General features: G+C 61.1%; 60 protein-coding genes and 2 pseudogenes (1 of these 62 running past the window's edge). 24 read left to right on the top strand and 38 right to left on the bottom strand.

Annotated elements, in window-relative coordinates:
- Positions 1–204: 204 nt before the first annotated feature.
- Entirely contained in the window at positions 205–804 is a 600-nt protein-coding gene (locus GFM02_RS26845) for a transglutaminase-like cysteine peptidase (protein ID WP_168323305.1), read from the bottom strand.
- Between the two features lie 165 nt (positions 805–969).
- Positions 970–1,809 (bottom strand): alpha/beta hydrolase, encoded by an 840-nt coding sequence (locus GFM02_RS26850; RefSeq protein WP_168323306.1) that lies wholly within the window; start codon positions 1,807–1,809, stop codon positions 970–972.
- A 177-nt stretch (positions 1,810–1,986) separates the two neighbouring features.
- Here GFM02_RS26850 and infC point away from each other — a divergent pair, with 177 nt between their 5' ends.
- From infC to pheT, 5 genes are all read left to right on the top strand, one after another.
- On the top strand, positions 1,987–2,523 hold the full coding sequence (gene infC, locus GFM02_RS26855) for a translation initiation factor IF-3 (RefSeq protein WP_072640862.1): 537 nt from the start codon (positions 1,987–1,989) through the stop codon (positions 2,521–2,523).
- 311 nt (positions 2,524–2,834) lie between these two features.
- Complete coding sequence (rpmI, locus tag GFM02_RS26860; RefSeq protein ID WP_003544621.1) at positions 2,835–3,038, top strand: 50S ribosomal protein L35; 204 nt, start codon at positions 2,835–2,837, stop codon at positions 3,036–3,038.
- A 38-nt stretch (positions 3,039–3,076) separates the two neighbouring features.
- The gene (gene rplT, locus GFM02_RS26865; protein WP_003544622.1) at positions 3,077–3,481 is read left to right on the top strand and encodes a 50S ribosomal protein L20; all 405 of its coding nucleotides are present in this window, start codon (positions 3,077–3,079) and stop codon (positions 3,479–3,481) included.
- A 149-nt stretch (positions 3,482–3,630) separates the two neighbouring features.
- Positions 3,631–4,713, top strand: coding sequence for a phenylalanine--tRNA ligase subunit alpha (pheS, locus tag GFM02_RS26870; protein WP_024322278.1), 1,083 nt, complete (start codon positions 3,631–3,633; stop codon positions 4,711–4,713).
- 16 nt (positions 4,714–4,729) lie between these two features.
- A complete protein-coding gene (gene pheT, locus GFM02_RS26875) occupies positions 4,730–7,153 on the top strand; it encodes a phenylalanine--tRNA ligase subunit beta (protein ID WP_168323307.1) in 2,424 nt (807 codons plus the stop codon).
- Positions 7,154–7,195: 42 nt separating this feature from the next.
- Here pheT and GFM02_RS26880 read toward each other — a convergent pair whose 3' ends face one another.
- Entirely contained in the window at positions 7,196–7,555 is a 360-nt protein-coding gene (locus GFM02_RS26880; protein ID WP_017962862.1) for a nuclear transport factor 2 family protein, read from the bottom strand.
- A gap of 91 nt (positions 7,556–7,646) precedes the next feature.
- Positions 7,647–8,642, bottom strand: coding sequence for an aldo/keto reductase (locus GFM02_RS26885; RefSeq protein WP_168323308.1), 996 nt, complete (start codon positions 8,640–8,642; stop codon positions 7,647–7,649).
- Between the two features lie 231 nt (positions 8,643–8,873).
- On the opposite strand from GFM02_RS26885, the gene GFM02_RS26890 reads away from it, so the two are divergent.
- Complete coding sequence (locus tag GFM02_RS26890; protein ID WP_168323309.1) at positions 8,874–9,782, top strand: LysR family transcriptional regulator; 909 nt, start codon at positions 8,874–8,876, stop codon at positions 9,780–9,782.
- A 45-nt stretch (positions 9,783–9,827) separates the two neighbouring features.
- Here GFM02_RS26890 and GFM02_RS26895 read toward each other — a convergent pair whose 3' ends face one another.
- The gene (locus GFM02_RS26895) at positions 9,828–10,325 is read right to left on the bottom strand and encodes a ferritin-like domain-containing protein (protein ID WP_168323310.1); all 498 of its coding nucleotides are present in this window, start codon (positions 10,323–10,325) and stop codon (positions 9,828–9,830) included.
- Positions 10,326–10,438: 113 nt separating this feature from the next.
- On the opposite strand from GFM02_RS26895, the gene GFM02_RS26900 reads away from it, so the two are divergent.
- Complete coding sequence (locus GFM02_RS26900) at positions 10,439–11,089, top strand: hypothetical protein (RefSeq protein ID WP_168323311.1); 651 nt, start codon at positions 10,439–10,441, stop codon at positions 11,087–11,089.
- On the opposite strand, the gene GFM02_RS26905 is transcribed toward GFM02_RS26900, so the two are convergent.
- Together GFM02_RS26905 and GFM02_RS26910 are read right to left on the bottom strand one after the other, a co-directional pair.
- The gene (locus tag GFM02_RS26905) at positions 11,079–11,522 is read right to left on the bottom strand and encodes a GNAT family N-acetyltransferase (protein WP_168323312.1); all 444 of its coding nucleotides are present in this window, start codon (positions 11,520–11,522) and stop codon (positions 11,079–11,081) included. The genes GFM02_RS26900 and GFM02_RS26905 overlap by 11 nt on opposite strands.
- 14 nt (positions 11,523–11,536) lie before the next feature.
- Positions 11,537–12,484: an aldo/keto reductase gene (locus GFM02_RS26910; RefSeq protein ID WP_168323313.1), complete on the bottom strand. Its 948-nt coding sequence runs from the start codon at positions 12,482–12,484 to the stop codon at positions 11,537–11,539.
- 178 nt (positions 12,485–12,662) lie between these two features.
- On the opposite strand from GFM02_RS26910, the gene GFM02_RS26915 reads away from it, so the two are divergent.
- Complete coding sequence (locus GFM02_RS26915; RefSeq protein ID WP_168323314.1) at positions 12,663–13,649, top strand: Gfo/Idh/MocA family protein; 987 nt, start codon at positions 12,663–12,665, stop codon at positions 13,647–13,649.
- Here GFM02_RS26915 and GFM02_RS26920 read toward each other — a convergent pair whose 3' ends face one another.
- Together GFM02_RS26920 and GFM02_RS26925 are read right to left on the bottom strand one after the other, a co-directional pair.
- Positions 13,650–14,027 (bottom strand): GtrA family protein, encoded by a 378-nt coding sequence (locus tag GFM02_RS26920; protein ID WP_168323315.1) that lies wholly within the window; start codon positions 14,025–14,027, stop codon positions 13,650–13,652.
- Positions 14,024–15,031 carry a glycosyltransferase gene (locus GFM02_RS26925; protein WP_168323316.1) on the bottom strand — a complete coding sequence of 336 codons (1,008 nt, stop codon included), beginning with the start codon at positions 15,029–15,031 and terminating at the stop codon, positions 14,024–14,026. Before GFM02_RS26925 ends, GFM02_RS26920 begins: the two co-directional genes overlap by 4 nt.
- A 159-nt stretch (positions 15,032–15,190) precedes the next feature.
- Between GFM02_RS26925 and GFM02_RS26930 the strand changes: the two genes are divergently transcribed.
- Positions 15,191–17,059: a hypothetical protein gene (locus GFM02_RS26930; protein WP_168323317.1), complete on the top strand. Its 1,869-nt coding sequence runs from the start codon at positions 15,191–15,193 to the stop codon at positions 17,057–17,059.
- Positions 17,060–17,127: 68 nt separating this feature from the next.
- Here GFM02_RS26930 and GFM02_RS26935 read toward each other — a convergent pair whose 3' ends face one another.
- Positions 17,128–17,373 carry a hypothetical protein gene (locus tag GFM02_RS26935; protein WP_168323318.1) on the bottom strand — a complete coding sequence of 82 codons (246 nt, stop codon included), beginning with the start codon at positions 17,371–17,373 and terminating at the stop codon, positions 17,128–17,130.
- 341 nt (positions 17,374–17,714) lie between these two features.
- Here GFM02_RS26935 and xseA point away from each other — a divergent pair, with 341 nt between their 5' ends.
- Together xseA and GFM02_RS26945 are read left to right on the top strand one after the other, a co-directional pair.
- Entirely contained in the window at positions 17,715–19,295 is a 1,581-nt protein-coding gene (gene xseA / locus GFM02_RS26940) for an exodeoxyribonuclease VII large subunit (RefSeq protein ID WP_168323319.1), read from the top strand.
- Between the two features lie 2 nt (positions 19,296–19,297).
- On the top strand, positions 19,298–19,891 hold the full coding sequence (locus GFM02_RS26945; RefSeq protein WP_168323320.1) for an NAD(P)H-dependent oxidoreductase: 594 nt from the start codon (positions 19,298–19,300) through the stop codon (positions 19,889–19,891).
- A 325-nt stretch (positions 19,892–20,216) separates the two neighbouring features.
- Here the strand turns inward: GFM02_RS26945 and GFM02_RS26950 are convergent.
- From GFM02_RS26950 to GFM02_RS26960, 3 genes and pseudogenes are all read right to left on the bottom strand, one after another.
- Positions 20,217–20,513: pseudogene (locus GFM02_RS26950) on the bottom strand (GIY-YIG nuclease family protein).
- 290 nt (positions 20,514–20,803) lie between these two features.
- Entirely contained in the window at positions 20,804–22,057 is a 1,254-nt protein-coding gene (locus tag GFM02_RS26955) for an aminopeptidase (RefSeq protein WP_168306256.1), read from the bottom strand.
- 126 nt (positions 22,058–22,183) lie between these two features.
- Positions 22,184–22,867 (bottom strand): glutathione S-transferase family protein, encoded by a 684-nt coding sequence (locus GFM02_RS26960; protein WP_168306255.1) that lies wholly within the window; start codon positions 22,865–22,867, stop codon positions 22,184–22,186.
- A gap of 83 nt (positions 22,868–22,950) precedes the next feature.
- Here GFM02_RS26960 and GFM02_RS26965 point away from each other — a divergent pair, with 83 nt between their 5' ends.
- Positions 22,951–23,394 (top strand): MarR family winged helix-turn-helix transcriptional regulator, encoded by a 444-nt coding sequence (locus GFM02_RS26965; protein WP_168306254.1) that lies wholly within the window; start codon positions 22,951–22,953, stop codon positions 23,392–23,394.
- On the opposite strand, the gene ybaK is transcribed toward GFM02_RS26965, so the two are convergent.
- From ybaK to GFM02_RS26985, 4 genes are all read right to left on the bottom strand, one after another.
- Positions 23,395–23,868: a Cys-tRNA(Pro) deacylase gene (gene ybaK / locus GFM02_RS26970; protein WP_168323321.1), complete on the bottom strand. Its 474-nt coding sequence runs from the start codon at positions 23,866–23,868 to the stop codon at positions 23,395–23,397.
- Positions 23,869–23,900: 32 nt separating this feature from the next.
- A complete protein-coding gene (locus GFM02_RS26975) occupies positions 23,901–24,251 on the bottom strand; it encodes an ArsC family reductase (RefSeq protein WP_168323322.1) in 351 nt (116 codons plus the stop codon).
- 156 nt (positions 24,252–24,407) lie between these two features.
- Positions 24,408–25,469, bottom strand: a complete 1,062-nt coding sequence (locus tag GFM02_RS26980) for a succinylglutamate desuccinylase/aspartoacylase domain-containing protein (RefSeq protein ID WP_168323323.1) — start codon at positions 25,467–25,469, stop codon at positions 24,408–24,410.
- 100 nt (positions 25,470–25,569) lie between these two features.
- A complete protein-coding gene (locus GFM02_RS26985; RefSeq protein WP_168323324.1) occupies positions 25,570–26,178 on the bottom strand; it encodes a 2'-5' RNA ligase family protein in 609 nt (202 codons plus the stop codon).
- Positions 26,179–26,440: 262 nt separating this feature from the next.
- Here GFM02_RS26985 and GFM02_RS26990 point away from each other — a divergent pair, with 262 nt between their 5' ends.
- Positions 26,441–27,004: a methylated-DNA--[protein]-cysteine S-methyltransferase gene (locus tag GFM02_RS26990; protein WP_168323325.1), complete on the top strand. Its 564-nt coding sequence runs from the start codon at positions 26,441–26,443 to the stop codon at positions 27,002–27,004.
- A 109-nt stretch (positions 27,005–27,113) separates the two neighbouring features.
- Here GFM02_RS26990 and GFM02_RS26995 read toward each other — a convergent pair whose 3' ends face one another.
- From GFM02_RS26995 to GFM02_RS27005, 3 genes are read right to left on the bottom strand one after another with little or no spacing between them, the layout of a single operon-like run.
- Positions 27,114–27,848: an SDR family NAD(P)-dependent oxidoreductase gene (locus GFM02_RS26995; RefSeq protein WP_168323326.1), complete on the bottom strand. Its 735-nt coding sequence runs from the start codon at positions 27,846–27,848 to the stop codon at positions 27,114–27,116.
- 55 nt (positions 27,849–27,903) lie between these two features.
- A complete protein-coding gene (locus tag GFM02_RS27000) occupies positions 27,904–28,755 on the bottom strand; it encodes an oxidoreductase (RefSeq protein ID WP_205930481.1) in 852 nt (283 codons plus the stop codon).
- 58 nt (positions 28,756–28,813) lie between these two features.
- Positions 28,814–29,188, bottom strand: a complete 375-nt coding sequence (locus GFM02_RS27005; protein WP_168323328.1) for an Atu4866 domain-containing protein — start codon at positions 29,186–29,188, stop codon at positions 28,814–28,816.
- Between the two features lie 105 nt (positions 29,189–29,293).
- Here GFM02_RS27005 and GFM02_RS27010 point away from each other — a divergent pair, with 105 nt between their 5' ends.
- Complete coding sequence (locus tag GFM02_RS27010; RefSeq protein ID WP_168323329.1) at positions 29,294–30,190, top strand: LysR family transcriptional regulator; 897 nt, start codon at positions 29,294–29,296, stop codon at positions 30,188–30,190.
- On the opposite strand, the gene GFM02_RS27015 is transcribed toward GFM02_RS27010, so the two are convergent.
- Together GFM02_RS27015 and GFM02_RS27020 are read right to left on the bottom strand one after the other, a co-directional pair.
- Positions 30,187–30,474, bottom strand: coding sequence for an AbrB/MazE/SpoVT family DNA-binding domain-containing protein (locus tag GFM02_RS27015; RefSeq protein ID WP_168323330.1), 288 nt, complete (start codon positions 30,472–30,474; stop codon positions 30,187–30,189). The genes GFM02_RS27010 and GFM02_RS27015 overlap by 4 nt on opposite strands.
- Positions 30,475–30,572: 98 nt before the next feature.
- On the bottom strand, positions 30,573–31,097 hold the full coding sequence (locus GFM02_RS27020) for a hypothetical protein (protein ID WP_168323331.1): 525 nt from the start codon (positions 31,095–31,097) through the stop codon (positions 30,573–30,575).
- A 78-nt stretch (positions 31,098–31,175) separates the two neighbouring features.
- On the opposite strand from GFM02_RS27020, the gene GFM02_RS27025 reads away from it, so the two are divergent.
- Positions 31,176–32,123, top strand: coding sequence for a LysR family transcriptional regulator (locus GFM02_RS27025; RefSeq protein ID WP_168323332.1), 948 nt, complete (start codon positions 31,176–31,178; stop codon positions 32,121–32,123).
- A gap of 222 nt (positions 32,124–32,345) precedes the next feature.
- Here the strand turns inward: GFM02_RS27025 and GFM02_RS27030 are convergent, their stop codons facing one another.
- Positions 32,346–34,832 (bottom strand): DEAD/DEAH box helicase, encoded by a 2,487-nt coding sequence (locus GFM02_RS27030; protein ID WP_168323333.1) that lies wholly within the window; start codon positions 34,830–34,832, stop codon positions 32,346–32,348.
- Positions 34,833–35,129: 297 nt separating this feature from the next.
- Here GFM02_RS27030 and GFM02_RS27035 point away from each other — a divergent pair, with 297 nt between their 5' ends.
- Positions 35,130–35,984 (top strand): helix-turn-helix domain-containing protein, encoded by an 855-nt coding sequence (locus GFM02_RS27035; RefSeq protein ID WP_168323375.1) that lies wholly within the window; start codon positions 35,130–35,132, stop codon positions 35,982–35,984.
- Between the two features lie 38 nt (positions 35,985–36,022).
- Positions 36,023–36,568: a YbhB/YbcL family Raf kinase inhibitor-like protein gene (locus tag GFM02_RS27040; protein ID WP_168323334.1), complete on the top strand. Its 546-nt coding sequence runs from the start codon at positions 36,023–36,025 to the stop codon at positions 36,566–36,568.
- A 103-nt stretch (positions 36,569–36,671) separates the two neighbouring features.
- Here GFM02_RS27040 and GFM02_RS27045 read toward each other — a convergent pair whose 3' ends face one another.
- A complete protein-coding gene (locus GFM02_RS27045; RefSeq protein WP_168323335.1) occupies positions 36,672–37,163 on the bottom strand; it encodes a GNAT family N-acetyltransferase in 492 nt (163 codons plus the stop codon).
- Between the two features lie 288 nt (positions 37,164–37,451).
- Between GFM02_RS27045 and GFM02_RS27050 the strand changes: the two genes are divergently transcribed.
- Positions 37,452–38,333, top strand: a complete 882-nt coding sequence (locus GFM02_RS27050) for an AraC family transcriptional regulator (protein ID WP_168323336.1) — start codon at positions 37,452–37,454, stop codon at positions 38,331–38,333.
- A 189-nt stretch (positions 38,334–38,522) separates the two neighbouring features.
- On the top strand, positions 38,523–39,053 hold the full coding sequence (locus tag GFM02_RS27055; RefSeq protein ID WP_072639939.1) for a dihydrofolate reductase family protein: 531 nt from the start codon (positions 38,523–38,525) through the stop codon (positions 39,051–39,053).
- 313 nt (positions 39,054–39,366) lie between these two features.
- Here the strand turns inward: GFM02_RS27055 and GFM02_RS27060 are convergent, their stop codons facing one another.
- Positions 39,367–40,014, bottom strand: a complete 648-nt coding sequence (locus GFM02_RS27060; RefSeq protein WP_168323337.1) for a hydrolase — start codon at positions 40,012–40,014, stop codon at positions 39,367–39,369.
- 152 nt (positions 40,015–40,166) lie between these two features.
- On the opposite strand from GFM02_RS27060, the gene GFM02_RS27065 reads away from it, so the two are divergent.
- On the top strand, positions 40,167–41,060 hold the full coding sequence (locus GFM02_RS27065) for a LysR family transcriptional regulator (protein ID WP_168323338.1): 894 nt from the start codon (positions 40,167–40,169) through the stop codon (positions 41,058–41,060).
- A gap of 217 nt (positions 41,061–41,277) precedes the next feature.
- On the opposite strand, the pseudogene GFM02_RS27070 reads toward GFM02_RS27065, so the two are convergent.
- Both GFM02_RS27070 and GFM02_RS27075 read right to left on the bottom strand, forming a co-directional pair.
- A pseudogene (locus tag GFM02_RS27070) lies at positions 41,278–41,766 on the bottom strand (LysR substrate-binding domain-containing protein); the annotation flags it as partial.
- 487 nt (positions 41,767–42,253) lie between these two features.
- Positions 42,254–42,865 carry a TetR/AcrR family transcriptional regulator gene (locus GFM02_RS27075; RefSeq protein WP_168267914.1) on the bottom strand — a complete coding sequence of 204 codons (612 nt, stop codon included), beginning with the start codon at positions 42,863–42,865 and terminating at the stop codon, positions 42,254–42,256.
- Between the two features lie 97 nt (positions 42,866–42,962).
- On the opposite strand from GFM02_RS27075, the gene GFM02_RS27080 reads away from it, so the two are divergent.
- Entirely contained in the window at positions 42,963–44,390 is a 1,428-nt protein-coding gene (locus GFM02_RS27080; RefSeq protein WP_168267912.1) for a coniferyl aldehyde dehydrogenase, read from the top strand.
- A gap of 41 nt (positions 44,391–44,431) precedes the next feature.
- Positions 44,432–44,893: a GFA family protein gene (locus GFM02_RS27085; RefSeq protein ID WP_168323339.1), complete on the top strand. Its 462-nt coding sequence runs from the start codon at positions 44,432–44,434 to the stop codon at positions 44,891–44,893.
- 174 nt (positions 44,894–45,067) lie between these two features.
- Here GFM02_RS27085 and GFM02_RS27090 read toward each other — a convergent pair whose 3' ends face one another.
- From GFM02_RS27090 to GFM02_RS27140, 11 genes are all read right to left on the bottom strand, one after another.
- Entirely contained in the window at positions 45,068–45,703 is a 636-nt protein-coding gene (locus tag GFM02_RS27090) for an NrsF family protein (RefSeq protein WP_168323340.1), read from the bottom strand.
- Between the two features lie 76 nt (positions 45,704–45,779).
- The gene (locus GFM02_RS27095) at positions 45,780–46,337 is read right to left on the bottom strand and encodes a chlorite dismutase family protein (RefSeq protein ID WP_246792404.1); all 558 of its coding nucleotides are present in this window, start codon (positions 46,335–46,337) and stop codon (positions 45,780–45,782) included.
- 6 nt (positions 46,338–46,343) lie between these two features.
- Positions 46,344–46,979, bottom strand: coding sequence for an NrsF family protein (locus tag GFM02_RS27100; RefSeq protein ID WP_020052521.1), 636 nt, complete (start codon positions 46,977–46,979; stop codon positions 46,344–46,346).
- Positions 46,976–47,530: a sigma-70 family RNA polymerase sigma factor gene (locus GFM02_RS27105; protein ID WP_025398402.1), complete on the bottom strand. Its 555-nt coding sequence runs from the start codon at positions 47,528–47,530 to the stop codon at positions 46,976–46,978. Before GFM02_RS27105 ends, GFM02_RS27100 begins: the two co-directional genes overlap by 4 nt.
- Before the next feature lie 115 nt (positions 47,531–47,645).
- Entirely contained in the window at positions 47,646–48,254 is a 609-nt protein-coding gene (locus tag GFM02_RS27110; RefSeq protein WP_026265548.1) for a TetR/AcrR family transcriptional regulator, read from the bottom strand.
- A gap of 116 nt (positions 48,255–48,370) precedes the next feature.
- Complete coding sequence (locus tag GFM02_RS27115; protein WP_131639964.1) at positions 48,371–48,580, bottom strand: hypothetical protein; 210 nt, start codon at positions 48,578–48,580, stop codon at positions 48,371–48,373.
- Positions 48,577–49,347, bottom strand: coding sequence for a hypothetical protein (locus tag GFM02_RS27120; RefSeq protein WP_168323341.1), 771 nt, complete (start codon positions 49,345–49,347; stop codon positions 48,577–48,579). The genes GFM02_RS27115 and GFM02_RS27120 overlap by 4 nt, the downstream gene beginning before the upstream one ends.
- Positions 49,347–50,444: a Rieske 2Fe-2S domain-containing protein gene (locus GFM02_RS27125; RefSeq protein ID WP_168323342.1), complete on the bottom strand. Its 1,098-nt coding sequence runs from the start codon at positions 50,442–50,444 to the stop codon at positions 49,347–49,349. The genes GFM02_RS27120 and GFM02_RS27125 overlap by 1 nt, the downstream gene beginning before the upstream one ends.
- Positions 50,441–50,605 (bottom strand): hypothetical protein, encoded by a 165-nt coding sequence (locus GFM02_RS27130; RefSeq protein WP_168306317.1) that lies wholly within the window; start codon positions 50,603–50,605, stop codon positions 50,441–50,443. The genes GFM02_RS27125 and GFM02_RS27130 overlap by 4 nt, the downstream gene beginning before the upstream one ends.
- Position 50,606: 1 nt before the next feature.
- Positions 50,607–50,822: a hypothetical protein gene (locus GFM02_RS27135; RefSeq protein WP_168267902.1), complete on the bottom strand. Its 216-nt coding sequence runs from the start codon at positions 50,820–50,822 to the stop codon at positions 50,607–50,609.
- Between the two features lie 7 nt (positions 50,823–50,829).
- Positions 50,830–51,549, bottom strand: coding sequence for an SDR family NAD(P)-dependent oxidoreductase (locus GFM02_RS27140; protein WP_032999299.1), 720 nt, complete (start codon positions 51,547–51,549; stop codon positions 50,830–50,832).
- A gap of 253 nt (positions 51,550–51,802) precedes the next feature.
- Between GFM02_RS27140 and GFM02_RS27145 the strand changes: the two genes are divergently transcribed.
- Positions 51,803–53,131 (top strand): tetratricopeptide repeat protein, encoded by a 1,329-nt coding sequence (locus GFM02_RS27145; protein ID WP_168323343.1) that lies wholly within the window; start codon positions 51,803–51,805, stop codon positions 53,129–53,131.
- 27 nt (positions 53,132–53,158) lie between these two features.
- Positions 53,159–53,477, top strand: partial view of a hypothetical protein gene (locus GFM02_RS27150; RefSeq protein WP_168267899.1) — the 5' portion only. The gene runs 164 nt beyond the window's last position; 319 of the gene's 483 nt are visible here — the first part of the coding sequence; the start codon lies at positions 53,159–53,161; its stop codon lies beyond the right edge, outside the window.

Raw genomic sequence — 53,477 nt, forward strand, 5'->3', positions numbered from 1 at the left:
CAGGCTCATCCACGGTTGTAACCGGAGGGGGTGCGGGCGACTTCGTCACGCCTCTGGCCGGGTGGCCACCCGGCCAGAGGCTCAATCGCTTCCATCGCACGAAATTCCTAACGTGCAGATACAAGGGAGGAGAGGTGAAGCCAACTCCCAAAAAAGCAAAAGGCCGGCAAACCGCCGGCCTTTCCACATTCTCTATTATAACCCTTACCGCAGCGCGCCGACCAGGACGTCGCGGCCGTTTTCGATGGTGACCCAGCGGCCGGCATTGTAGCTCGACTGGCGCTTGACGAAGGAATAGGGGGTGCCGAACCACGGCTTGACGTCGGCGGCGAGGTTGTCGAGCACGAAATCGCCCTCGGCGGTGCGCAGCGTCAGCACCGCATGGCCTTCTCCATCCGGCTTGCGCACGACGGTCATCAGCAGATCGGCAGCCGGAAAGCCGCGCTGGATCAGCATGCGGCGCTTCAGCAGCGCGAAATCCTCGCAGTCGCCGGCGGTGGTCGGATAGGCCCAGATCTCATCCTTGCCGTAGATTTCCTTGTCGGTCATCGGCGTGATCGTGCGGTTGGCCGTCGCGTTGACCGAACGCACGAGCGACCACTTTCCCGGGGTCATGGCAACCGGGCCGGCGTTGCGGTTTGCGCCGCATTCAATGCGCTGAATCTGACAGAAATCATAATGCCCGATCGGCTGTGAGGTGGCATTGCCTGTCACCATGGAAGCATTTCTGCTGGGGGCTGGTATGGCGGCCGTCGCCATCGCAAACATGGCCATCATGGCCACAAAGATACCCTTGATCCGCACGCCCGCTCTTTCCTTGCATCGCCCTTATTTATTAACAAAGTGTTAATGGAGAGGGCCCAAAAGAGTCAATCGTTACTTCTTGGGAGGACCTTACGACCCGCCGATATGGTTAAAATGCAACGGGTTGGGGGACTTGCATCAGGCGAATTTATCCGCCTATGCCGCTCAAACGGGCATCTGCCTATTTGTTGATGAACGGATGATGCCTTTGACGGCACTCAGGAGAAGCGCGATATCGCCGGGGCGCGAAAGGCGGTGGTCGCCGTCGCGGACGAAGGTCAGCACCACGTCGTCGGCGGGAAGATGTTCGACCAGTTTCATCGCATGCGCATGCGGCACGTCGGCGTCTTTCATGCCCTGGAGAATGTGCACCGGGCAGCCTGTTTCGATGATGCCGTCGAGCACCCGGTTCTTTCGGCCGTCCTCGATCAGCGCCCGCGTATAGATGTTGGGTTCCGGGCTGTATTGCGAACGTTCTTCGAAATAGCCGCGCTCGGCCAGCGATTTGCGCTCTTTGACCTTGAGGTTCGGCTCGATCAGTTCGGAGGTGAAATCGGGGGCCGGCGCGATCAGCACCATGCCTGCGAGCTTTGGGCCGTCGAGCGTCACGCCGCCCTGCCGCGCAAGCTCCTGCGCCAGCCTGAGCGCGATCCAGCCGCCCATCGACGAGCCGACGAGGATCACCCGATCGGGCGCGACATGGCGGATAACGGCCAGCGCCTCCTCCAGCCAGCGCGAGATCGTGCCGTCGCGGAAGCTGCCGCCGGAAAGTCCGTGGCCGGAATAGTCGAGGCGGATGCAGGAGAGCCCAAGTTCTGCCGCCAGCCCGTCGAGTTCCACCGCCTTGGTGCCGCTCATGTCGGAGCGGTAGCCGGACAGCCAGACAAGCGCCGGTGCGCCATTGCCGGCTTGCGCCGGGCGGACGAGCATGGCGATCTCACGCGCCGCTTCGCCGTCGCCGACCGTCAGGAACTGCGGCGCGGAATCGGGCATCTGATCGGACATCGGCGAAACTCCTGTTGTTTTGGCCTATAAAACAGATTCTTGGCAGGCTGACAGCGGGTGATTTTTCCGCTAAAGGATGATATTGACTCCGTTGCAGCGATGACGCGACACGTTTGTGCCCCTGATCGGGAGCGCGAGGCTGCAACGTTCCGAAAACAACGCGAGGAGAATACGACCATTCGCAGACCTTTTAAAACCGATGCGCCCGTGAAGGACGGACCGCGCTCGAATCGTGAAATCCGCATTCCCAAAGTTCAGCTGATCGGAGCTGATGGACAGAATGTCGGCATCGTGCCCACCGACCAGGCTTTGAAAATGGCGGAAGAAGCCGGCCTCGATCTCGTCGAAATTTCCCCCAATGTCGAACCGCCGGTGTGCAAGATCCTCGATCTGGGCAAGCTGAAATATGCCAACCAGAAGAAGGCTGCCGAGGCGCGCAAGAAGCAGAAGATCGTCGAAGTCAAAGAAATCAAGATGCGCCCGAACATCGACACCCATGATTATGAGGTGAAGATGAAGGCGATGGGTCGCTTTTTCGACGAAGGCGACAAGGTCAAGGTGACGCTGAAGTTCCGCGGCCGTGAAATGGCTCACCAGGAACTCGGCATGAAGCTTCTGCAGCAGGTCAAGGCCGATACGATCGAGTTCGCCAAGGTCGAAGCCGAACCCAAGCTCGAAGGCCGCCAGATGATGATGGTGCTGGCGCCGAAATAAGCGCCAGGCAGTTTTTCGCCCAAGGCCGTCCGCAAGGGCGGCTTTTGTGCTTTCTGCCACTGTATTTCGGGAGGCGCGAAGATTCCTCCGCCGCCCCGTTGCACTTTCATGACGCTGCGGTTATAAGCGCGCGTCCGAACTGACCGGCAGGGCATGCCGTGGCAGTTTCGAATGCTTGCGGAACGGTTCGTCGCCGATGCCGCGGATCAACAACAAACGCTCCCGCACCTTGTTGCGACGGCCGGAGAACCGGACTTCGCGAAAAGGGCTTTTTTGATAAAGCGCGCAGGGAGGACAGAAGGAGTAGCAAAATGCCCAAGATGAAGACGAAGTCCTCTGCCAAGAAGCGGTTCAAGATCACCGCAACCGGTAAGGTCAAGGCTGCCGCTGCCGGCAAGCGCCATGGCATGATCAAGCGTTCCAACAAGTTCATTCGCGATGCACGTGGCACCATGGTTCTCGCAGAACCGGATGGCCGCAAGGTTATCAAGAATTACCTGCCGAACGGTCTCTGAGACTCGTCCGCGAACGCTAGATTTAAGGAGATCATGATATGGCACGTGTAAAAAGAGGCGTCACCTCTCATGCCAAGCACAAGAAGGTTCTGAAGGCAGCAAAGGGCTTTTACGGCCGCCGCAAGAACACCATCCGTACCGCCAAGGCTGCTGTCGACCGTTCGAAGCAGTACGCCTACCGCGACCGCAAGGTCAACAAGCGCAACTTCCGTGCGCTTTGGATCCAGCGCATCAACGCCGCTGTGCGTGAATTCGGCCTGACCTACGGCCGCTTCATCGACGGCCTGAACAAGGCTGGCATCGAAGTCGACCGCAAGGTTCTCTCCGACATGGCGATCCACGAGCCGGAAGCATTCGGCGCGCTTGTCAGCGCTGCCAAGAAGGCTCTTGAATACCTCAAGGAAGCCGGCACGGCGAACGAGTTTGAAGGCGCGGTCAAGTAACCAGCGCTTCCCAAGCTTTTGAATTTATGATTTGGGAAACCCGCGCTGGTTTGGGCTAGCGCGGGTTTTTCTTTCTTTATATTCCTGGCGCCGGCCGGCGCCGCCTGCCTCCCGATCGCCCGCCTGATACTGGACGGAAAGAAGTGACAATGTCAGATATCGACCAGCTCAACACATCGCTGCTCGCCGAAATCGCCGCCGCCGATGACGAAACGGCGCTCGAAGCCGTGCGCGTTTCCGCCCTTGGCAAGAAGGGCTCCGTCTCCGAACTGTTGAAGACGCTCGGCGCCATGACGCCGGAAGAGCGCCAAAGCAAGGGCGCGGCGATCAACGTTCTGAAGAACGCGGTGACCGAGGCGCTCACCGCCCGCAAGACGACGCTCCGGCAAGCGGCGATCGATGCGCGGCTGAAGGCCGAGACGGTCGATGTCAGCCTGCCGGTGCGCTCTTCGCCGGCCGAGCGCGGCCGTATCCATCCGATCAGCCAGATCGTCGACGAGATCACCGCGATCTTCGCGGACATGGGCTTCTCGATCGCCGAAGGTCCCGACATCGAGACCGATTATTACAATTTCACGGCGCTGAATTTCCCCGAAGGCCATCCGGCCCGCGAGATGCACGACACTTTCTTCTTCAACCCGGATGAGAATGGAGAGCGCAAGGTACTGCGCACCCACACCTCGCCGGTGCAGGTGCGCACCATGGAGGCGCAGACACCGCCGATCCGCATCATCATTCCCGGTAAGACCTACCGCCAGGACTCGGACGCCACGCATTCGCCGATGTTCCATCAGGTCGAGGGCCTGGTCGTCGACAAGAAGGCCAATGTCGCCAACCTCCGCTGGGTGCTGGAAGAATTCTGCAAGACCTTCTTTGAGGTCGACAGCGTGACGATGCGTTTCCGCCCGTCCTTCTTCCCCTTCACCGAGCCCTCTTTCGAGGTCGATATCCAGTGCGACCGCTCCGGCCCGATCGTCAAGTTCGGCGAGGGCACCGACTGGATGGAGATCCTCGGCTGCGGCATGGTTCACCCGAACGTGCTGCGTTACGGCGGGCTCGATCCGGACGAATATCAGGGCTTTGCCTGGGGCATGGGCCTCGACCGCATCGCCATGCTGAAATACGGCATGCCCGACCTGCGCGACTTCTTCAACGCCGACGTCCGCTGGATGACGCATTACGGCTTCCGCCCGCTCGACATGCCGACGCTGTTCGGCGGCCTCAGCGCTTGAACGGAGAATTGGGACGATGAAATTCACGCTCTCCTGGCTGAAAAAGCATCTGGAAACGGATGCCGGCCTCGATGAAATCTGCGCGCGCCTCACCGAAATCGGGCTGGAGGTCGAGGATGTCGATGACAAGGCGGCATTTAAGCCCTTCGTCATCGCCAGGGTCGTCTCGGCCGAAAAACATCCGCAGGCCGATCGGCTGAAGGTGCTGATGGTCGATACCGGTTCGGGCGCGCCGGTTCAGGTCGTCTGCGGTGCCCCGAATGCGCGCGCCGGCCTCGTCGGCGCCTTCGCGGCGCCCGGAACATATGTTCCCGGTATCGACGTGACGCTTGCCGTCGGCAATATCCGCGGTGTCGAAAGCCATGGCATGATGTGCTCCGAAAAGGAGCTGCAGATCTCCGACAGCCACGACGGCATCATCGATCTGCCCGAGGATGCGCCGGTCGGCCAGAGTTATGCCGCCTATGCTCATCTCGACGATCCTCTCATCGAGATCAACCTGACGCCCAACCGGCCGGACTGCACCTCGATCCACGGCATCGCCCGCGATCTCGCCGCCTCCGGCCTCGGCACGCTGAAGACGCGGCCCGCCCCGTCCTTCGCCATCGAAGGCGAGACGCCGGTGAAGCTGACGCTCGATCTCGACGATCCGAAGCTCTGCCCGGGTTTTGCGTTGCGCCTCGTGCGCGGCGTCAGGAACGGCCCGAGCCCGCGTTGGATGCAGCAGCGGCTGCTCGCCATCGGCCTGCGCCCGATCAATGCGCTCGTCGATATCACCAATTACATGACCTTCGATCAGGGCCGGCCGATGCACGTCTTCGACGCCGCCAAGGTCAAGGGCAACCTGACTGTGCGCCGCGCTAGGGAAGGCGAAACCGTGCTGGCGCTCGACCAGCGCGAATATAAGCTCGGCCCGAACAATGTCGTCATCGCCGACGAGAACGGTATCGAATCGATCGGCGGCATCATGGGCGGCGAACATTCCGGCTGTGATGAAAACACCGTCGACGTGCTGATCGAATCCGCTCTTTGGGATCCGATGAACATCGCCAAGTCCGGCCGCGCGCTCGGCATCATCACCGATGCGCGCTATCGTTTCGAACGCGGCGTCGATCCGGAATATATGGTTCCGGGTCTTGAGCGCACGACGGAGCTGGTGCTGGAGCTTTGCGGCGGCACCCCGGCCAAGGCCGAGATTGTCGGCTACAAGGGTTACGAACCGAAGATCGTCGACTTCCCCTATACGGAGGTCAAGCGCCTGACGGGCCTCGACGTCTCGAATGAGGAAAGCAGCACGATTCTGACGCGCCTCGGCTTCACTGTCTCCGGTTCCGGCGAGCGCGTCTCCGTCTCTGTCCCCTCCTGGCGTCCCGATGTCGACGGCAAGGCCGATCTCGTCGAGGAGGTCATGCGCATTCACGGCGTCGACAATATCAAGCCGGCGCCGCTTGAAAGCCATGCGGCCGTCAACGGCAAGATTCTGACGACGCTGCAGATCCGCAGCCGCCTCGCCAAGCGGGCGCTCGCCGCGCGCGGCATGCTCGAAGCCGTTACCTGGTCCTTCATTCCGGAAGACCAGGCAAAGCTCTTCGGCGGCGGCTCGCCCGCCCTCAAGCTCGCCAACCCGATCGCCGCCGAAATGTCGGATATGCGCCCGTCGCTGCTGCCGGGCCTGCTGACCGCAGCCCAGCGCAATGCCGACAAGGGTTACGGCGACGTCGCGCTCTTCGAGGTCTCCGGCACTTATGAGAACGACAGGCCTGAGGGTCAGCGCCGCGTGGCCGGCGGCATCCGCCGCGGCACGGCCTCGCTTGCCGGCGCCGGTCGCGCCTGGTCGAACGCCGCCAAGGGCGGCGGCAAGCCGGTCGACGTCTTCGACGCCAAGGCCGATGCGCTCGCCGTCATCGAAGCCTGCGGTCTGCCGATGGGCAATATCCAGATCGAGCAGGGCGGCCCGGAATGGTATCATCCCGGCCGCTCCGGCACGATCAAGATGGGGCCGAAGGTCGTGCTCGGCTACTTTGGCGAATTCCATCCGCTGACGCTGGAATCGCTCGACGTCTCCGGCGCTCTCTGCGGCTTCGAGGTCTATGTCGATGCCATGCCGGAGGCCAAGCGCAGGGCGACGCGCACCAAGCCGGCCCTTGAGCTGTCGCCCTTCCAGCTGGTCCGGCGCGACTTCGCCTTCGTCGTCGACAAGACGGTGGAAGCCGGCGCCATCGTCAAGGCCGCCACAGGCGCCGACCGCAAGCTGGTGACCGGCGTCAATGTGTTCGACATTTTCGAGGGCGCATCGGTTGGCGACGGCAAGAAGTCGGTGGCGATCGAGGTTCAGATCCAGCCGGTCGAGCGCACGCTGACGGACGAGGATTTCGAGGCGCTGACGCAGAAGATCGTCGCCAGCGTGATGAAATTCACCGGCGGCGTCCTCAGAAGCTGATCTTGAAAATCAATGGCCGGTCGCGGAAAGCGGCCGGTCTTTTCACCGATGCAGATGGAAGAGTTTGCTGACGATCGTCCAGCGGCCGTCGATCTTCAGCAGCGAGAGATAATCGGTAAAACGCATGCCGGCAAAATCGTCGGTGACCTTGACGCTTGCCGCCTCACCCTCGACATCGACACTCTGAATGTCCATGTAGGGCTGCGTGCCGGGCGGCGCCGGCTCCTCCTGCAGGATCGCGGCGATGAATTCGTCCCGCGTCAGCCATTCGACTGCATTTTCGTAATGGCCGATGATCGAGCTTTTCGGATGAAAGGCCTTTTTCAAGGCTGCCTCATTGGCGAAGGCCATGCCTTCGACATAGAGATGAACCGTCTGTTCGACTGCCTGCCTGTCCGACATATTGTCATCCCGTTCTCAGAGATGGCGTTAGATAGTTTCGCCAGCCCCGAAGGCAAGCCCGGCCGGTTGTGATCGACCGGGCTTTTCCAGGTCAGATATTCGTCATGGCAAGCGAGGCGTCCGAATAGCGCTTGCCGGCTACCTGTCCGGCGGGGATCGCTTCGCTGAGCTGCTCGAGTTCCGCCGGGTTCAGCACGATATCGGCAGCGGCCGCATTCTGTTCGAGATGGTGAAGCTTGCGGGCGCCGGGGATCGGCACGATGTCGTCGCCCTGGCTCAATACCCAGGCGAGCGCGAGCTGCGCCGCCGTTACGCCCTTCTCGGCGGCAAGCCGCTCGAGCGTCGAGACGAGGGCGGCATTGGCGTCGAAATTTTCCGCCTGGAACCGCGGCACCTGCCGGCGGAAATCGTCGGCAGCGAGATCCTCCATTTTACGGATCGCCCCGGTCAGGAAGCCGCGGCCGAGCGGGCTGTAGGGCACGAAGCCGATGCCGAGTTCGCGGCAGGTGGCAAGCACCTCCTCTTCGGGATCGCGCGTCCAGAGCGAATATTCACTCTGCAGGGCTGCGATCGGATGGGCCGCATGGGCGCGGCGAATGGTGGCGCTACCGGCTTCCGAAAGCCCGAGCGCCCGGACTTTGCCTTCCTTCACCAGTTCCGCCATGGCGCCGACGGTCTCCTCGATCGGCACGTCAGGATCGACCCGGTGCTGGTAGAAGAGGTCGATGGTTTCGATGCCGAGGCGTTTCAGCGAGGCCTCGGCCACGACTCGCACATGCTCGGGGCGGCTGTCGACGCCGGCGATGGCGGCAATACCCGGCTCGTTGGCATCGATCTTGAAGCCGAATTTAGTGGCGATCACCACGCGGTCACGGAACGGCTTCAGCGCTTTGCCAAGAAGAACCTCGTTGGTAAAGGGACCATAGACTTCGGCTGTGTCGAAGAAAGTGACGCCGAGATCGATGGCGCGATGCAGTGTCCTGATCGATTCTGCATCGTCGCTGGCGCCATAGGCAAAACTCATGCCCATGCAGCCGAGACCGACGGCAGAGACGGTCAGATCGTTTCCGAGTTTCCGGGTTTTCATGATGTGCTCCTCTGATCTGATTTTGAGCCGCCAGAGCATGATGCCGAAAAGTGTGAGCGGTTTTCGGACGACATCATGCTCCAACTTTTTAATCAGAACAGGATTCAGATTAGGCCGCCCGGCCTGACATCATCCTGTTCTGGATGGTTGCGGTACCGGCAGACTTTATCGCCGCGCCATCAATCAGAAAATACATGCAGTTTCTAACAGGTTGTTCTATCATTTCGATCAATGAACAGAACTCAGCTCTCGCAACTCGCCGTTCTCGCCGCCGTATCGGAGCATCGCAGCTTCCGGGCGGCGGCAAAGGAACTCCTCGTCGCACCCTCTGCCATCAGCCATGCGATCTCGAGCCTCGAGGAAAGTCTGGGGGTGCGGCTTCTGGCGCGCACCACCCGCAGCGTCGCGCCGACGGAAGAGGGCCGCCTGCTGCTTGAAAGACTTCGTCCCGCACTCGAGGAGATCGATATTGCCTTGGAGGCTGTCCGCGATACGCGCGCCAAGCCGGCCGGAAACCTGCGCATCACCGCGCCGCGCTTCGCCTCCGATCTGCTGCTCGCCCCGCGGCTCGGCGACTTTCTCAACCTCTATCCCGATATCACCCTGGAGATCGCCAATGAGGACGGCTTCACCGATATCGTCAAGGAGGGTTTCGATGCCGGCATCCGGCTGGAAGAGAGCCTCGAGGCCGATATGATCGCCGTCAGGGTCTCGCCCAATCTGACGACGGTGATCGCCGCTTCGCCCGAATATTTCGGGCATCATCCAAAGCCGGAGCATCCGCGCGATCTCGTCCATCACCGCTGCATCAAGCGGCGTTTCACCAACGGCTCGATCTATCGCTGGGAATTCGAAAAGGACGGGCAGGAATTGGTCGTTTCGGTCGATGGGCCGCTGATCGTCAGCGAGGACCGGCTTGCCCTGCTTGCGGCGCTGAACGGCGCCGGACTTGCCTATCTCTTCGACATGCGGGTCGATGACGAACTGGCCAGCGGCAAGCTTGTGCGGGTATTGGAGGATTGGTGCACGCCCTATGCCGGGCCGTTTCTTTATTATCCCACCCGGCGGCAGATGCGGCCGGCGCTGCGCGCCTTCATCGATTTCTTCAGATACAGCGAGCAGGATACGGGCGGCCGATAAGGAATGGGAACCGGGCCGCCCGTTCTCATTAGGGCGCCATGTGCATCAGGCAGCCTTTGCCTTCTGGTTTGCCGCCGTGGTGGCGAGTTGGGAGAGGGTCTTGTCGGTGGCCGTTTCCTCCTGCAGCGTCTGGTCGAGGAGGCTGACGACCTCCTTGAGGCCGAGGGTCGCGGCCCAGGTCTTCAGCGTGCCGTAACGGGCGATTTCATAATGCTCGACGGCCTGGGCGGCCGAAATCAGGCCGGCATCGAGAGCCGCCGTGCCCCTGAATTCTTCCATGATATCCTCGCCCTCGGCGATGATGCCCTGGATCGCCTCACAGGTCTTGCCCTGGGCGCGTTTGCTGATCAACTCGAAAACCTGCTGCAGGCGTTCGACCTGGCCCTCGGTTTCCTCGCGGTGTTTTTCGAAGCCCTTCTTCAATTCGGGGGATTGGGCGGCGCGCGCCATCTTCGGCAGGGCGCGCAATATCTGCCGTTCGGCGAAGTAGATGTCCTTCAGCGTGTCGTAGAAGAGATCTTCCAACGTCTTTTCCTTGGCCATTTTCTCAATCCTTGTTCTGGGGAAAACCGCGAATGCGGCGACACATTAAGAAGCGAAGATCGCGCAAATTGTTCCCGATCGATTTCGGGTGGACTGGAAATCGGCGCCGGGCAATGATTCCTGCCGTCGATGTGGGAGGTAAAATCATGCGAAAGCCGAATTCGATGAAGGGTCTGGAGGATCTCGGCCGCGTGAGGCTGTCGCAAAACTTCTTTCTCCGCGATTTCCTGCATTCCGAAATCGCCGATTTCTACCGCATTCCCAATATCCCCGAAGATCCCGATCTGGCGATCGAGGCGGGCAAGAGGCTCTGCGAGGAATTGCTGGAGCCGCTGGAGGCAACGTTCGGGCGCCTGCATATCCGATCCGGCTATCGTTCGCCCTCGGTCAACAGGTTCGGCAATGAGAACAAACTGAACTGTTCGACCAATGCCGCCACATCAGCGCATCACATCTGGGATATGAGGGATTTTGACGGCTGCATGGGTGCAGCCGTCTGCATTGCCGTGCCGTGGATGATCGACCACTACCACGATGAAAGCGACTGGCAGCGGCTCGCCTGGTGGATTCACGACCACCTGCCTTATGCCTCGCTCTGCTTCTTTCCCAAGCTCTGGGCCTTCAATATCCAGTGGCACGAACGGCCGAAGCGGGTGATCCAGAGTTATGTCAGCCCGCGCGGCATCCTCACCAAACCGGGCTTGGCCAATTGGGCAGGCGATCATTCCGAGTGGTATGCTGGTTTTCCATTGCTCAAAACCTGATGCGATAGCGGATATGGCCGTCGCTCTCGACATAGCTGTCGTAGAGCGCTCGCGCGGTTCTGTTCTGCTCGCTCGTATGCCAGTAGAGCCGCGACCAACCCTCGGCTCTGCAGGTCGAAACGAGATCGTCCATCAGCGCCCGTCCGACTCCTTTGCCGCGCGCCTCGGCATCGACGAACAGGTCTTCGAGATAGCAGTCCCTGCCGTGGATCCACGTACCCTCATGCGTGAGATAGAGCGCAAATCCCATGATCCTGCCGTCGACGTCGGCGACACGCATCGCGATCGCCGACGCCGGATCGAAGACCCGGCGCCATGTGGAATCAGTGATATCGGCATCGACCGTGACGTCATAAAAGGCGAGATAGGCCGCCCAGAGTTCGCGCCAGCGGGCTTCGTCCTCGGGGCGGGCATCACGTATCGTCACGGTCATGGCATCTCTTTCTTTCAGGCGCCGGCTTCGTCGAGCAGCGCCATCGCCTCATCGGGAAGCGCAAGTGTCGCCGATTTCGCCAGGCTTTCAAGCTGCGAAAGGCTGGTCGCGCTGGCGATCGGCGCCGTCACGCCCTTCTTGCGCAGCAGCCATGCGAGCGAAATTTCTGCCGGCGCTGCACCGGTCTCGGCCGAAACCGTGTCGAGCGCGGCCAGAATACGTAGGCCCTTATCGTCGAGATATTGCGAAACGCGGCCCTCGCGTGCACGGCCCTGCGTATCGGCCATGCTGCGGTATTTGCCGGTGAGGAAACCCGCGGCAAGGCTGAAATAGGTGACGACGCCGATGTCTTCTTCGACGCAGAGATCGGCAAGCGGCCCCTCGAAGCTCGAACGTTCATAGAGATTATATTCCGGCTGCAACACATCGTAACGCGGCAGGCCGGCCCTCTCGGCAGCGTCGAAGGATGCCTGAAGCAGTGTCGCATCATAGTTCGAGCAGCCGATGGCGCGGATCTTGCCCTGCTGCTTCAGCTTGGCATAGGCGCCGAGCGTTTCCTCGTGCGGCGTATCTTCATCCGGCCAGTGCGAGAGATAGACGTCGATATAGTCGGTCTGCAACCGGCGCAGCGAATCCTCGACCGCCTTCAGGATATAGGTCTCCTTCAGCGTCTTTCCCTGCCCCATGTCGGAGCCGACCTTGGTGACGATGACGGTCTTGTCGCGGGAGACCTTGGCTTGGCTCAGCCAGCGCCCGATGATCTCCTCGGAATCGCCGCCCTTGTTGCCCGGAACCCACGAGGAATAGACATCGGCCGTATCGATCGTATTCAGGCCCGCGTCGAAGAAGGCATCGAGAATGGCGAAGGATGTTCTTTCGTCGGCCGTCCAGCCGAAGACATTGCCGCCGATGACGATCGGCGCGACCGATAGACCTGTTTTTCCAAGCCGGCGCATTTCCATGACGCTCTCCAGAAGTGTGAAGCAATTGAAATCGCGGATACGGCAGAACGCCGCCCCGACCAACTTAGTGCGATCCGCGCATCCGGGAAGGCAAACTTCCGTGATTTCAGGCCGCGCCATTGCGCCGCAGCCAAGGCCTGAATATTGTTCGCGGAAATCAGTTCGGGAGACTTGGATCATGCTGCGTTTCGGTATCATTTCAACGGCGAAGATCGGCCGCGACAATGTCGTTCCGGCGATCCAGGATGCGGAGAATTGCGTCGTCACGGCGATTGCCAGCCGTGATCTCAAGCGCGCAAGGGAGATGGCCGACCGCTTCTCCGTGCCGCATGCCTTCGGCTCCTACGAGGAGATGCTGGCCTCCGACCTCATCGATGCCGTCTATATCCCGCTGCCGACCTCGCAGCATATCGAATGGTCGATCAAATCCGCTGATGCCGGCAAGCACGTGCTCTGCGAAAAGCCCTTAGCGCTCAGGGCCGGTGATATCGACGATCTGATCGCCGCCCGCGACCGCAACCGGGTGGTGGTCACCGAAGCCTATATGATCACCTATTCCCCGGTCTGGCAGAAGGTGCGCTCGTTGATCGACGAGGGCGCCATCGGTTCGCTCCGGCATGTGCAGGGCGCCTTCACCTATTTCAATCGCGACCCCGCCAACATGCGCAACGTCCCCGAACTCGGCGGCGGCGGCCTTCCCGATATCGGCGTCTATCCCGTCATGGGCACGCGTTTTTCCACCGGCAAGGAGCCGCTCTGGATCCAGGCGATCACCGAGCGCGATGCGGATTTCGGCACGGATATCTATTCGAGCGTCAAGGCCGATTTCGGCGATTTCGAGCTGAGCTTCTATATCTCGACGCAGATGGCCAACCGCCAGGTCATGGTCTTCCACGGCACCGAAGGTTACATCGAGGTCAAGTCGCCGTTCAACGCCAATCGCTGGGGGCCGGAAGAGATCGAGCTTGCCGACCGCAGCCACACTGAATCGCGCATCTTCCGCTTCCAGGACAGCCGCCAGTACAAGCGGCAGGTGGAGGCCTTCGCCCGGGCGGTGACGAACGGCAAGGAAGAGATCGTCACGCTCGAAAATTCGAAGCTGAACCAGAAGGTGATCGACGCGATCTATAGGGCCAGCGAGAAGGACGGCTGGGAGGCGGTTTGATTATTCGGCGCGGAAGACGAAGCGCGAATAGCCGAAGAAGCTGAAGATCATCGAGGCGATGCTGGCGATCACCATGGCCGCCAGCGGCTGAAGCGCCGGCAGCGACAGCAGCAGCGCGGAATAGAGCCCGTAATTGACGAGCGCTGCCGTCACCCCGACCGAGCCATAGCGGAAGCCTTCGGCGGCAAGCGAACGGCCGGTGCGATCGAAGGTGAAGCTCCGATTGAAAGCCCAGGTCGCCGCCATGGCGAAGGCGATCGCCACGAGCCGCGCCAGAAACGGCCCGAGCGGCGTCAGATGGAGCAGCGCCGACAGGATGCCGGCATCGACGAGGAAGCCGATGCCGCCGGCGATGGTGAAGCGGACGAGCTTCCTCATGCCGCATCCGCCTTGCCGGGTGGCGCGCGCGAGACCGGCCTTGCGTCGCCGAGCGGCGCCTTCATCGCGCTCGGCCTTTCCAGGCCCATATAATGGATACGAAGCTGTTCGGCGCGGGCACGCGCAACGGAATCCAGGATGACGCCGGCGGTGAACAGCATGAAGGAGATCATCATCAGCGCCGTCGACAGCACCCAGGTCGGCATGCGGCTGACGAGACCCGTTTCGAAATACTCCGCCAGCACCGGCGCCATGAGGCCGAGGCTCGCCAGCATGAAGGTGGCGCTGACCGCGCTGAAAAAGGCGAAGGGCCGGGTTTCCTTCATCAGCATCGCGAACATCCAGAGGATCTTGGCGCCGTCGCGGAATGTCGAAAGCTTGGAATGCGAGCCTTCCGGCCGGCGGCCGTAGTCGAGCTCCAGCTCGCTGACCGGCAGCTTCAGCCGCGAGGCATGCACGGACATCTCGGTTTCGATCTCGAAGCCGCCCGATACCGCCGGGAAACTCTTGACGAAGCGGCGCGAAAACGCGCGGTAGCCGGAAAAGATATCGGTGAAGTCGGGGCCGAAGATCATCCGGTAGAGCAGGTTGAAAAGCCGGTTGCCGAGCGCATGGCCCTGACGGCCGGCATCGGCGTGTACGCCACGCCTGGTGCCGACCACCATGTCGGCGCGCTCGGTCAGAAGCGTGCGCACCAGTTCCTCGGCATCCTCAGGCGCATAGGTGCCGTCGCCGTCGGCGATGATGTAGATGTCGGCGTCGATATCGGCAAACATGCGGCGCACGACATGGCCCTTGCCCTGACGCCGCTCGCGCACGACATGCGCGCCGGCAAGCATCGCCTGCAGCGCGGTGCCGTCGGTGGAATTGTTGTCGTAGACGTGGATCGCAGCATCGGGCAGCGTCGCCCGGAAACCTTGCACGACAGCGCCGATCGTCGCGGCTTCATTGTAGCAGGGGAGCAGGACGGCAATATTCAGATTATCGGTACGCGATCGGGCCATGACTCTACTCGTTACACTTAAAGCCGCGCTCAGCCTAAATCATGCGCCGTTAATAAGACCCTATGACGCAGGCAAAATCGGCAGCTGCCACAAACGGCTTTACACTTTCTTGATCGGCGGCGGCTAAAGTTCGGGTATCGAAACGAACCGCTAACCACAATGAACGCTGTGCAGCCGATCCCCCATGCATCCTCCGCGATCGACGCTCCCAGGGGCGACCTGCCCGCTCCCAGGGGCGGGCTGCGCGACCTGCTGACGCGTCTCTGGCCAACCGTCATCGTCTATTGCGTCATCCTTGCCGCCGCCATCCTCATCACCAAGCTTTCCGGCGCCACCGATTACGTCGGCCCCGACAATGATGACGGAATGCGTCTCGTCGAGGTTCGCGATTTTCTGGCCGGGCAGGGCTGGTTCGATCTGATGCAATATCGTCTCGGCCTCGACGGCGGCACGCTGATGCATTGGTCGCGGCTGATCGATTTGCCGATCGCCTCGCTGATCTGGTTCTTTGGCCTGTTTGTGCCCCGCCAGACGGCCGAAGCGCTGGCGCTCGCCGTCTGGCCGGTATCGCTCATCCTGCCCGCCATGCTGGCCATGGCGGTTGCCGGCCGGCGCATCGGCGGCGTTGCCGCCATGCATATCAGTCTCGGCTTGACCGGTCTTGCGATCTACACCGGAAACCGCTTCGCGCCGGGCGCCATCGATCACCACAATGCCCAGCTGGCGCTGGTCGCGACGATGGTCGCGATGCTTCTGGATCCCGAACGCCGCGCCTGGAGCTATGCGGTCGCCGGCGTCGCGGCGGCGGTCGCCATCGCCATCGGCGCCGAGACGACGCCCTTCGTCGCTACCGTCTGCCTGATCGTCGCCCTGCTCTGGGCATGGGAGGGCGAAGATTTCGCAGTGGTCGCCAAGGCCTTCGGGTTGGCGCTGACGATTGCGATCAGCATCCTCTTCTTCGCAACGGTGCCGCCCCGGCTTTATTCGACGGTCACCTGCGACAATCTCTCGCTCGGCTATTACAGCCTGGCGGCGATCGGCGGCGGGTTGCTGTTGTTTTCGGCGGTTTTTGCCAGCCGCTTGCGCCGGCCTTTGCGCTTTGCCGCACTCGCCGTCGTCGGCGCCGGCGTTCTCGGTTCGGCGATCGTGATTGCACCGCAATGCCTGAGCGATCCGCTGGCCGGTCTCGACCCGATGCTGGTCGAGCTCTGGCTGAGAAATGTTTCGGAAGCGCAGTCGATTTTCGCTCTCGCACGCACCGATCTCTTCTCGATCGGTGGCTTCTATGCGGCCGGCCTGTTCGGCATCGCCGTCTGCATCTTCCGCGTCGTTCAGCGTGACCGCGTGCAAATCCATCTGGTCCTGCTCTTTCTGCTGATGACGAGCTGGGCAATCGCGCTGGTCCAGGTACGCGGTTCCACCTTCTCGAACCTGATCTCCATCCTGCCGCTTGCCCTGTTGATTATAGATGTCCGCCGCATCTCCAACGGCGACAGCGAGAATGTCGCAGCCGCCTTCGTCTATATCGTCACCGTGCTCGCCAGTGCTCCGGCCGCCTGGGCCGTCGGCGGCGGATTTGTCTCGCTGCAGATGGAGAATGCTGCGCAGAAGAAGGCGGCAGAGCCGGCAAAGAAGATTTCCTGCACATCGCAAGCGGCGCTGGCGCCGCTCGCCGGGCTACCGGCCGGACTGGTCTCGGCGCCGTCGGAAATGGGCGTGCCCATTCTCCGCTTCACCGCGAACCGGGTTCTCTCCGCGCCTTATCATCGCAATCAGGGCGGCATGCTGACGGAGCTGCATATCGGCATGGCGGAGCCGCGGGAGGCGGAAGCCTTCCTGAAGGGGACCGGCGTGACGGTGCTTGCCTTCTGCCCCGGCGACCTGCAGACCCGCGAGATCACCAAGTTGAAGCCGGATGGGCTCTATGCTGAACTCGGCAAGGGCAATATCCCGCCCTATCTGGAACCGCTTCCGAAGGCGGCGGACGTGGGCGTGCAGTTCTTTCGCTATCGGTCGACGACGAATTGACGGCGGCGGTCTTCAGGACGGGATAAGCAAGCGCGGGAAGCTCGATCTGAAAGACCGCGACGCACTTATCAGTTTGAAACGCGCATGGCGCGACGAAGGCGCTGACTGGCGTAGAGCCCGAGCACGAAGAGCATGAGGCCGCCATTATAGCCGAGCACGGCATAGACGAATGCGAGAATAGACACCGGCCCGGGCGAAGTTACCGCCGCCAACACGAATGTCATTCCGATCAGCGCGGCGACCAGCGCGATCACGCCAGCCGAACGCGTCTGCCCGGCGCTGACGCCCAATGCTGCTGCTGTGAGAATAATCATTTCAGCACCTTCCCAGAGATAACGAGGGGAAGCATAGGAAGCGCCAACTAACAAAGATTTACCGGCGGTCATCGCCGAAAAGCGTTTGTATTACGGTGGTTAGCAATCCCTTTCGAGTAAAACGCACATTCTAACTATCCGTTCCGCGACAAAACATATTTACGCGATTTTGTTGTTAGTTTGCCCGGCTGCAACGAGTGCATGTGCGGGATGCCGGGAGATGAGCGCGCTTGATGCAATGGCGACGAAGCCCTCCCACAACGATTTCAGCGGCTGGGAAAACCGATACCAAAGCCGGTGCCACCCTTCCTGTTTCCAGCGGATGGACATAGAAAGGGGGGATGAGCAACGTCTTCGACGGCGATTCGCCGACCAACCTTGCCGAATATTCGGTTTCGGAGCTTTCCGGCTCGATCAAGCGCACCGTCGAAACCGCCTTCGACCAGGTTCGCGTGCGCGGCGAGATCTCCGGCTATCGCGGGCCGCACTCCTCGGGCCATGCCTATTTCGCGCTGAAGGACGATCGCGCCCGCATCGACGCCGTCATCTGGAAGGGCACCTTCTCGCGGCTGAAATTCCGCCCGGAAGAGGGCATGGAAGTCATCGCTACCGGCAAGGTCACCACCTTTCCGGGCTCCTCGAAATATCAGATCGTCATCGAAACGCTGGAACCGGCCGGCGCCGGCGCGCTGATGGCGCTGATCGAGGAGCGCAAGCGTAAGCTCGGCGCCGAGGGTCTGTTCGATGCCGCCCGCAAAAAGCGGCTGCCCTTCATGCCCGGCGTGATCGGCGTCGTCACCTCACCGACCGGCGCCGTGATCCGCGATATCCTTCACCGCATCTCCGATCGTTTTCCCGTGCATGTCCTCGTCTGGCCGGTAAAGGTCCAGGGCGAGGGCTCCGGCGAGGAGGTGGCAAACGCCATCCGCGGCTTCAACGCGCTGGAACCTTCAGGCGCCATTCCGCGCCCGGATGTGCTGATCGTCGCGCGCGGCGGCGGCAGCCTGGAAGACCTCTGGAGCTTCAACGACGAAATCGTCGTGCGTGCTGCGGCCGAAAGCAGGATACCGCTGATTTCGGCCGTCGGCCATGAGACCGACTGGACGCTGATCGACTATGCCGCCGATGTCCGTGCGCCGACGCCGACGGGGGCAGCGGAAATGGCGGTTCCCGTCAAGGCGGAGCTCGAGGCGCAGGCCGCCGCTCTTGCGGCACGCCTGCAGGGCTGCATGAACCGGCAGATGGATCAGCGACGCCAGTCGGTGCGCGCTCTGATGCGGGCATTGCCGTCGCTCGATCAGCTTCTCGCCTTGCCGCGCCGGCGTTTCGACGAGGCGGCAACCGGCCTCGGCCGCGGGCTGGAGCTCAACACCATCAACAAGCGCCGCGGCTTCGAGCGTGTCGCCGCGCATCTGCGTCCTGATGTGCTGTCCAATCGCATCGCCGAGCGCCGCCAGACGCTGAACGAGCGCATGGCCCGGGCCGAGCGCATGGTCGAGCGGCTGATCGACCGCTCGAAATCGCGCGTCGACCGCGCCGAAGCCATCCTCGCCTCACTGCCGGCCCGGCTGAAGACCCAGACCGACCGCGGTCGCGAACGCCTCGGCAATCTTTCGCGCCATGCCGATACGGCGGTCCGCCACCAACTGACCCGCGCGCGCGCCGAGCTTTCCGCGCAGGACCGCGTGCTGCAGTCGCTCTCCTATAAGAATGTGCTGAAGCGCGGCTACGCCGTCATTCGCGATGAGGATAACAGGCCGGTCTCGCAGGCCGCCCAGCTCTCCGCCGGCATGGGCATCGCCATCGAATTCGCCGACGGCCGTGTCGGCGCGATGGCCACGGAAGGCGGCACACCGCCGGCCGGTGCCAAGAAGCGCAGCGTAAGACCCGCCGACCCGCCGAAGCAGGGAAGCCTGTTCTGACGATGCGGATCCTAGTGGTGCTTGCCCATCCGTTGGAGGATAGTTTCGCCGCCGCCGTGGCAAGGACTGCGCGTGAGGCGCTGGAAGCAGCAGGCCATACGGTCGACCTGCTCGATCTCTATGCCGAAAATTTCGATCCACGCCTTTCGAAGGCCGAGCGCAGCGGTTATTTCAATCAGCCCTACGATACCTCAGCCGTTGCCGATATCGTCGCCCGCCTGAAGGCTGCCGAAGGCCTGATCTTCGTCTTTCCGCAATGGTGGTTCAATTTCCCCGCCATCCTGAAGGGTTTCTTCGACCGTGTTTTCGCTCCCGGCGTTGCCTTCAGCCATGATGCCGCTGGCGGCCGTATCGTGCCGCAACTGACCAATATCAGGCTGCTCTATGCGCTGACGACGACAGGCTCGCCCTGGTGGCTGGTGCGTCTCTACATGGGCGATCCGGTACGCCGGCTCTTGAAGCGCGGCATCGCCGCCTTCTGCTCGAAGGGATTGAATTTCCGCATGTTCAGCCTGCACGATATGGATCGGGCCACCGATGCAAAGCGCAGGGCGCATCTCGATCGCGTGCGCAAGCTGCTATCGGCAATCCGCTAAAGCAATTCCAGCAAAATTGTGCGGCGGGTTTGCGTTCGGATTGCGTAAAACAAAAGTTAGAGCATGCATGCTGGGGCATGTTGCGTCTCGGACAATGTCGCGTGCAGTGCAGCCACCCGCCCTCGTCCTTCGAGGCTACGGCCTGTGGCCCTCGCACCTCAGGATGAGGGCTAGTTGTGGTGCCGTGAGGCTGGCACGCCCTTGCTCCCGGTCTTATCCTCAGGCGTAATCGGCAGTGAAGAATCACCTGAGGCACGCCCTCCCTCCAGCCTCATCCTGAGGTGCCCCGCAGGGGCCTCGAAGGACGGGGCTGGCCACCGGCGCATCATCCGGCTTTAACCGGCCCGCGCTTCGACAAATCAGGCAGGGGCCTCGTAATCCATTGCCATCAACGCTTCCTTCTTTCGGCGCGACCAGCCCTTGATCTGGCGCTCGCGGGCGATGGCGTCGATGATGCGGTCATAGGTTTCGGTGAAGACGAGTTCGACCGGGCGGGCTTGGCGGTATAACCGTCATAGGTCCCGTCATTATGCTCCCAGACACGCGCCTCGATCTCCTGCTTGGTGAGGCTGGTATAATATGAGCCGTCGCTGCAGCGGAGAATATAGACGGTGACTTCCATGGCGGGAGGCTAACATGGTGGGTCGGCGGGCGGCAATAATGCTGGAGGTGTCTGCCACCCGCCCTCGTCCTTCGAGGCTCCGGCCTTTGGCCTCCGCACCTCAGGATGAGGGCTGATCCGTCGTGCTTGCCGCGTGGGATAACATTGCCGGCTACCTTGTCGCTGCGCCTCCCTCTTGAGCCGAGCCGCCACGTCTCTCCAGCCTCATCCTGAGGTGCCCCGCAGGGGCCTCGAAGGACGGGGCTGGCCGCACCAGCGCGCTTTATCCAGTCAGCGCACGATGATGCCGCTCAGGCCCATTCGCCCTGCCGCATCACCGGAACCCGCGAACCATCCGGCTTGATGCCGTCGATATCGACCTTGTCGGAGCCGATCATCCAGTCGATATGGATCAGGCTGGAATTGCCGCCCTGTGCCTTGATCTGCTCCTGGCTCAGTGTCGCGCCATCGAGGAAGCATTTGGAATAGCACTGGCCGAGCGCGATGTGGCACGAGGCGTTTTCGTCGAACAGCGTGTTGTAGAACAGGATGCCGCTGGCCGAGATCGGCGAGGAATGCGGCACCAGCGCCACTTCGCCGAGCCGGCGCGCGCCCTCGTCGGTATCGAGCACCTTGTTCAAGACCTCTTCGCCGCGCGAGGCCTTGGCCTCGACAATGCGCCCGCCCTCGAAGCGCACCTGGATATTGTCGATCAGCGTGCCCTGGTGCGAAAGCGGCTTGGTGCTTGAGACATGGCCTTCGACGCGCAGCGCATGCGGCGTGGTGAAGACTTCCTCGGTCGGGATATTCGGATTGCAGGTGATGCCGTTCTTGGCGGTGGACGCGCCACCATGCCATTCATGCCCGTCGGCAAGGCCGACCGTCAGGTCGGTGCCCGGTCCCCGGAAATGCAGCGAGGCGAAGCGCTCGCCGTTCAGCCAGGCGGAGCGCTTGCCAAGATTGGCATTGTGCTCGGCCCAGGCGGCGACCGGATCGCTGACATCGACGCGCGAGGCGGCAAAGATTGCCTTGGCGAGCTTGGCAATCGCGATCGGTTCCGGATCGTCGGGGAAGACCACCTTGGCCCAGGACGGGTTGGGATAGGAGACGATGTTCCAGTTGATGTCGAAATTCGAGATCTTCTCCAGCGCCGGCTTGTAGGCAGTGGAGTTGGCGCGATTGGCGCGGCCGACCTTGCCGGCGTCCTGCTCGGACAGCAGCATCGGATTGTCTCCGGCGACCGCAAGACGGGCCGCCCCATTGGCATAGGCCTTGGCCATGCCCTCGTAGAGCCAGCCGGAGGCGCGGTCGAAGCTCTCGTCGCTGCCATATTGATAGCGCGCCAGCGTCGTTTCCTCGTCGGAATAGAAGGCGGAGACCAGTCCGGCGCCGGCCAGATAGGCATGTTTGGTGATCAGGCGGACGAGCGGCAGCGCCACGACAGGCGCGGTAATCACCAGGTCCTGACCCTTCTGCAGCTGCAGGCCGACCTTGACGGCGACTTCCGCAAGCTTTTCCAGCTTGACGGGATCAACGGTGTTCTGGCTCTGGGGCATGAAAGTCATGATTCAACCTGCCTTCTGTCATCGACGGTGAGAGGCTGGAAGACTTAGACCCGTTTGCGGCGAAAATGAAGCGTATACCCGCCGAATTGCAAGCGGCCGGATATATGTCCGGCCGCTGGGCGCGTTTCAGGCGGCGGCAGGCAGCCTGAGCAGGATCGAGTTATGTTTTTCGAGGAATTCCATCAGCCGCTGCGGGTAGTCTTCGCCAACGGCGGCCTTGACGCTCGCCCGTTCGGAGAGCGCCTTGCGCCAGCGCTTTACACGCTCAAGCCCTTCGAAGATGTCGCCGTCGCCGAGCGTCTCGAAGAGATCGAAATACCGAAAGACCGGCGCGAAGACGGCGTCGACCAGGCTGAAGTCGTTGCCGGCGAAATAGGGGCCGTCCGTCAACACCTTCTCGACAGTCGCGAATTTGGAGATGAGCGCCGTGCGCTTGGCCTCCAACTGCGCGGCATCCTCAGCCGTCTCGTAACCCCAGAGATCGGAAAGCACGGATGAGCCGAATTCCATCCAGCCGCGATGGCGGGCACGCGTCAGCGCGTCTTTCGGGTGCAGCGCCACACCTGGCTGCGTTTCCTCCAGATATTCGCAGATGACGCTGCTTTCGAACAGCACGGCCTCGCTGCCATCCTCTTCCTCGATCCGCAGCAGCGGCACCTTGCCGAGCGGCGAGATCTTTAGGAACCAGTCGGGCTTGTCGGCAAGATCGATATTGATGCGCTCGAAGGGCACGCCCTTTTCGAGCAGGGCGATCGCGGCACGCTGCACATAGGGGCAGAGATGATGGCTGACGAGGGTAAGCTTGCTCATGGCGGTCTCCTTGGCAACGATGATAGATGCAAATGCATTTAATAGCGCTTGCGGCGGAATTCAAGGTAGATGTAACTGCATTTATGTCTGAAAGATCGTCGAATCCGAGCGAAGCGGTCACCTCTGCCTGGACGAGCATCATGCGCGCCCGCGAGCGGTTGCTCGGCGCCATCGAAGCCGACCTGAAAGCGGCCGGCATGCCGCCTCTTGCCTGGTATGACGTGCTGTGGGAATTGGCGCGCTCGCAAGATGGCAAGCTGCGCCCCTACGAGATTGAAGAGCGGACATTGCTGGCCCAGTATAATCTTTCTCGCCTGCTCGACCGGCTGGAACGGGAGGGCCTAGTCCGGCGCGAGGTGTTCGCCAAGGATGGACGCGGCCGCTGGGTGGTGATGTCGGATGCCGGCCGAAAACTTCGCGAGCGCATGTGGACCGTTTATGCCAGATCGATCGAGACCCATATCGGCTGCAAGCTCGCCGAGAGCGAGGCGAAGACGATCGCCCGGCTGCTCGAACGCTTCCTCTGATCAGGCAATCAGAGGCGCGGCGACAGCCTTCAGCGCTTTCAACGCCTGCTTCGGATCGAGCCGCACCTGCAGCCCGCGCTGCCCGCCATTGATATAGACCAGCGGTTCGCCAAGCGCGGCCTCCTCGATCGCCGTCGGCACGGTCTTCTTCTGGCCGAACGGGCTGATGCCGCCGACATGATAACCGGTCAGCCGCTCGGCATCGGCAGGCTTCATCATATTGGCCGATTTACCGTGAAAGGCGCTGGCAAGCTTCTTCATGCTGACCTCGCGGTCCGAGGGCACGACGACGCAGACCGGCTTGCCGTCCACCTCCGCCATCAGCGTCTTCAGCACCCGATGCGGCGCCTCGCCGAGCGCTTCGGCCGCCTGCAGCCCGACGCGCTCGGCATTGGGGTCGTAGTCATAGGCATGAACGGTGAAGGCGACGCCTGCTTGCGAAAGAAGCTGTGTCGCGCGCGTGGTCTTGGACATCTCTTTCCCTCGTGAGCTCAGCGGGCCGCCTGTCAGCCTCCGAACATACCGGCGTAAATCTCCGGCTTGAAGCCGACCAGCAGCTTGCCCTTCGCCTCCAGCACCGGCCGCTTGATCATCGACGGCTGGTCGAGCATCAGCTGGATCGCCTTCTCCGGGGTCAGGTTCTCGCGCTCGCCATCGGGCAGTTTGCGGAAGGTGGTGCCGGCGCGGTTGAGCACGGTATCGAGGCCGGCTTCGTCGATCCAGGCTTCGAGATGGGTGCGGTCGATACCGAGCGCCTTGTAGTCGTGAAACTCATAGGCGACGCGGTGTTCTTCCAGCCAGCTGCGGGCCTTCTTCATCGTGTCGCAATTCTTGATGCCATAGATGGTGACGGCCATGCCCAATCGATCTCCCTGTGATGACAGCGAGATAACATGCACGAAGGCCGGCGCAAACGCCGTGTGACCTTTTATCCCCGAGCGCGTCGACGCGCACTGTGACCGCTCCGGATTGATTGGCATTCAGGCTGTGATCGCCGGCAAAACCGTCCCGGCTCAATTCTCCAACGTACCGGCCTTGCGCGAAGCCTTGCTGGGTTCGTCGCAGGCGATCTTCATCAGGTCGCCGCGCCGCCGCACCAGCCGGTCGGATGTTCGGGTGAGGATCAGCCCGTCTTGCGGCGCGGTAAGCTCGATGCTGCAGCCAGGCTGCCCGGGCCGGGTGACAATCGTCGCCAGAAGATCGCCTTCCGCAACCCTCTCGCCGATATCGCGATGGAAGAGCACGGCGCCGCCTTCTGGCGTGCGAATGATCTCGACATTGTCGAGCGGCACGGCCGGACCGGAAAATACCGTTGCCGCCGGCTTTTCGTCACCAACGATCCCGCGTGCCGCGAGGAAGTGCCAGAGCCCGTCCGCATCCTTTTTCGCCAGCACCGGATCGACGTCGCGTTTGCCGCGCAGCTCGACAGTGACGGAGAGTTTGCCGGGCAGCCGGGACCGGCGTTCGCCGGGAACTTCATATTTCCATGCAAAGCCGACGGCCTCCTCGAAGGCCGAGCTTTCGCCATCCGAAAGCAGCACGGCCTCCATGTCGAGTGCGGCGGCGAGATCGGCGGCTTCCGGCCAGAAGGCCTCGTCGATATAGGCATATTGCAGGGATTCGTCGTCGCAATGCAGGTCGAGCACGAGATCGGCGCCAAGCGCCATATGCAGCAGCTGTCGCTTCAATCTGTCGGTAGCCGGGTAATTATCGAGGTCTTCGATCAGCGTCGCGCGATCGGCAAGAGCGATCAGCGGAAAGTCCCGGTTGAAATTGGTGCGTGAGCCCAAATCGAAACGGCCCTGCAGCTCGCCGAAATGCGATTGCGCCGCACCGATTGGATTGGCCTGCGGCACGATGGTGATGTCGCCGGCGATCCCGCCTTGGCTTTCCGCCAGCCGCAGCCGCTCGCAGAGGAAATGCAGCAGCACCGTTCCCGGCAGCTCGCCGGCATGCAGGGCCGCCTGGATATAGGTCTTCGGCGCCTTCTGATCGTGGCCTTTAAAGCGCAGCACCGGCAGTCGCCACTCCGTTCCCGGCGTATCTCCGGGTATGATGATCTCTGAAACGTCCATTTTGTCTTCGCTCCCGGCTGCAATCCCGAACAGGTTTCCCGAGCTTTATGCGCGTAAATCAGCCAAGCGCAAGCCGGAGAGTAGGGAGGACATCGTTGCCTCAGCCGAGCAACGGCCAGCGATCGATGATCCGATGTTCGGTTTTTCCGAGAAGACTGTGGACGAGCAGGAATTCGGATGCCGTCCATGAAACGGGTGTGTCGAGCCTCGTCGGCGGCACGGTCTTGCGGTCGTAGAGCAGCGTCATATGCGGCGTGAAATCGCGGCGGATATTGTGGCGCAATCCGGCATTGTGCATGCCGACACCGAGCTGGACATGCAGCCGGGTGAGCTCCTTCCGCCCGCCTTCGCCGCAAAGCACGAGCGGTCGCGCCTTGCCTTCCCGCCTGAAGCTCATAATCCTGTCGAAAGTGATCGTGATCGGCGCGCCCTCCACCGTGGCAGCGGCCTGGCGCGCCGCAAAGACGGCGTCCTCCGGCAATTCTTCATAATCGTCGATGCCGATGATCGTTACATGCAGAGTGGTCAGCCGCGGCTTTGCCGAAAGAGAAAAAGTCTTCCCATAGCCATCGGCGATCGAACCAGCCTGCCGCTCGACCGCCGCAGGCGGACAGAGGGCGAAGAAAAGCCGGTGTCCGCCGCTATGGTTTTCGCCCGGTCGCCCGCGCCGACTTCGCCTATCCTCGAAGTCGAAGGAAATCTGGTTCATCGGCTCTCAGGGTCGTCATGACCCGCCTCGTCGGTTCCAAAAACGCGGCGAAGGATACTCCGGCGGGATTGAATAGCAAGAACAAAAAGGGAACATAATTTCCCGATACAATCCGCTCTGAACGGATGACTTGGATGTTCGATCGACATTGCGAGGGACGCATCGCGATATTTCCCGGACGCCTTACGCGCGCAAGAAACGGGTTGAAACAGCGGCCGTCTCATACGATTTTGAGGGTCATCGAAAACACGGAGGCTGTGTCATGGCTAAGACAACGCACCACTATCTCATCTTCGAAACCGCGGGCGGTTTCTGCGGCATCGCCTGGAGCGACGCCGGCATCACCCGTTTCCAGCTGCCGACCAAATCAGCGGAAGCGACCGAACGGCTGCTGCTGCGCCGCCTGCCGGATGCCGAAGCCGGCGCGCCGACGCCTGCTGTGCTGGACACGGTCGCCGCCGTGAAACGCTACTTCCAGGGCGAAGAGACGGATTTTTCCGGCGTCGAACTCGACCTTGCCGGCCAGGATACCTTCTTCCGAGATATTTATGCGGCGGCAAGGCGTGTCGGCTGGGGCCGCACCACCACTTACGGCGCGCTGGCCAAGGAGCTCGGCGTCGGGCCGGAAGCCGCCCGCGACGTCGGCCAGGCGATGGCGAAGAACCCGGTCGCTCTGATCATCCCCTGCCATCGGGTGCTTGCGGCCGGCGGCAAGATCGGCGGCTTCTCCGCTCCCGGCGGTTCGTCATCGAAGACCCGCATGCTGGAGCTCGAAGGCGTCAATCTCGCACCGCCGCCGCCCGCCCAGCAGTCGCTGGGTTTTTAGGGCGGAGGCTTTTTCGTTTTCCGCAATTCCCGGCAAAATCGCTTCGCGCTTTGCCTGGCAAAACCGCTCTGCACTTTTGCTGGAATTGCTTTGGCAAAATCTCAGCCACTCAATGCGGGCTGGCAGTCGGCCGGATGATGATCTCGCTGACATCGACGTCATCAGGCTGGCTGATGGCGTAGAGGATCGAATTGGCGATCGCCTCGGAACTGATCGTGATCGCCCTGAAAGCCTTCATGGCGTCCCGCGCCGTCGGATCGGTGATCGTGTCGGCCAGTTCCGACGTCGTCGTGCCGGGAGAGATGACCGTCACCCGGATACGATCGGTCTCCTGCCGCAATCCGTCCGAGATCGCCCGCACTGCGAATTTCGTCGCGCAATAGACGGCGGCCGTCGGCGAGACGCTGTGGCCGCCGATCGAAGACAGGTTGATGATCTGCCCTGATCCTTGCGCCTTCATGATCGGAAGCGCCGCCGCGATGCCGTAGAGAACGCCCTTGATGTTGACGTCGACCATCCGGTCCCACTCGTCGATCTTGAGGGCGTCGAGCGGCGACAGCGGCATGACACCGGCATTGTTGACGATAACGTCCAGCCGGCCGAATTCGGAGCGGGCAAAACCTGCAAAGGCTTCTACCTGGGAACGGTCGGTGACATCAAGCTGTCGCAGGCGCACCGTCCCGCCCGTTGCGGCGATTTCGCCGGCGAGTTCCTCCAGGCGCTCGGTGCGGCGCGCGCCGATCACGATATTGGCGCCTGCGGCAGCCAGCACCTTTGCCGCGGCCTCTCCGATGCCGCTGCTGGCACCGGTGATGGCAATGACTTTTCCTTTGATATCAGACACTTCAAGCTCCATTGTACGCCGCTCGCCTGGCGATGCGGTTGAGGGTTTTTGGTGGTCAAGTGGGAAAATCGGCGCTGAGCGATGTCTCCGCCCAGGCGTCGAAGTTTGCGCGCAGCGCATCGAGCCGTTCGCGGGCGATCTTCAGGGCGGGTGCGCCGAGCAGCAGGCGCAGCGGCGGCGCGTCCGTCTCGAACGCCGATATGATCGCGGTTGCCGCGCGCGCGGGATCGCCCGGCTGGTTGCCGGAGATCGCGCGGGTGGCCTGGCGCCGCTTGCCGGACGTTTCGGCGTAGTCTTCGATGATCGTGCTGGATTCGACCATCGACCGGCCGGCCCAATCCGTGCGGAAGGCGCCGGGTTCGAGGATCGTCACATCGATGCCGAGCGGTTTGACCTCATGGAAAAGCGATTCCGACAAGGCTTCGACCGCGAACTTGGTGGCGTGATAGTAGCCGGTTGCAGCAAAGGCGACGAGCCCGCCAAGCGAGGAGACGTTGAAGATATGCCCTTGCCGGCGTGAACGCATGCCCGGCAGGACCTGCTTGGTGACAGCGATCAATCCGAAGACATTGGTCTCGAACTGGGCGCGTATCTCAATATCGTCGCCCTCTTCGATCGCCGAGAGGTAGCCGTAGCCGGCATTGTTGACGAGGACGTCGATCGCACCGAAATGTCTTTCGGCGTCATGAACCGCGCCGGCGATGGCGTTGCTATCAGTCACATCGAGTGCAAGGGCAAGCGCGCGGTCCCCGTGCTCTGCCGTGAGATCTGCCAGTGTCTCGGGTCTGCGCGCCGTCATGGCGGCGCGCCAGCCACGGGCCAGAACGGCTTCGGCGAGCGCCCGGCCGAGGCCGGACGATGCACCGGTGATGAACCAGATGGGGGTTGGGGAAGACATGATCGTCATCCTTTCCGGCCGGCAAACGCGGCCTTCTTCTGTGTGGTGTTGCCTTTCGGGCGGCGCGTCATCTGCGCCGAAGCACCATGCCGCCGTGATGGAGGGTATTGCCGTCGACGAAATCGCCGTCGGCCGTGAAGCCCGTGTCATCCCAATATTCGATGTGGCTTCCAGTGACTTCGTAGCGTCCCCGATAGGCGCTTTCCCGGCTGCCACGGGCTTCGTCGTAGCGGCCATTGGGCAGAAGCTCATGGCGGACGCGGCCATCATCCGTAACCCACATGCCGACATAGGGATGTTGCTGCATACTGTTCTCGCTTGTTTGTTGTTGCTGAGTTTCTCGGTCGTTCACGGTATCGGCGCCGAACGAACTGGTCGCCACGCCAGCCAGGGTGACCGCCGTGAAAAACCGCAGGAGGGGGCTTGTGAAAATCCTTCGCATTGCCTTGCCTTTCGAAGCCTTCGTTGACTTCGACTGAAAGATAGTACGGAGAACTCGAGTGATTAAGTTGCCAATCCAGGATGCCTTGGTTAGAAAGGCTAACCAATGGTCGACGATCTCGAAGGCATTTCAGTTTTTCTTGCGGTGGCGGAGGCGCGCAACTTCCGGCTCGCCGGAGAGCGGCTCGGCGTCACCCGCTCCGCCGTCAGCCAGGCCCTGCAGCGCCTGGAGGATCGGGTCGGCGTCGCCTTGGTTCAGCGCACGACGCGCAGCGTCAGCCTGACCGAAGCCGGCGAAGTGTTCTTCGACGCGGTTCGTCCATCGGTCCGCCAGGTCAAGGATGCGATGCAGACGGTGCGGGAAATGCAGGCGCGCCCGAGCGGCCTGCTGCGGATCACCGTTTCCTCGATCGCCGAGAACTTCCTGTCCGGCACCTTGCTGGCCGGCTTCATGGAAGCCTGCCCCTATATCAAACTCGATATCACCATCACCGATGACGAATTCGATATCGTCGAGGCGGGCTTCGACGCGGGTGTCCGGCTGGGCGAAGTGATCGAAAAGGATATGATCGCGATTTCAGTCTCCGAAGAGCAGCGACAATGCGCGGCCGCTTCCCGCAGCTATATCGAGCGCCGCGGCCACCCCCGCCATCCCGGCGAGTTGCAGAACCACGCCTGCATCGGATGGCGGCCACGCCCCGACACGGCGCCTTATCGCTGGGAGTTCACCGAAAACGACCGCGACTTCGACGTGGCGGTCGATCCCGTAGTCACGACCAACGACATGGGAATGATGATCCGCATGGCCTGCGCCGGAGCCGGCATCACCTTCGGCATGGTGGAGACCTTCCAGCCCTATATCGACCGCGGGGAACTCGTGCCGCTGCTGGAGGATTTCTGTCCGCCCTTCCTGGGCTTCTATCTCTACTATCCCAGGCGCCAGAGGCAGCTGCTGAAGCTGCGCGCATTGGTCGACTATCTGCGCAGGTCGAATAAGGGTTAGATGTCGTCTGCGAATTCGGGGCCGTCACGGCGGGCCTTGGCCAACATGCCGGCTTCCATCTCTTCCAGAGTTTTCGGCTCGCCGCCGAAGGGAAGCATGCCGAACACATCATCAGGCCGCGTCGGCGCAAAGGCAGGGAGCCGCTTCAGAAGCACGCCTTCCGGGGTTTCCTCGACAATGAGACGCGTTCCAGCCTCCCACTCCCGCCGCTGGCGGATCGTTTTTGGGAGAATGATCTGCCCTTTGGTCGAGACGGTTGTAATGAGGTTTTCGGAGTGAGCCATCAGCTTGAGTCCCGCGGGTACCACAAAGACAAGATATGCGAGGCAGATGGTTCCGTCACCACACTATCGCGAGGTTCAGGGCTTGAGACGGCGGAGTCCTAAGATACCGCAGCTTCGCCAGCGAGGGCCTGAGCCGCCCTCGGCTGAGGACGCAGCAGCAAATGGAATGCGAAGACGTGGGTGATCATCAGCAAGGGCACGTAAATGATCGGGATCGCATATGCGGCGCCCAATTCCTCCGCCCGCGCCGGCAGGCCGGCCTGGATCGCGTGATAGTAGTCGAGGATGAGGTCACCCATCCCCACGAGATTGAAGGCGACGACGAACAGCCAGAAGACTGGGCGTATCCTGATCGTGACGAGCGCCAGCATGGCGAACAGCCCAGCCGCGAGGTCGCCATAGGCAGCGAAGGTGGCGAAGCTGGCGGGCAGGTTGGGGCCGACGACGCCGGAGAGCATGAAGACGAGCCTGAAGAAGCGGAAGCTGTGCAGAGTGGCGATGGCGCGGTGCGCCTTGACCCTGTCCATCGACGTGAGCCAGGGCAGAATATAGGCGCCGAAGCAGAGCAGCCACGCGACATAGCCTAGAACGAGATGGGTTTGGAAGATGGATTCCGTCGACATCGCGGCACTCCTGATTTATGGGATCCAGATGTACGCCCGCTTCCCGCGATCGACTATTGGCGATAATATCGATGCGGTATGAAGCAGAACTTCACAGTCAGGCAAGGCGCGCTCGACGGCGTTGAGGCGTTTCTGAGCGTTGCCCAGCACCGCAGTTTTCGCAAAGCAGCTGGGGGGCTCGGAGTGACCCCATCGGCAATCAGCCAGGCCGTCCGCGCTATCGAGGAGCGTGTCGGCGCCGTGCTTTTCATCCGCACGACGCGCAGCGTCGGCCTGACCGAAGCCGGCGAGCGGTTCCTTCTGCGTGCAAAGCCCGCCTTCGAGGAGTTGGTCGCCGCAAGCGAGGTTGCGCGTGACCTCGGGCAGCGGCCGGCCGGCCTATTGCGCCTCACGGTGCCGCCGGCAGTGGTGCCGATCCTGCTGGAGCCACTGATTGCATCCTTCTGCCAGGCTTTTCCCGAGATCGAGGTGGAGGTCGCCGCGAATGAGGGACTGGTCGACATCGCCGCCGAGGGATTTGACGCCGGTATCCGGCTTGGCCAGTTCATCGCAGCCGATATGGTCGCGGTCCGGCTGACGCCGCCCTTCCCGCTGGTGGTCGTCGGCAGCCCCGAATATCTGCGCCGGAGAGGGCGGCCCGAGCGCATCGACGATCTGCGTCAACATGCCTGTATCCGCATGCGCCGCTCGAACGGCTCAATCGCGCCGTGGTCGTTTGTCAGCGGCAAGAAGCCGATCGAAGCTGTTGTCTCCGGGCCGCTGATCGCCCACGACTTTCCCACCATGCTGGGAGCCGCCATCGAAGATATGGGGCTTGCGCAAGTGCCGGAGCCAATTGCCGCCGGACCCGTGAAGGCAGGAAAACTCGTCCGCGTCCTGGCGGCGTTTACACCGATGGCGCCGGGCGTGTTTCTCTACTATCCCAGCCGTCGTCAAGTGATGCCGAAGCTGCGGGCCTTCATCGATCACGTGAAAGGCCGGGCGGACGCTGCTGACAAAACCCGAATTCGCATCGATGACAGGTAAATACCCGGCGCGAGAATGCGCTGGGTCGCTCGCTCGATCACGATCTGGTCGAACGGCTCCGCCGTGGGCGATGATCGGCTGCCCTCCTGGGCTTTTCAGCTTGGCGATTTCCTCCGCCAGGTGCCGGTTTTCTTATTCAAAAGGGTTCCCAAGATCCGAGATGCGGCCAATGCAGCCGTTGGCCGGATTTCGACCCATGCGCCATCGTCTGCCTGCCGCCGATCAGGCAATCCTGCCCCGCAGGCTGTCGGCGAGCGCGGAAAGAGCATTGGCGAGTTGCGCTGCGGTTTCCGGCGGCGGCAGCGGTATCTTCAGGCTCCGCGCACCTGTGGCCGAATCACGCTCTACCCAGGGATGCGCCGTCGCATCGGAATCATTGGCCGCAGCCAGGGCGGCAACAACCTGCACGCCGATCTGGGCCAGGGCTTGCCACGGATCGGAAGCGGCATGGGGCGGCGGCGCGGCTTCGGTGCGCGCGGCCGCTTTGCCTCCCGCGTCTCGCTCGACATCGGCTTTCAGATCGGCAGCGGCTCCAGCCTCATCGGCGAGGATGAAGTTCGACACTTCCTCGGCCGGCGTCACGGCGTCACCTTCACCCATGCTTCCGGTGACGTTCTCCACCTCCTTCATGAAGCGGTTGAGGCGCGAGCCGCCGAGCGAAATATCGCCAAGACCGCCATCGAGAATTCCGGCAGACAGAGAGCGCTTGAATGCCAGAACCGAAAGCATACCCTCTTCGATGGTGCCTTTTGAGACGAAATTGATAACCCGCACCGGCCGCTCCTGGCCGATGCGATGGATGCGGGCGATGCGTTGTTCGAGGATTGCCGGGTTCCATGGCAGATCCACATTCACCAGCGTCGAGGCATTCTGCAGATTGAGCCCCGTGCTGCCGGCATCGGTGGACAGGAACACGCGGCATGTGGGGTCGTTGCGAAACCGCTCGATCAGCGCCGGACGTTTTTCCGACGGCACGCCGCCATGCAGGCTGACATAGCCGATTCCCCGCGCTTCGAGGCGGCGGATGACGATATCGTGGGTGCGGGTCCATTGGGAGAACACGACCGCCTTGGCTTCGGGGTCGGCGAACAGGTCGTCCAGCAGCGCCGCCAGTTCGTCCGCCTTGACCCCGTGATCGGTCTCCTGGTCCAGGAGATAGGTGCTGTTGCACGACATGCGCATGTTCTGGAGCGCACAGGTCAGCCGGCGCTGGTCCTTGTCGGAAAGGAACTTTGTCTTGTGCCAGCGCTGGACGATTCTCGCCACGACATCGGCGTTTTCCCGATGGTGAAGTATCTGACCCTCGGTCATCGGCACCAGGAAGTTCTGGTCGGTCCGGCTGGGTAGCTGCCGCAGCACCTCGGACTTGCGCCGGCGAATCATGATGGGCGCCAGTGTCTGGCCGATCTTTGCCAGGCCGGTATAGCCGGTGACGCGTCCGCCTTCATCCTTGACCTGATGCTCGTGCAGCAGCTTCCAGGTCGGCCCCAAGCGGTGCTGGTCGACGAACTGGACGATGGAAACCAGCTCCTCCAGCTTGTTCTCCAGGGGCGTTCCGCTCAGAACGATCGCATAGGCGCTGTCGACGCTTTTCAAGGCGCGTGCCGCAATGGTGTTCCAGTTCTTGACCCGTTGCGCTTCATCGACGATGACGAGGTCGGGCGCCCAGGCGGTGATCAGGTCGAGATCGGGTTTGAGTTTTTCGTAGTTCGTGATCTTGCAGAAGTCATCGAGAGCGAAGTCCTTCTGCCGCGCAGCCCGGCCACCGTTGATGACACGCGCCGCATTTTCTCCGTCTCGGCCCGAAAAACGCGCAATTTCGCTTTGCCACTGGTATTTGAGCGAGGTCGGGCAGATCACCAGCACTCTCGAAACGCCGAAATGCCGCGCCAGGATTTCCGTAGCGGCGATCGCCTGTATGGTCTTGCCCAGTCCCATCTCGTCGCCGATCAGCGCCCGGCCGGCCCGCGTCGCAAACAGCGCGCCTTCGGCCTGATAGGGATAGAGCGGCACCTTCAGGAGCGTCTGCAGCCCGGGATCGGCGGCACCTTGCGGGAAAAGCCGATCGAGTTTCGAGGCCCGTCTTTCCGCATCCCTTTTTCCGGCGATGAAGTCGAGTGCATCGTCATAGGCGCGGAACTCGTGATCGTTGTCGGACGCCATGGCCATGAAAGGCTCCAGCTCGCCGAAGCGGTCGTCCGGCAGCATGCCGTCGCGGTCGGCGTCGAACAGGGCCGCGGCGGCCTCCTTCATGGCCGGCGGGCATTGGGTTCCGGCACGGAAATGGATACGCCTTTGGCCATCATTGCGCAGGTAGAGTTCGGAAAATACCGGTTGATAGCCCCGCGCGAACGCCGTCTTGGCGCCACGCTTCTTTTCCAGCCGGGCAAGCGTGAATTCGATGTGCTTGCAGGTGCCCAGCTCGCTGGTGGCGTAATCGGGGCATGAACAAAAATTGCCCCCGGGGCCTCGGCCGCGAATCGCGACGCGGTAGCTGGAATTCGAAACGGGATTGCTGACGCGGAACTCGGAGAAGAACGGCTCGTCGGTCAGATTTTCGAGCCCGAAAGCCTGCCCCCGGCCGAACTGGCGGCGTAAGCCGCGCTGCCAGTCCACCGGCGATAGATCGGCGGGCGCGTGGGTGCGCGACAACTTGGGTTCCGAGTTCGGCTTGGCCGTGGCCTTCAAGTTTCGGGGCTTGGATTTCATCGAAGCACATCCATTCAGAAGAGTTTTCGCGTGACATTCTTCCTGGTTCACCCGTGGCATCGGGGGAGGTCTTCTGCCGTAGGCAAACCGTTGCCGCAGAAGAATTATCCAGATTCGAAGCCCGATGCACCCTCTCTTCTGAGAAATATACGCAGGTCCGACAGGCGGTAGATACGGTCTGTGGCTCCTGGCGAAAGGTTGCCGCTGGCACGCGGTTTTGGTATTCGCGGATCAACGGATATCTTCATGCCGGCTCTGCCGGTCGCCGCTCTTATCCATCCCGTTGGCGGAGAACATATGCTCGACGACGTCTTTCCCGTTCCGACGAGAGCCTTGATCCGTCAGGGCGGGCGAGCCTGTTTCTATCGCCTGGTCAATACGAGCCCCCTGTTGATACAGGTGCAATCGGGAACGAAGATCGTCATGGCCGATGACAAGGCTTTGCGCCTCGAAGCCGGCGCCTATGGCTTGCTGCCCGACTATCGCCCGTTGACGATGGAGAACATTCCCAAGGCGCCGCAGAAGTATCAGACCCTGGCGCTGCCCGTTCCGCGACCGCTGTTTGAGGAAGCCTATATCAGGATGGGATCGATTGCCGTTCCATCAAGGCCTGTCCCGGCAGGCGCCTCGGATCTGCCGGAGGAAGCCGCGGCATTGTTCGACTACTGCTGTCAGCCCGGCAATCTGACGAGGCTTCCCGGCGCCATTGCCAAGGCGCGTTTGATCGAACTCATCACTTGGTTTGCGCTCGGCGGAGTGGTGTTGGGCCAATGCCAAAGCCCTCGGCTCGAGGACCGGTTGCGGCAGATGATCGAAAGCGATACGGCCTTTGATTGGACGCTGGGCCATGCGGCGCGCTCGTTCAACATGAGCGAAGCGACGCTGAGGCGGAAGCTCGCCGCCGAAAGTACCGGCTTCAGTGAGATCTTGAGCGATACAAGGATGAACCGCGCCTTGGGGCTCATTCAAACCACAACCCTGCCGATGGCGCAGGTTGCGCTTGAAGTCGGTTACGACTCCCCTTCTCAATTCGCGGCGCGGTTCAAGGACCGGTTTGGCGTCAATCCGCGCCATGTGCGGGGCGGCTCCGAGCGTTTTGAGCGGATCGGGGCAGAAGTTGAGCGTAGTGGGGCAGATGCGCTTGCGCAGTGACGATAGTTTTCCGGCATTATCAACCGCAGGAAAACAGCATGCGTTTCATCACAGCAGTACTTTTCGCCGCGTCCGTCTTCGGCGCGACGGCCGCACAGGCCGAAATGAAGCTCACCTCGAAGGATCTGGCCGCCGGCAAGTCCATGGCCGACGCGCAGGTCTTCAACAGCTTCGGCTGCGCCGGCAAGAACATCTCGCCGGAACTGACCTGGTCGGGTGCGCCTGAGGCGACCAAGAGCTTCGCCATCATGGCTTACGATCCGGATGCTCCCACAGGCTCGGGCTGGTGGCACTGGTCGGTGTTCAACATTCCCGCGGATGCCTCGAAAGTTGCCACTGGCGCAAGCGGTGACAAAAAGCTTCCCGCAGGCGCTGTCGAAGGTCGCACGGATTTTGGCATGTCAGGCTATGGCGGCGCATGCCCGCCGGCGGGTGATCAGCCGCACCACTACCAGTTCACCGTCTACGCGCTCTCGGTGGACAAGCTCCCGCTTCCCGAGACCGCCCCGGCTGCCATGGTTGGCTTCTATGTCAGGGCCAATACGCTTGCCAAGGCCTCCGTCGAGGTCACCTACGGCCGCTGAAGCCGACTTCGGATCCGCAGGCGTCATCCCTCCACGACAACGGCCGGCCGAGATGATTGAACCTCGGCCGGCCGTTTCCTGTTTGGGCTCCCTGGCCTGTAACCTAAACGGTCATTGCTTCCCAGCAGATCAACGGACCGTCTTCGGCATCGATACGCTCGCCGATCCGGATAAAGCCATTGCGCTTAAGAACGCGCTGGGACGCGATGTTGTCGACTCCGGTCTCCGCAGAGACCAGGGCCACGCGAGGGTCGTGCCGCGCCCACTCCAGCAACTGCCCTATGGCTCGCGTGGTGCATCCGCGGCTTTGGCGGGTAGGCGCAACCCCATAGCCGATATGCATCCTTCCATCCTGAGGAACCTTGATGACAGAGCAAAGGCCGACGATCTCGTCATCCTCCACGATCATCCAGGCCGACGGCGAAAATTCCGCGCCGATGTAAGCCGCGAGGCGGTTCAACATCGCCAGTACTTCAGGAGGCGCAATGGCGCTGTCTTGGACAAGGCGCAGATGACGTGGCGCCATGCCCTTCAGCAGCGCTTCAAAATCATGAGACGTTAGTTCGATGATCATAGTCTTCTCGACATTAGACATGCGCCAGTATTGGCGCGCTAAAGGCCGAGCGATAGAGCGAGGATCAGCTCTCGGTCACGATGCCGAGCGCCTTTACCCCTACCGCCGCAGCCGGTGAGTTCTGGATCGTTGCGACGGCAAACAAAGGCATTCTCCTCTAAGACGGAAATGCGAATAACAGTGCCGGGCGAGGATCGCAAGATACCCGGATCGGTCGGCACGCTGGCTGATCCATGCCAAACCGCAAGATCGGTCGAGCGCTGCGTTGCCTGAGGGATCTAGTTTGAGCTGCCACGGAGACCAAGACGAATGACCGCAGCGCTTCGGAACTATCATCAGCGGATGCAGCGAGTGCTGGACTATATCGACCAGCACCTCGATGACGATCTCGATCTTGACGTTCTGAGCGGTGTCGCGGCCTTCTCGAAGTTTCATTTCCACCGGCAGTTCACGGCGACCTTCGGATTGTCCGTGCATCGCTATATCCAGCTTGCCCGCATGAAGCGCGCTTCATACCGGCTGGCTTACAGGGACGAAGAACGCGTCACCGATATAGCGATGGATGCCGGCTACGATGCACCGGATGCCTTCGCCCGCGCCTTTCGGCAACGGTTCGGGCAATCGCCTTCGTCGTTCCGGAAGTCTCCCGACTGGGAGCCGTGGCTTGCCGCCTTCGGGCCTCTCGACAATGCAAGGAGCAAGCGCATGCAAAAGACTTTTACCGCTGACGACGTAATAATTCGCAATGTGCCTACCACGCCGGTGGCGATCATGGAGCATCGGGGCGACCCGGCGACGCTCGGTGCCACCATCCAGCGGTTCATCGCCTGGCGCAAGGCCGCTGGCCTGCACCCCAGGACAAGTCCGACCTTCAACGTCTGGCGTTCCGAGCGGCGCCCTCAGTCGCCTGCCGATTATAGCGTCGACCTTTGTGTCGGGACCGACCAACCGATCGAGGCGAACGGCGAAAAGATCAAAGCTGGCGAGATCCCTGGCGGACGCTGCGCGGTGCTGCGCGTTGTCGGCAACACCGACAATCTGGAGCCCGCCGCGCTCTACCTTTATCGCGACTGGCTTCCGGCCAGCGGCGAGGAAGCACGCGACTTTCCGATCTATTGCCAGCGGCTGAGCTTCTTCCCGGAAGTGGCGGAGCATGAGGCGGTGGCGGAACTGTTTCTGCCGCTGAAATAGCGCCCTCTGGCGGCGGCTTGGACAGGCCGTTGCCCACCCAGGCCGCCTTGAGGCAGATTAGTCGGCAGCCTGAGTGTGGGCGTTCATACCAAAAACAAATTGCGATTTAAAACCAGTTGAGTTAACTCGCAACCGATTGCATAATGCAATCAGGCCTGTGGATATGCCGTTTAAGGAAAGGAAGCGAGGATGGCTAAGCTCGTATTCGGAATGAACCAGTCCCTGGACGGCTACGTCGATCATATGGCGTTTGCGCCAAGCCCCACGCTCTTCCGCCACTTCATCGAAGAGGCTCAGCGGCAGGCGGGCAGTGTGTACGGTCGCCAGATGTATGAGGTCATGCGTTATTGGGACGACGAACATCCTGAATGGGATGCAGAGCGACAGGCTTTCGCGGCGGCGTGGCGGAATCAGCCGAAATGGGTCGTCTCGCGCTCGTTGAAGTCGGTTGGTCCCAACGCCAGGCTTGTCGGGGAAGACCTTGAGGCCGCGATCCGCGAGCTGAAGGCGGAACGTGACGGGGAGATCGAAGTTGCCGGCCCCAATTTGGCGCAAAGCCTCACCGACCTTGGCCTGATCGATGAGTATCGCATCTACCTGCACCCCGTCGTGCTCGGTCACGGCAAGCCATATTTCGCCGGACCCCGGCCGCCGCTCCGCCTGATGGCTCATGACCGGATTGGCGAGGATGTGATCAGGTTGACCTACGTTCCGGCTTGATCTCGGGGCTCGCCAGATGGAAATCGCCGCGAAAGTCTGGTCTTGGTTTGGGCCAAAGCGACGGAAACAGCCCGCTTTGGCGGCGCCGTCGTGCCGTCGACGGAGGTGGCGGCGCGCAGCCTACGAATTCATAGGGGCGCCCGTCGCAAAGGTGATGCGCGCGATAGCGGACGGGCCGCCTGATCCGGGTGCAGATCAGCCTGCGTTGCTAGAACAGGATGATTTTAGGCCAGATCGGCCTAAATCTGAATCCCGTTCTAAATTAAAAAGTTAGAGCATGATGTTGTCCGAAAACCGCTGACACTTTTCGGCATCATGCTCTAGGTACAGGCGTGTTGAGCAGCTGCTGCTCCCACAGGTACGCGATACCGCTACCAGCGGCGTGCTGCTTGAGAACCTCCGTCAGCTCACCGGCGTGCTCGGTCCGGGCCCAGTCGCGCTGCCATTCGGACGCCAGCGCCAGCCAGGTCATCATGTTCGCGCCAGCCGCGATCATGCGCTGGATGGCGACCTCGTGGGCCTCGACCGACGTGCCGCCCGACGCGTCGGTGATAACAGTCACATCCCAGCCTTCGCCGAGCGCCTGGATCACCGGCATCGCGACGCATATCTCGGTCCACAGGCCAGCGATGATCAACTGCTTGCGGCCGGTCGCCTTGACCGCGTCCACGACCTTCCTGTCTTCCCAGGTATTGATGAACGTCCGGTCGATCACCTCCTGGCCCGGGAAGACATCGGTGATTTGCGGGAAGATCAGACCGCCCCGATCGGCGATCACGCTCGTCAGGATGGTGGGAACACCGAAAGCCCTCGCGGCCTTCGCCAGGGCCGTCGAATTGTTGACCACCGCCTGCGGATCGTGGCTGTTCAGGTTCGTGAGCTGGTAAGGCTGGTGGTCGATCAGAACGAGTACCGAATCTTCGGGACGAAGAAGCGAAGCAAGGCCATTACGAAAGGTCATTATTACTTCCTTTGCTGCCGCCCATGAGCGGCATTGGTTTTGCGGGAGACATGCGCCAGGGGCGACGTTGCCTGGAAGCAGTATTGCCGTTCCTATTCAAGATGCGGTAGCACCCTTTTATGACAATCTGTGTCGCGAAAAGAGGAACGCTAATGGACATCGAAGAACTGCAGACCTTCGTGGAAGTGGCTGATGCCGGGGGCGTTTCACCGGCTGCGCTCCGGCTCGGCGTCTCCAAGTCAATCGTCAGTCGGCGGCTCTTCCGGCTTGAAGCGGAACTTGGTGTCCAGCTTCTTGCACGGACCACCCGAGGCGCCGCCCTCACGGAAGCAGGGGCCACGTTCCGAGATTATGCAGCGAGAGTCTGCGCCGAGATCGACGTGGCCAAGGAAACGATCCTACCCGCCGGTGACCTTCGCGGCCGCTTGCGAGTTGCCGTGCCACTTTCCTTCGGCCAGACTCACTTCGCTCCCATCCTCGCGGAAATGGCGCGCCGCCACCCCCAACTCCACATCCACACCTGCTACAGTGATCGCTTCGTCGATCTCATCACAGAGGGTTATGATTGTGCGATCCGGGTTGGCTATCTTCAGGACTCCAATTTGATCGCAAGACGCGTCGGACCGATCTATGGGAAGTTCGTCGCGAGCCCGGACTACATCAAGGCGCATGGGTCGCCCGAGACGCCGGAGGAACTCGTCGCTCATGAGGCCCTCATGCAGGGCACCGAAGCCTGGCAACTCATGGATGGCGACAAGATCATCACGGTTCGTCCGCAGGGGCGCTTTAAAGCCGACAACGGCACTGCTCTAGTCGCCGCCGCGGCAGCAGGATTAGGGATCGCTTACCTGCCCGATTGCCTTACCCATGAATTTATAGCCTCCGGCGCGCTTGTGCCGGTCATGACGCATTATCCACCACCCCCGGCAGGTGCATATGTCATCCGCCCGCCAGGTCAGCATCCCGCACGGAAGATACGGGTCCTCACCGAATTGCTGATTGAGTATTGCGAACCGGCTCCGCCCTTTGCAGGTGTCGGTCGCTAGAGCATGATGCCGAAAAGTGTGAGCGGTTTTCGGACGACATCATACTCTACTTCTTTGATTTAGATCAGGATTCAGATTTTGGCCGATCGGGCCTAAAATCATCCTGATCTAAAGCGCAAACGGCGCAACATTCGCGGATTGAACGACGCCGCTTCGAGCGATCGCAGCTCGGCTTCCGGCCGGATGACGGCAAGCGCCGCCGGCGACCTGCCGGACGTCAGTCGCGCGATATGGACAGCCCGGTGAGAAGCGGAGCGTACGCGGCGAGCCTGCGGGATACGAACTCCGTGAAGAGCCGCACGCGCTTCGTCTTGCGTGTCTCCCCCTGCGTGAGAAGCCAGAGCGTTCCATGCATGTGCAGGTCGGTGCCCGGCACTCTCACCAGCAGGGGGTCGGCATCTCCGACGAAGCACGGCAGTGTTGTGATCCCGAGCCCTTGCCGTACTGCAACGATCTGCGCCTCGCCGTCCGTGGTCCTGAACGGAATCCCCGTGGTGCGAACCTCACCCTCGCTGGCCCAGTCCGGGACACCAAACATGCTTATGACGATCCACCGGATGGGATCCGGCGCGCCCGCGCGCCACGCGGCCAGTCGATCGCAGGACATGTAGACGCCGCCGAACAGCTCCGGTCCCTTCAGGGCGTGAAGATTGAGCGGCAGGGTTTTGCGGTCGTAAACGACGCGGATCGCGACATCGGCCTCTCGGCAACATTGTCATCCTTCATGCACGCTATCAAATGGCGGGAAATGAATGGAGATTTATCGATATCTATCGCGTCGAGAACGACAAATTGGTCGAGCACTGGGATGCGATGATGCAAATGCCTGATACGCGCGCAAACAACAATCCGATGTTCTAAAGCGGAAATATCTGTGAATGACAGTGAGGCGGCTGTTGCCGCCTTCCATCGTTGTTGCCGCAGATAATCTGCGTTCTGACGTGCGCCAAAAATCAAAGATCCCCTCGATTTCCTGCCAATCCCTATACCGGCTGTATCCTTGGTTGTGCCTATTGCTACGCAAGCTTCATGGAGAGGTCGGTTGGCGAAACCGTCAAGGATCCGCGTCGCTCTCCGACCAACGCGACGCACCTCGAAGGTATCGTCACCAACGCGTATCACGATCTGCCGAAGGACTACTTGCGACGCCGGCTCACCTTCACGAAGAAGAAGTCAACCATGCGCAGGTCGTGTCATGTTGCCGGGCTCGCCAGCCCTTCCACCAGCGTGCTCAAAGCCGCATCCAAGGGGGCCGATCCGACTTTCTCGGGCACTAGGAGCCCATCGATCGCAAGCATGGTCACGCCGTGGATGAGCCCCCACCAGGCTGCCGCCTGACCTTCTATCGGCCGCTTGCGTATGCTCCCCGCGGCCTGGCCGCGCTGGAGGATTTCGAGCGCCACATCGAAGACCGCGAGCGCCCGCTCGTTGAGATGCACCCCTGCGGCTTTCTCCTCCCCTGCGCTGAACATCAGGCGGTAGAGAGCCGGGTTGTCCGTTCCGAACGCGACGTAGGCACGAGCTATCGGAGTGATTTCGTCGCGCAGAGAATTGGGCGCCTTGGGCTTCGCAGCCGAAAGGGACTTCCGCAGCCGGTCGAAGCCAATCATTGCGAGCTCCGCAAGCAGCGCGCCTTTGTCTGGAAAGTGCTTGTAGGGTGCCCCGTGGCTGACGCCAGCCCGGCGCGCGACTTCCCGCAGCGTGAACTGCCAGCCCTTTTCCTCGGCAAGCATATCCAACGCCGTCTCGATAAGCGCACGACGGAGATCACCATGATGGTAAGGGCGGCTGGATGTGTCCGGCATGATACCTCAAAGTTTCTTGTGATTGCATTGTTGACAGTGACTACTTAAGCGCCTATGTCAAGGGCATAAGTTTCTCTTGTCTACATTGGAGCGGACCATGAACGCAACCGCAAATGTCACCGAGGCTAATCGGCTGGGCAGTCTCCTCGCAGGCCAGCGCGCTGCCTTCCTGCGCGAGGGAGCGCCTTCGCTGGCGCAGCGACGCGCTGATCTGGCCAAGTTGAGGGCCGCGCTCATCGGGCACCGCAAAGCGATCGAAGATGCCATCAATGCCGATTTCGGGCATCGATCGAGGTACGAGACGGCGATCATGGAGGTTGGAGGGGTCGCCGAGGGTACAAAGTATCTGATCCGCAACCTTCGCAAATTCATGACGCCGACCCGCCGCCACGTTGCTCTGCACATGCGGATGGGCAAGGCCCGCATTGAATATCAGCCGCTTGGCGTCGTCGGCGTGATGTCGCCGTGGAACTATCCGGTGAACCTCGCGCTGATGCCGGTCGCGACCGCCATCGCCGCCGGAAACCGGGTGATGCTGAAACCCTCGGAGTTCACGCCCGTCACCAATGCGCTGCTCGCAAAAATGTTCGGCGAGATCTTCTCCGAAGATCAGTTCGCGGTCGTCACGGGCGATGCGGCCGTGGGGGCGGCATTCACTGCCCTCCCGTTTGACCATCTTGTCTTCACCGGGAGCACCGCAGTAGGGCGATCGGTGATGAAGGCCGCAAGCGAGAACCTCGTTCCGGTTACCCTCGAACTCGGGGGCAAATCACCGGTCATCGTCGCCAAGGGCCACACCCTCGACCAGGCGGCGGCGTCAATTGCCTACGGGAAGCTGCTCAGCGCCGGACAAACCTGCATTGCCCCGGACTTCGCACTGGTCCACGAAAGCGAGGTTGACGCATTCGTCAAGGCGTATGACCGGAAAGTGGCGTCCCTTTATGCTGACGGTCCGACGAGTGAACACTTCACCTCGATCATCAACGAGCGGCACTATTCCCGGCTCCGGAGCCTTATCGACGATGCTCGCTCCAAAGGAGCGCGGATCATCGAGGTCGGCAACCGGCCCGGCGATGCATCCCGTCGCCCCAACACGCTGGCGCCAACCGTGGTGCTTGGCGTCACAGACGACATGCGCATCGCTCACGAGGAAATCTTCGGCCCGGTCCTACCGATTTTTCCCTACAGCGACGTTGAAGAAGCGATCGCCTACGTCAACGCCCGGCCCCGGCCGCTCGCGCTCTACTACTTCGGTGCCGATGATGAAGACCGACGCATGGTGCTGAGCCGAACAACCTCAGGCAACGTCACCGTGAACGGCACGATCATGCACATCGCTCAGGATGACTTGCCCTTCGGCGGCGTCGGGGCCAGCGGCATGGGCGCATACCATGGCATCGAAGGCTTCCGCACCCTCAGCCATGCCAAGGGGATCTATGAGCAGGGCCATTGGAACCTCTCCAACCTGCTCCATGCCCCGTTCAGACAGCCGATCGATATCATCCTCAAAATGATGCTCCGGTGATCAGCATGCCGTCATCAAATCAAGCTCAGGAGTATCAGCACATGACCACCGACACGTCGTCGCGGCTACGCGGCGCATGCGAATGCGGCGCTTGCTCGTTCGAGGTGCATACCTCGCCGAAAGCCAGGTTCCGGTGCCACTGCCTGATCTGCCAGGCGTTCAACGGCAAACTGTTCGCCGATGTTGTCGCTGTTCGCGCCAAGGATGTGACACTGAAAGGTGCCGATAATATCTCGTTCAAGAAGTATCGTTCACTGCCGAACTTCGATCGCGGGCTCTGCCGCACTTGCGGCAATCCCGTCGTAGAGGTTATGGGGGCGGGGCCACTCAAGGTGATGTTTATTCCGACCAGCAACTTCGGCCCGGAAACCCGGCTGCCGCCGGTACGGATGGACATCTTCTATCACCGTCGTGTGATGGACATGGCAGACAGTTTACCCAAGTACAGCGGTTATTTCGCGAGCGAGTTCGCGGTCGGGAAACTGATCATGGGTGGTTTGTAGGGCTCCAGCCAAAGGACCGTTCGCGCGGAAGAGCCACGTGAAGGGCAGCTTTCACATTGGATCTCAAAGGCCTTGATTGCAAAAAAAGTACCGTCAGACAGATCCGCCACACTTTCGCCGCCATCGACTTTCGCCGGACGGATAGGGCCTGGCATTGCAACTGCTTCGTCGCAACTACCACCTTAGAAAGCGTCGGCCTGCAAAATAGCCCGCAACGGCCACAATGAGTATGGCGATTGGATACCAGGTTGCGACGAACAACGGACTGTCGTCGGGGCAATTGGAGGCGTAAAGCGTAGCGGCAATACCGGCGGAAGCCAATGCCGCGATTGCCCCAGCCTGACCGGGGTGATCCGGCGCACCATGGCGCATCACCAGAAAGAGGAACACGGTCGGCGCCAATGAGAGGATCGGGATAACCGTCAGGCAATGCAACGCATTGTGGCCCAACAGTCTGGTTCCCCAAAGATCGGCCGGGGTGACGATCATCTCGATGGTGGCGGCGGCGATCAACAGCGCTGGTGCCAGCAGCAGTAACCAGCGCCGAGCCGTTGCGCTCTCTCCTGGACGAATAAGGCTCTCCATCAGCGATGCCGCCACAAAAAACAGCGCCAAGGTGGCAATGAACTTGAATGCGAAGCGCGCAGTCAGGATGGCTTGAGCAAAATCAGGTCGAACACCCAGGACCGAAAAGAACACCAATCCCGCTACCAATGCGCCAGCAGCTGTCGCCAGAGCAAGCGCCCTCGAGAGGTTGACGGGCCGCCGTGTGTCCTCTGATATCAGATTGATCAGGTCTTCCGTGTTCACTCAAGTACTCCGTTTGCGGCTGGTCCGATGAGAACCGTCCCGTTTCGTTGTGCAAAGATTGGCTGTTTTGACAACATTATTCATCTTGCCATATCCGCAAGCGGATCTCGACCTCACGTTCGACATAACGCCATTCTTCGGTCGCACGCAATCGAAAGAGCATGGCCTCAAATTGAGAGGCACTTTCCTCCGCGAATTCGAACCAGGTGAGAAAATCGAAAGGCTCGCCAAGATCACGGCTGTGATAGAGGCGTCGAGCGACCGCAGGCAAATAGTCCATTCCAATCTGAAAATGCGCCGACCTCTCCTGAATGATGGCACGGCGTTCGTCCTGCGCAAGAGACCACCAAAGATCCGACTTGCGGATCGGGATCAAGACCGCAAGCCAGGCCGTTGCGCGGCCCAACGGTGGTTGGCGTTCTCCAAGCTGATCGAGTTCGACACGGGTCGTGTATCGCGCGCTGCCGGCTGTTCCGCGCAGAACCCAGGCCGCCGAATCGGGTAATATGCCCTGATCGGTGTCCATGACACTAAGACGAGGCGCAACATCCAGACCCTTGCCAATAATGGTGCGCGTTGCCTCGACCTGCCATTGGCCACTCTCACCAGCCACGAAGTATGTCGGTTTCACCATCGTGACCTACCAGCGCAACAGTCTGTGGCCAAGCAAAGCACCGGTTCCGGCAACTATCGAAATGGCAATCGGATACCACAGCATTACAAAGAGCGGGCTGTCGTCATCGCAATTGGCTGCGTAGAATGTCGCCGCAATCCCTGCCGCTACGAGCCCGGCAACAGCTCCGGCGACCGCGGGTCGGGTGGGGGCGGCGGATCGAAGCGCGTAGAGAAAACAGGCAAGAGGACCCACCGATAAGAAAGGGATAATCGTCAGGCAGAGGCTGGAATTGCGCCCGATCATGCGCGTCACCCATGTCTCCGACGGCATGACCAACAGTTCAAAGATCGCCGCTGCACTCATCAACAGAGCTGGAACCGTTAAGCCCAATGCCGTCAACCGAACCGGGACGCCCGGTCTTCCAATCCGGAACATGACCATCCCACCGGTCAAGCTGAGAGATCCCGTGATCACGAATTTGAACAGGAAGCGGCCGGTCTCGATGGCCGTGACGAAGTCCGCACGCAAGCCGATGACCGCGAAGAACAAAATGGCGGCGATCAATGTAGCGGCAGTGGCAGCATGCATCAGGGCATGATCAAGATTCAGTCGAACCGGGGTATCCTGCACGAGCAGTTCGATCAACTCATCAGTTTTCATGTCACCCGCCCCGAATAGAGAGCAGCCAACCCCTTCAATGCCCTATGCAGGGAAACACGTACCGCCACCTCTGTCATTTCCAGCCGATCGGCGGTTTCCCGAACACTCGACCCTTCAATCGATATCGATTGAACGATCGTTCGTTGCGGATCCTTGAGCTTGCCCAAAATCTGTTCGATATCGATGCGATCGGAGGCTGCGATGCGTTCGTCTGCTTTAAGTGTAGCAACGACGTCCTCGAGTGGTACTGACTGACTGCCACGGCGCCGCAGGCTATCGACCACCTTGTTGCGAACGATTGCCGATAGCCATGGCCCCAAAGGCCGTGACGGATCCCATGTCCCCCGCTTGAGATGGATAGTAAGCAGCACTTCCTGAACCACGTCCTCAGCCTCGCTGGCCGGCGCACCGAACTGGTCACAACGCTTCCGCGCCATCACCCGTAAATGTGGTGTGAGGGCCGTCAGGAATTTGTGATAGGCATGGCTGTCGCCCGCAATCGCGGAACGCAGCCAGGATGCCCATTCCTTTTCACGCGCCAGATCTTTCATCCGACATATCCTTCTTCGGCGGTTCTCGTGCAATTGTTACAGAGACCAGCCGGATTTTTTTGCGTGTGGGATATCGGGCCGAAACGTGCAAGCGTTTGAACGTTCATGTCATCGATCATGAGATAAGATTGTATGACTGTGATTGGGGTTCCAGCAGTGCAAAAACGGGCCGGATAAGACCTTCCAGAAGGTCTCTTTCTGGACGCGTGCGCGCTAGCACACGAATACCAAGCAGTGTGCCGAGGAGCGTGCCGGCCATGTCCGATGCTTTTTGGCAACGATTGATCGATCCATCTTTCTGGCCTCTTTCGACGCAGCGCCTGAAGAAAGCCTCAACCCGCACCAGGACTTGAGCCACCACCCGCTGAAACTCATCATCATGTGGTGCTACCTCGAGCGCGGAATTGACCAGCATGCAGCCTTTCCGCTTTGTATCGCTCAACGACCGCTCAATAATTTCGTTGAAAAATGCGCCGATCGCCTCACGCGGCGGCTTCGTCTCAAACCGGCCGACACGGTCGCCGAAGCTCCGTTCGACATAGAAATCGAGCGCTTTGCGATAAAATGCGTGCTTGTCGCCAAAGGCATTGTAGATGCTTGCGGTGGTCAGCCCGATTGCCTGGGCCAGATCGCGGATTGACGTTGCCTCGTAGCCGTGTTCCCAAAACCGCTCTACAGCCAGCAGCAATATTTTTTCTTCATCAAATTCTCTAGGTCTGGCCATACATCCTGTCTCCCAGAACATGGATCGAACGGGCGACTGCCCAGGGCTATCGCCGATCTATTTTAGAACATACGGTCTAAAACTCAACCCTGTGTGGTTCAACCTTTGTCTGCTTTCTACTTCATCAGCCTCAGCGTCAGGCTGTTAAGGGCGGAGAGCAGTCCGATAACGGCAACCCCGAAGATCACGTAGCGCAGTTCTTCGAACGGGGTGCCGCTCAGATAGTCCAGACCATACTGCCATGCGAGGACGATCATGATGGTAGCAATCAGCGCCAGCAATAGACCGAACAGATGGCGCCAGAAGCCTCTCCCTTTCTGGGTCATGCTCCCGCCACCTCGCGGAAACTGTCGATCTTGAAAATCAGCAGATCGTCGCGGCGTTCGATATTACCTTCAAGCACCACCGGTAAACCGGTCTTGTCGAGCAAGGCCGCCGGCATCGGTCCCCCGTCCTTGGAGGCGAGAAGAAAGAAGATGTGGCCGTCCACGGGTGCAGTGGAAACGAAGACGGGTGGAACACCTCCAGAAATACACAGATTGGCGCAGGCCTTGTGCGCGAGGCCCGTCCCCGGCTTCATGGCGCCAGCACTGCATTTTCCATCGCAGATCTCGCCCGTCAAACGCCACCGACCGAGATTGTCCGGCACGGACGTGACCGGCAGGGCCGGCATGTGCGGATCGGCTGCTTTTAGGTCGTCTTCGCCGCCGATCAGCAGCATGACCAGGTCTCCACGCTTAACGAAGATGCCACCGGCCTGTGCGGTTTTGCCCGCAAGTGTCAGCGCCCTGTCGTCCACCCCGAACTTGCCCGAGCCCGCCAGCATGACAGCGCGCGCGGGCTTTTTGCCGTCGAAGGGAACACGAAGAATCGGATAGGGCTTTACCTCCATGGTGCCGATCAAATGCTCGCCGGAGAGCTCGTCGGCATAGCTGCCCGCGCCTGGACTTTCGGTATTCAGGGACAGCAACGCCGAAGTCGTCGCCATAGCGGCAATGAAGAACATGATGAACCCGATCATCAGCACCCTGACATCGGCTGGGACTTTCTTGAAGTAACCGACAAAAAATCCGCGTTCGACGGGCCTCAGCATCAAACCGTTCCTCCATTCTTCGGCGCGGCAGCCGCGGGAAGCAACTCCGCGGGCATGGCCAACGGCTCCAGCTTTGTGCCAAGAGGCAAAGGTTCCGGATCAACCAGAATGCTCGATCCCTCCAGGCGAAGGCGATATTTACGGATCCGCTCCCGGAACGGCGGTGGCGAACAACCGTCCTCGGGGCGATACTGATAGCCATGCCAGGGGCAGGTGATAAAGCCGATGACGACCTTGCCTTCGCCGATGGGGCCGTTCTGGTGCGAGCAGATATTGGATACGGCTGAAAGACCACCCTTTGAACGGAAGACGGCGATGCGCTCGCCGCCCGGTGCCACCCCGATGATCGCCCTGCCTTCGGCAATCTCGCTGACATCGCCGACGATCACCCAAGGCGCCTCGGTGGCCTTTCGCGCCGCGGCCGCGTCAGCCGATGTCTCCCGTCGACCTGCGACAAGGTGCAGGACGCACAGTGTCGCCAATCCGCCGAGCGACAAAAATGCCAAAGCAAGATCCCGGCGATCGATCAGAGCGCCGAGCGCCACATGCAGGATGACCGCAGCGTAGGCGAAGTAGACGCTCATGTGGATCGCCTTCCACACCGGCGGCGTCAGGAAGGAAAGCCAGAAATCGTGGCTCGTTACTGCAAGGACCGCCAGAATGACGAGCGCGAAGACGCCGAAGAGTTCGAAAGGAAAGCCGGCGATGCTCGTGAAGCTGGTATTGCTGGTGAAGAGCGCCGTGAGCTGTGGTGTTGGACTAAAGGAGAAATACCATCCGAGCACATAGTAGGCGTGCGTGGCTGCGATGATCGCGGTCATCACGCCAAAATGGCGGCGATTGTAGAGGAGCGGAACGAAACGGGCATCGATCCGCGCCAGTGGCCCGATTGCGAGGACGATGGTCAGCATCAACAGGGCCAGAGACCCGAAGGCGCGCATCCGCTGGATCGGCAGGTCGGTATCCCGCAGCGCAGAGGACATGACTGGGCCCAGCCGCAGGAAAATGAGGATGTAGATGAAGATCCCGGCCAGCATGACCGCGTCATAGATGATCTTGGTCTTGTTCCAGATGACCGGCTTGTAGGACACGCTCACGGTTGCTTATCCCCCTGTGCTGCAGTGGCATCAAGGCGCACAGCCGGCGCATCGGCCGGCAGTTTCGGGACGCTCGCGAAGATGACGACAAGCATGATCGGGATAACGACTGCAAGGCCTGTCCAGATCACTGTGTGAGCGCGACGGTGACGGCGCTGCATGCTAGGACTCTCCCCTGGAAAGTTTGGTCCACCGCCAGACGACCAGCGGCCAGAGAAGAACGAGCCCGGGGATAAGGAGCGGCCGGACTGCATAGGCGCCACGTGCTCCCGGATCGACCTTGTCGAATCCGAACAGCAGAAAGGCGGCGGCGACGGCAAGACCGATGCCGGCCCAAAGCATCAATCCTGCGGAGACGGGATCGGAGATCGAAACCATGGGACCCTCAGATGCGGCCGGTCGCCGGTATGGCCGCACCGGTGACGATGCCTGCTGCAGGCGAAATCAGGAACCCGATAAGCTTGGCGATATCCGTCGGCTGAACCCAGCTGTTCGTCTTCGCATTCGGCATCGCCGACCGGTTTTGCGGTGTGTCGATCGTGCCCGGCAAAATACAGTTGGCGGTAATGCGCTTGTCGCGGTTTTCCGCGGCGATCGCTTCCGTAAGCCGGATCACCGCCGCTTTCGATGCGGCATAGGCGGCTTGATTGGCGCCGGCCTTTAGTCCCGGCGCTGCCGCGACATGGACGATGCGGCCGTAGCCTGCCTGCTGCATCGGTTTCAGGACCGCCGCACTAATTGCATAAGCCGTTCTGGCGTTCATCTGAAACAACTGGTCCCACTGGTGCACGCCCGTCTCGTCGACCGGTCCTGTCTGGAAGCCGCCGACGGTATTGGCGAGCGCATCGAGCCGGCCAAATCTCGCGAGCGTTTTTTGAACCGCTTCCTGGCATGACGTCAAATCGGCGAGATCCATGCCGCCGATCAGCAGGATTTCGCTGCTGTCGGGCAGGCTATCTGCCAATTTTTCCAAGGCTTCCGAATTGTGCTCAACGCAGACGAGCCGCGCACCGTTCGCCGCAAGCTCCCTGACGACGGCGCTTCCAAGGTTTCCTGCTGCACCCGTAACCATGACAACGGTGCTTGTTCCTGTTGCTTCACTCATGATGGTCCCGCCCTTTCGAGTTGAGGCCGCCTGCAAAGGCTCGCCCGTAATTCGCGGCAGCACATGGTTTTGTTACACACGTTCTTAAAAAATTCCCGCCCGCTATGCGACGCCAGGAAATTTTGCTGTTGCTGCGAAAAAATTCGGGACCGGCTGTAACGAACCACCTGACGCGACCGTAAAGGTCTCTGTCGGACGAAGGGTAATGGGATCTCGAAGGTTCCGATCGGCGTCCTCCTGAAGGAGCAAACGAATGAAGCGCGATGCTTACGGTCTCATGACCAGCACTGACAGCAACGAGGCACAACGAGCATTCGAGAATGCCGTCTTTGGTCTGGCAGCGCATCGGCCAAGTACTGGTGTAGCCATCCAGTCAACTTTGGCAGCCGACCCCCATCATGTTGCCGGCCATGCGCTGAAGGGCTTTGCAAATCTGATATTGGCGCGGTCGGAGCTCTACGAACCGGCTGCCAAGGCACTTGTTGATGCGCAGGCAGCGCTGGTGGTCAGAGACGGAGGAACCGGTGACGAGCGCACCCTTGTGAAAGCACTGGAGGCCGCCGTCGAAGGCTCGTTTTCGCGTGCGACGGATATTCTCGACGATGGTTTTGAGGATCGGTCGGTGACGTTCCTGCCCTTTAAGATTTCGCAGGCTCTGCGTTTCATGCTTGGAGATGCCCGCGGCATGCTACGGGCCAGCACGCGTGCAGTCGCCCGCCTTGACACCAGCACGACGGCGAAGGGCTTTATTCTTGGTTGCCACGCGTTTTCGCTTGAAGAGCATGGTCGGTATGCCGAGGCGCTTGCCGCGGGACAGCTTGCGGTTACTCTGCAGCCCGATGATTCCTGGGGCCTTCACGCCGTCTCGCATGTCTTCGAGATGCGTGGCGATACGGAAGAAGGCATTGACTGGCTCGAGGCGAACCGCAAGGCCTGGTCGCGCTGCAACAATTTCTCCTTCCATATGGCCTGGCATCTCGGTCTGCTACACCTGGAACGCGGCGATCATGATCGGGTGCTGCAGATCTACGACGACGACGTTCGCCCACAGCAAACCGACGATTTCCGAGACATGGCGAATGCTGTCTCGCTCCTGTGGCGGATGGAGCAATCGGGAGCTCATGTCGGTGATCGCTGGACCGATCTGGCAGAAATAGCCCATCGTCGAAAGGCGGACACGACCTTGATTTTTGCAGCTCTGCATAATCTTGCCGCCATGGTTGCCGTTGGCGACCGCGATGGGGCTGTGGAGCTTGTATCGCATATAGAAGCCAAGGCGCTTGGCGCGGATGACCAGGGCCGCGTCGCCGCCGAGATCGGTGTACCGATGGCGCGCGTTCTCACGGGTCTCCATGCTCCAGCGGACCGCTACATGCTCGAACGCATGGTGGCGAACCTGCCGAAGATCGGCGGCAGCAACGCACAGCGCGACTTTTTCGTCCTCGCGCTCGCCAGGGCGATGGCGACCGACGGCAACAATGTCGGTGTTTCGCGTATCGGCCAGATTCGCCAGCGGCTGAAGGCCGACGACCGATTATTCAAATCCATCGAACATTCGGTTGGCATGAGTTTATCCGCCTGATCTCACCTCAAAGAAAGGAAAAACACGATGTCCATGATGGAAATGCAAAAGACAAGCGTCTTCCCTGAAATTCAACCGAGCCTCGGCCGGACGATTATTATTTCCGGCCTTGCCGCCAATATTACCTGGGAAATCTGGGCACGGCTGATCACGCCACTGTGGGTTGGCGGACCACTGGAGCCCGCTGCTCTCGTTCAATCGGTGTTCGGGTTCAACAATTTGTTGCTGGCCGAAGCGATCCACGCGATCGTGGGCATCGTTTTTTATCCGATCGGCTACCTGTTCATCGCCCGGCCGTTGCAGCGGCTGATCATCCCCAAGCTGCCATTACTATTGACGGGTATCG

Origin of the sequence: Rhizobium leguminosarum bv. viciae, assembly GCF_012276115.1 — a bacterium.
Taxonomy (GTDB): Bacteria; Pseudomonadota; Alphaproteobacteria; order Rhizobiales; family Rhizobiaceae; genus Rhizobium; species Rhizobium leguminosarum_T.

What these genes read in the sequence shown, in the direction of transcription:
- GFM02_RS26850 (WP_168323306.1), bottom strand. Translation starts at nt 1,809, where the DNA reads ATGTCCGATCAGATGCCCGATTCCGCGCCGCAGTTCCTGACGGTCGGC.
- rpmI (WP_003544621.1), top strand. Translation starts at nt 2,835, where the DNA reads ATGCCCAAGATGAAGACGAAGTCCTCTGCCAAGAAGCGGTTCAAGATC.
- rplT (WP_003544622.1), top strand. Translation starts at nt 3,077, where the DNA reads ATGGCACGTGTAAAAAGAGGCGTCACCTCTCATGCCAAGCACAAGAAG.
- pheS (WP_024322278.1), top strand. Translation starts at nt 3,631, where the DNA reads ATGTCAGATATCGACCAGCTCAACACATCGCTGCTCGCCGAAATCGCC.
- pheT (WP_168323307.1), top strand. Translation starts at nt 4,730, where the DNA reads ATGAAATTCACGCTCTCCTGGCTGAAAAAGCATCTGGAAACGGATGCC.
- GFM02_RS26880 (WP_017962862.1), bottom strand. Translation starts at nt 7,555, where the DNA reads ATGTCGGACAGGCAGGCAGTCGAACAGACGGTTCATCTCTATGTCGAA.
- GFM02_RS26885 (WP_168323308.1), bottom strand. Translation starts at nt 8,642, where the DNA reads ATGAAAACCCGGAAACTCGGAAACGATCTGACCGTCTCTGCCGTCGGT.
- GFM02_RS26890 (WP_168323309.1), top strand. Translation starts at nt 8,874, where the DNA reads ATGAACAGAACTCAGCTCTCGCAACTCGCCGTTCTCGCCGCCGTATCG.
- GFM02_RS26895 (WP_168323310.1), bottom strand. Translation starts at nt 10,325, where the DNA reads ATGGCCAAGGAAAAGACGTTGGAAGATCTCTTCTACGACACGCTGAAG.
- GFM02_RS26900 (WP_168323311.1), top strand. Translation starts at nt 10,439, where the DNA reads ATGATTCCTGCCGTCGATGTGGGAGGTAAAATCATGCGAAAGCCGAAT.
- GFM02_RS26905 (WP_168323312.1), bottom strand. Translation starts at nt 11,522, where the DNA reads ATGACCGTGACGATACGTGATGCCCGCCCCGAGGACGAAGCCCGCTGG.
- GFM02_RS26910 (WP_168323313.1), bottom strand. Translation starts at nt 12,484, where the DNA reads ATGGAAATGCGCCGGCTTGGAAAAACAGGTCTATCGGTCGCGCCGATC.
- GFM02_RS26915 (WP_168323314.1), top strand. Translation starts at nt 12,663, where the DNA reads ATGCTGCGTTTCGGTATCATTTCAACGGCGAAGATCGGCCGCGACAAT.
- GFM02_RS26920 (WP_168323315.1), bottom strand. Translation starts at nt 14,027, where the DNA reads ATGAGGAAGCTCGTCCGCTTCACCATCGCCGGCGGCATCGGCTTCCTC.
- GFM02_RS26925 (WP_168323316.1), bottom strand. Translation starts at nt 15,031, where the DNA reads ATGGCCCGATCGCGTACCGATAATCTGAATATTGCCGTCCTGCTCCCC.
- GFM02_RS26930 (WP_168323317.1), top strand. Translation starts at nt 15,191, where the DNA reads ATGAACGCTGTGCAGCCGATCCCCCATGCATCCTCCGCGATCGACGCT.
- GFM02_RS26935 (WP_168323318.1), bottom strand. Translation starts at nt 17,373, where the DNA reads ATGATTATTCTCACAGCAGCAGCATTGGGCGTCAGCGCCGGGCAGACG.
- xseA (WP_168323319.1), top strand. Translation starts at nt 17,715, where the DNA reads ATGAGCAACGTCTTCGACGGCGATTCGCCGACCAACCTTGCCGAATAT.
- GFM02_RS26945 (WP_168323320.1), top strand. Translation starts at nt 19,298, where the DNA reads ATGCGGATCCTAGTGGTGCTTGCCCATCCGTTGGAGGATAGTTTCGCC.
- GFM02_RS26955 (WP_168306256.1), bottom strand. Translation starts at nt 22,057, where the DNA reads ATGACTTTCATGCCCCAGAGCCAGAACACCGTTGATCCCGTCAAGCTG.
- GFM02_RS26960 (WP_168306255.1), bottom strand. Translation starts at nt 22,867, where the DNA reads ATGAGCAAGCTTACCCTCGTCAGCCATCATCTCTGCCCCTATGTGCAG.
- GFM02_RS26965 (WP_168306254.1), top strand. Translation starts at nt 22,951, where the DNA reads ATGTCTGAAAGATCGTCGAATCCGAGCGAAGCGGTCACCTCTGCCTGG.
- ybaK (WP_168323321.1), bottom strand. Translation starts at nt 23,868, where the DNA reads ATGTCCAAGACCACGCGCGCGACACAGCTTCTTTCGCAAGCAGGCGTC.
- GFM02_RS26975 (WP_168323322.1), bottom strand. Translation starts at nt 24,251, where the DNA reads ATGGCCGTCACCATCTATGGCATCAAGAATTGCGACACGATGAAGAAG.
- GFM02_RS26980 (WP_168323323.1), bottom strand. Translation starts at nt 25,469, where the DNA reads ATGGACGTTTCAGAGATCATCATACCCGGAGATACGCCGGGAACGGAG.
- GFM02_RS26985 (WP_168323324.1), bottom strand. Translation starts at nt 26,178, where the DNA reads ATGAACCAGATTTCCTTCGACTTCGAGGATAGGCGAAGTCGGCGCGGG.
- GFM02_RS26990 (WP_168323325.1), top strand. Translation starts at nt 26,441, where the DNA reads ATGGCTAAGACAACGCACCACTATCTCATCTTCGAAACCGCGGGCGGT.
- GFM02_RS27000 (WP_205930481.1), bottom strand. Translation starts at nt 28,755, where the DNA reads ATGACGATCATGTCTTCCCCAACCCCCATCTGGTTCATCACCGGTGCA.
- GFM02_RS27005 (WP_168323328.1), bottom strand. Translation starts at nt 29,188, where the DNA reads ATGCGAAGGATTTTCACAAGCCCCCTCCTGCGGTTTTTCACGGCGGTC.
- GFM02_RS27010 (WP_168323329.1), top strand. Translation starts at nt 29,294, where the DNA reads ATGGTCGACGATCTCGAAGGCATTTCAGTTTTTCTTGCGGTGGCGGAG.
- GFM02_RS27015 (WP_168323330.1), bottom strand. Translation starts at nt 30,474, where the DNA reads ATGGCTCACTCCGAAAACCTCATTACAACCGTCTCGACCAAAGGGCAG.
- GFM02_RS27020 (WP_168323331.1), bottom strand. Translation starts at nt 31,097, where the DNA reads ATGTCGACGGAATCCATCTTCCAAACCCATCTCGTTCTAGGCTATGTC.
- GFM02_RS27025 (WP_168323332.1), top strand. Translation starts at nt 31,176, where the DNA reads ATGAAGCAGAACTTCACAGTCAGGCAAGGCGCGCTCGACGGCGTTGAG.
- GFM02_RS27030 (WP_168323333.1), bottom strand. Translation starts at nt 34,832, where the DNA reads ATGAAATCCAAGCCCCGAAACTTGAAGGCCACGGCCAAGCCGAACTCG.
- GFM02_RS27035 (WP_168323375.1), top strand. Translation starts at nt 35,130, where the DNA reads ATGCTCGACGACGTCTTTCCCGTTCCGACGAGAGCCTTGATCCGTCAG.
- GFM02_RS27040 (WP_168323334.1), top strand. Translation starts at nt 36,023, where the DNA reads ATGCGTTTCATCACAGCAGTACTTTTCGCCGCGTCCGTCTTCGGCGCG.
- GFM02_RS27045 (WP_168323335.1), bottom strand. Translation starts at nt 37,163, where the DNA reads ATGTCTAATGTCGAGAAGACTATGATCATCGAACTAACGTCTCATGAT.
- GFM02_RS27050 (WP_168323336.1), top strand. Translation starts at nt 37,452, where the DNA reads ATGACCGCAGCGCTTCGGAACTATCATCAGCGGATGCAGCGAGTGCTG.
- GFM02_RS27055 (WP_072639939.1), top strand. Translation starts at nt 38,523, where the DNA reads ATGGCTAAGCTCGTATTCGGAATGAACCAGTCCCTGGACGGCTACGTC.
- GFM02_RS27060 (WP_168323337.1), bottom strand. Translation starts at nt 40,014, where the DNA reads ATGACCTTTCGTAATGGCCTTGCTTCGCTTCTTCGTCCCGAAGATTCG.
- GFM02_RS27065 (WP_168323338.1), top strand. Translation starts at nt 40,167, where the DNA reads ATGGACATCGAAGAACTGCAGACCTTCGTGGAAGTGGCTGATGCCGGG.
- GFM02_RS27075 (WP_168267914.1), bottom strand. Translation starts at nt 42,865, where the DNA reads ATGCCGGACACATCCAGCCGCCCTTACCATCATGGTGATCTCCGTCGT.
- GFM02_RS27080 (WP_168267912.1), top strand. Translation starts at nt 42,963, where the DNA reads ATGAACGCAACCGCAAATGTCACCGAGGCTAATCGGCTGGGCAGTCTC.
- GFM02_RS27085 (WP_168323339.1), top strand. Translation starts at nt 44,432, where the DNA reads ATGACCACCGACACGTCGTCGCGGCTACGCGGCGCATGCGAATGCGGC.
- GFM02_RS27095 (WP_246792404.1), bottom strand. Translation starts at nt 46,337, where the DNA reads ATGGTGAAACCGACATACTTCGTGGCTGGTGAGAGTGGCCAATGGCAG.
- GFM02_RS27100 (WP_020052521.1), bottom strand. Translation starts at nt 46,979, where the DNA reads ATGAAAACTGATGAGTTGATCGAACTGCTCGTGCAGGATACCCCGGTT.
- GFM02_RS27105 (WP_025398402.1), bottom strand. Translation starts at nt 47,530, where the DNA reads ATGAAAGATCTGGCGCGTGAAAAGGAATGGGCATCCTGGCTGCGTTCC.
- GFM02_RS27110 (WP_026265548.1), bottom strand. Translation starts at nt 48,254, where the DNA reads ATGGCCAGACCTAGAGAATTTGATGAAGAAAAAATATTGCTGCTGGCT.
- GFM02_RS27115 (WP_131639964.1), bottom strand. Translation starts at nt 48,580, where the DNA reads ATGACCCAGAAAGGGAGAGGCTTCTGGCGCCATCTGTTCGGTCTATTG.
- GFM02_RS27120 (WP_168323341.1), bottom strand. Translation starts at nt 49,347, where the DNA reads ATGCTGAGGCCCGTCGAACGCGGATTTTTTGTCGGTTACTTCAAGAAA.
- GFM02_RS27130 (WP_168306317.1), bottom strand. Translation starts at nt 50,605, where the DNA reads ATGCAGCGCCGTCACCGTCGCGCTCACACAGTGATCTGGACAGGCCTT.
- GFM02_RS27135 (WP_168267902.1), bottom strand. Translation starts at nt 50,822, where the DNA reads ATGGTTTCGATCTCCGATCCCGTCTCCGCAGGATTGATGCTTTGGGCC.
- GFM02_RS27140 (WP_032999299.1), bottom strand. Translation starts at nt 51,549, where the DNA reads ATGAGTGAAGCAACAGGAACAAGCACCGTTGTCATGGTTACGGGTGCA.
- GFM02_RS27145 (WP_168323343.1), top strand. Translation starts at nt 51,803, where the DNA reads ATGAAGCGCGATGCTTACGGTCTCATGACCAGCACTGACAGCAACGAG.